A 53874-nucleotide genomic window follows, 5' to 3' on the forward strand; every position below is an offset into this window, starting at 1 on the left:
GCGGGTAAAGGTGGCGGGCCGGCAAGCGCTTCCCTACTTCAAACCAGTCTGAACAGGAGGAACACACATGACCATCGCGGATGTTGCCAAGGATTTCACTGAAATGCTCCAGCAGGGGGATCACCTGGGTGCTGGTGAAAAGTACAATGCCGATGATATCGTCAGCCTCGAAGCCATGGAGGGGCCGATGGCCATCGCCCGTGGCAAGGAGGCTCTCAGGCAAAAGGGCGAATGGTGGCAAGAGAACCACGAAGTCCATGGCGGCTCTGTCGAAGGCCCCTATGTCAACGGCGACCAGTTCGCGGTGCGCTTCAAGTTCGACATAACGCCCAAGGCCACCGGCGAACGGGTCACCATGGACGAGGTTGGCCTGTACACGGTCAAGAACGGCAAGATCACCGAAGAGCGCTTCTACTACTGAGCCCGGGTGCCGTAGGGTTCCGGCGCACTTCGCTGCACGACCCAAAAACCAGGCGGCCGGGACAAAGTCCTGGCCGCAGTGGGAAAAGCTCAAATGGTCTTCACATACTGCGCCAACTGATCGGCCACCGTGCCCCAGCCGTCGAAGAACCCCATCTCTTCATGATTGTTGCGGGTAGCCTCGTCGCGATGGATGGCCGTTGCCGTGTAGCGCGTGCCCTTGTCATCCGACTGAAGCGAAATGACTGCGGTGATGAAGGGCTCGCCGGAGGGCCGATAGCCCGGCAGCAGCGCATCGGTCCACACCAGCCGCTCGTTCGGCACGATCTCGAGATAGCAGCAATGGCGGTCGTTGACCTCCTTGCCGTCGGGCGATTGCATGCGCGTCCGGAACAGTCCGCCCGGACGAAGGTCGATCTCGCAATCGGTGATCAGCCAGGGCTTGGGCGTGAACCATTGCTTGACATGCTCCGGCACCGTCATCGCGCTCCACAAGAGTTCGCGCGGCGCGTCGAGCTTGCGCTCCAGAGTCAGGTCCAGTCTGGGGTCGGGCTTGAAGGGATAGCTCACTTTTCTTGCTCCTTGAGGCTCATCACATAGGCGTCGAATTGATCGAGTCGGCGCTCCCACAGCGTGCGCTGTTCGGCCAGCCAGTTTTCGGCGAGCTGCAGCGGTTCGGGCGCCAACTGATAGGTCCTGGTGCGGCCGATTTTTTCCGATCGCAGCAGTCCGCAGCCTTCCAGCACTTTCAGATGCTCGATGAAGGAAGGCAGCGCCATCTCGAAAGGCTGCGCCAACTCGCTGACTGAGGCGGGACTGCGGTTCAGCCGCTCGACCACGCGCCGCCGCGTCGGGTCAGCCAGCGCGCGGAAGATGCCGTCGATCGGCGGGAGACTTGTAGTTGGGGCGTGGAGGCTTGGCATGGGCGATCCTGAGGTCTGTCGACGCGGTGCAGACAGATACTTAGGAAATTTCCTTAGTATTGGCAACCTCTAAAAAAGCGCCGCTAGCGATTGGGACGCTGGCAAAGCGGGGAGGGTGGTTTTAGGCTGTCTGAGGATTCGACTGTCAGTCAAGGGAAGCGCGTTTTGACGATCACCATGTACGGCATCACCACCTGCGACACGATCCGCAAGGCGCGCACCTGGCTGGAGGGCCATGCTGTGCCCTACCGCTTTCACGACTACCGGGCCGAGGGGATAGAGGCGGGCAGACTGGACCGGTGGGTCGGCAAGGTTGGCTGGGAAAAGCTGCTCAACAAGGGCAGCACCACATTTCGCGAACTGCCGGACAAGGACAAGCAAGGGCTCGACGAGAAGAAGGCCAGGAAGCTGATGCTGGCCAACCCGACGATGATCAAGCGCCCGGTGCTCGAGGTCGGGGATGAGATTTTGGTTGGCTTCAAGCCGGAGGCGTATGAAGGGGTGGTGAAGTAGCGTCGCCTCGCTTCGTCATCCGATGGCGAAGCTAGGTTCGAAGCGGCGCAGCGCAGACCATGGGATCCTGTCGGTCTCCTTCCCACCCCAAACATAGCATGGGAACAACACACAGGATCCTCGGGTCAGCCCGAGGATGACGAACGCGTGGAGGGCGATCGCTAATTGTGAAGGCTTTCGCTTGCGGCGTATGCAGCGGTTCGCTGTCTCTCAACCCGTCCAGCGCAAATACCCCGCCAACGCCACCGCATTGTTATGCGCCTCGTCATGTGCGCCATAAAGCAGCGTCACCTTGGCCTTGCCGAGCAAGCCACGCAGTTTCGCCACCGCTTCTCTATTCCCATCCAGCTCGACCGAATACCGCACCTGAAACTCCGCCCATCGCGCCGGCTCATGTCCGAACCACCTCCGCAATTCATCGCTCGGCGCGATCTCCTTCAGCCACAGCGTCAGCGCGGCATCCTCCTTGCTGATGCCGCGCGGCCAGATGCGATCGACCAGCACCCGCTGCCCATCATCGGGCGCGGGTGCTTCGTAAATTCGCTTGACCGTCAGGTCGAAACCCATCCGCCCTCCGCGAGCTTACGCCCACTCACCCTTGCGCATCACCGGCACCTTGCGGCCATCCTTGTGCACGCCGTCTATGTCGATCTTGTCGGAGCCGATCATCCAGTCGATGTGGATAAAACTCTTGTTGCCGCCGCGCTGGGCGATTTCGTCCTGGGTGAGCGAGGCGCCGTCGACGAAGCATTTTGAATAGCACTGCCCGAGCGCGATGTGGCAGGCGGCGTTCTCGTCGAACAGCGTGTTGAAGAACAGCAGGCCGCTGGCCGAGATCGGCGAGGAATGCGGCACCAGCGCCACCTCGCCGAGCCGGCGCGAACCCTCGTCGGTGTCGAGCACTTTCTTCAGCACGTCCTCGCCCTTCGAAGCCTTGGCCTCGACGATCCTGCCCTCTTCGAAACGCACCGAGATATCGTCGATCAGCGTGCCCTGGTAGGACAGCGGCTTGGTCGAGGATACACGGCCGGAGACGCGCCGTGCATGCGGCGTGGTGAAGACCTCCTCGGACGGGATGTTCGGATTGCAGGTGACGCCGTTCTTGGCAGTCGAGGCGCCGCCCATCCATTCATGGCCATCGGCCAGCCCGACGGTGAGGTCGGTGCCCGGGCCGCTGAAATGCAGATCATGGAAATTGTGCTCGTTCAGCCACTTTGTGCGGCCGCGCAGCGCTGCATTGTGCGCCGTCCAGTTTGCGATCGGGTCTTCCACATCGACCCGTGATGCCGAAAAGATCGCATCGGCGAGCTTCACCACGGCGACATCGTCGGCATCGCCGGGGAAGACCTGTTTTGCCCAGGCGAGATCCGGGTAGGCGACGATGTTCCAGTTGATGTCGAAGCCGGTGATCTTTTCCAGCGCCGGCTGGTAGGCCATCGAGTTCGCCTTGTTGGCGCGCGCCACTTTCGCCGGGTCCTGCGCCGACAACAGCGACGGGTCCTCGCCGCGCACGGCAAGCCGCGCCGCATTGTTGGAAAAGGCCTTCGCCATGCCTTCATACATCCAGCCGGCGGCGCGGTCGAAGCCGGCATCCGCCCCGTAGCGGAAGCGCGCCAGCGTGATCTCGTCATCGTTGAAGATCGGCGTTACCAGCCCGGCGCCGGCCTTGTAGGCGTGCTCAACGATGCGCCTGGTCAGCGGCAGTGCGGCGATCGACGAGGTCAGCACCAGATCCTGCCCCGGCTGCAATTGCAGCCCGACCTTGATGGCGACTTCCGCCAGCCTGTCGAGCTTCACCGGGTCGATCGTTGCGGAAACGCTGCGCGAATGTGTGGTCATGATCCTGCCTGCCTTGGTCCGGGAGTGAGAGTTCCAACATAGGCCGGCGCGGCTGTCCTTTCCAGCACCGTCGCGACGGACAGCCCTAGGCAGCGCTTTCCAGCGCGCTAAACTGCGCCACGGTCGCCGCGATCTCTTCGCGGATCCAGATCTTGAAATCGCGCACCTTGCGGCTTTCGGTCTTGGTGGCCGAGGTCACCAGCCAGTAGCCAAGGCCGCTCTGCGCCCGCACGCCGAAAGGCGCGACGAGGCGGCCGTCGGCCAGCGCATCGGCGGCCAGCAATTGCCAGCCGAGCATGACGCCGTGGCCGGCGATTGCCGATTCCAGGCACAACATCGGGTCGGTGAAGCGCGCGCCCTTGCGAAAAGTGACCGGCTCGGCCCCGGCAGCCTTGAACCAGCTCTCCCAGTTGATCATCGCCCGCTCGTCGGTGATGGCGCAGGTCTGCGCCAGGTCTTCGATCGACTTCAGTTTCCTGGCGATCACCGGCGCGCAGACCGGAAAGACTTCCTGCGCCAACAAAAGTTCCGCCCGGCCGCCCGGCCATTTGCCGTCGCCAAGCCGGATGGCGATGTCGATGTCGGAACGTTCGAGATCGGCGAGGCGCACCGAGGCGTCGATGCGCAGCAGCACGTTGGGATGGCGGTCGAAATGCCGCGACAATCGCGGCAGCAGCCATTTCGAGGCGAAGGCCGGCGCCACCGAAACCACCAGCGTGCACTGGCTTGCCTCATCGGCCAGCGCCACCGCCTGCGCCAGCTCGCGAAAACCGGCGCCCAGCCGGGCGGAAAAAACCGTGCCGAACTCGGTCAGCACCAGCCCGCTCGCCGTACGCTCGAACAGCGCTTGTCCGAGCTGCTTTTCGGTGCGGTTGATCTGCTGGCTGACGGCGCTGACGGAGACGTTGAGCTCGCCGGCAGCCGCCGCCAGCGAGCCGAGGCGGGCGACGGTTTCGACGGCGCGCAGGCCGTTGAGATGGACGCGGTTCAGCATAGCCATTCCAGTTTTTCTAAACCGGCGCGGCCGAAATCTCAATTGAAAGACGGCGAGACAGGGCAGATTCTAGCGGGACAGTCAGACCGAGGAGGCGAGGATGGTGACGATCGTATCATTGCTCAAAGTCTTTGCCGCCGGCTACACGCGGCGGCGCCATGACGGGGATGTCCTCAATTGGGTGACCGATCCGCTGTCGCATCCCGTGCTCGACACCATGTCGGAGCGCGAACTCGGCGACATGCCGTTTCGCCTGACGGCGCGCCGCACTGCATACGAGACGGCGCAAGCAGGCTGCCGCTGAAATCGCGGACGCGGTAACTGGGAAGGCGATACTGTCGGCGCCAGCGCTGCCGCTCATTGCCCTGCCGGGCATTTCTCCCCGTAAGGGAGAAACGTTGCCGGCGCCGAAGGTTTCGCCAATCACCAGCCCTGCAGGCAAGGGCGCCGAGGCACACGGTTAACCCCCTTCTCCCCGTCACTATATGGGGAGAAGGTGCCGGCAGGCGGGGCGGCGCGACGCCAAGTGGCCCTCGCGCCTCGGCACAGTCACGCCAACGGCCACTGTCGCCGCCGCCAAGTCTGGCCCAACGCAAGTGGATTGGTCTGATCGGTCCTCACCCTTATTGTGCGCTGCAATGAACGCCGCGCCATCACCCTCGCGCCTTGCTCTCGCCGGCATGATCGCCATGGCCGTCGCCATGGGCATTGGCCGTTTCGTCTACACGCCGATCCTGCCCGGAATGATGGAAGAACTGCATCTGTCGCCGGCCGATGCCGGCTGGATCGCGTCGGCCAACTACCTCGGCTACCTCGTCGGCGCGCTTGCGGCTGCCGGCGGCTGGGCGCATGGGCGCGAGCGGCTGCTGATGTTTGGCGGCCTTGCCGCCAGTGCTGCGCTCGCCGCCCTGATGGGACTGACCGAAACGATGACGGCCTTCATCCTCATCCGTTTCCTTGCCGGTCTCGCCAGCGCCTTCGTCATGGTGTTCATGGCCTCGATCGTCTTCGGTCACCTGGCAGCCGCCAACAGAAGCGACCTGCAGGCGCTGCATTTCGGCGGCGTCGGCCTCGGCATCGCGGCATCCTCAGCGCTGATGGCGGTTCTGGTCACCGAACATGCCGGCTGGGCTTCGGGCTGGCTGTGGTCGGCAGCGATTTCCGCCGGCGGCCTTGCGCTCGTCGCCTTGCTCGCCGGCGGCACCGCACCTGGCAGCGGCGTGGCCGACCGCGAACCGGCACTGCCGAGGGACCGGTCGTTGGCAAAAGTCATCGTTGCCTACGGCCTGTTCGGCTTCGGCTATGTGGTGACGGCGACCTTCCTGGTCGCCATCGTGCGCCAGGGCGGCGGCGGCCGTGTCTTCGAGGCAAGCGTCTGGATGGTCACCGGCCTTGCCGGCTTCCCCTCGGTCTGGCTGTGGCAGAAGGTAGCGGCACGGATCGGGCTTTATACCGCCTATGCCGTGGGCTGCCTGGTCGAGGTGGTCGGCGTCACCGCCAGCGTCGCCATCGGCGGCACCGCCGGGCCGCTGCTGGCGGGCGTCCTGCTCGGCGGCACCTTCATCGCCATCACCGCGCTCGGCCTGCAGACGGCAAGGCAGCTCGTGCCGCAGGCGCCGCGCCGCATCTTCGCTCTGATGACCGCGTCCTTCGGCATCGGCCAGATCGTCGGCCCTGTCGTCGCCGGCCTGCTGGCGCAAGCCTCGGGCAACTTCTTCCTCGCCTCGATCGTCGCTGCTGGCGTATTGCTGGTATCTGCTGGGATCACCTGGTCGGCCGCGCCAAAATCGCCATGATTGTGGTCTTGCTCGATGCCGGGCATCGGGCACGGGCATTTGCTTTCCACCTAATGTGTGACTTTATGCCCGCTAACCAGCAACCCCGCTGATTTGCGCATCGACCGAGGAATTCGCCACAGTGTTCGTATCCTTCTTCCCGCAGCCGAAGCTGTTTTTCATCTCGGCCGTCGTCTGGACTGCGGTTCTCGTGGCAGCCTGGTTCCTCGGTGCTGACCAGCTTGGCGCGTTTCTCGGCTTGCCTCCGGCTCTTGCCGACGCGCCGCCCATCATAGGCGTCTCGGTGTTCTGGTCGCCTCCGTTCCTCTGGTTCTACATCTACTATGCGCTTGGCGTTTTGATATTCTATGGCTTCTGGCACTGGTATTCTCCGCACCCGTGGGACCAATGGTCTATCCTCGGCAGTTCGCTGCTCCTGTTCACGACCTACTTTCAGGTGCAGGTAAGCGTGGCGATCAACGCATGGTATGGACCATTCTGGGACCTCATTCAGGGCATCGTGAGCAAAACGGTCAAGGCAACCGAGGCTGATCTTTACGCTCAAATAATCACTTTCCTCGGTATCGCTCTTGTCGCGGTTACCGTGTTCGTTTTGACAAACTTCTTCGTCAGCCACTGGGTGTTTCGCTGGCGCACTGCGATGAACAATTACTACATGTCCTATTGGCCGAAGCTGCGCCATATTGAGGGCGCTGCACAGCGTGTGCAGGAAGACACGATGCGGTTTTCCAAGATAATGGAAGACCTTGGCACTAGCTTCGTCGATTCCATCATGACGCTTATCGCTTTCATGCCGATCCTGCTCAGTTATTCTAAGCATGTCACAGAGTTGCCATTGATCGGTCATGTTCCTCAGCCGCTGGTTTTGGCTGCGATCTTCTGGGCAGTCTTCGGTACAGTCATCATTGCGACCGCAGGCATCAAGCTTCCTGGCTTGCAGTTTCGTAACCAGCGCGTCGAGGCAGCATATCGCAAGGAACTCGTCTACGGTGAGGACGATCCGGCCCGGGCGCAGCCGCAGACCGTCGCGGAGCTGTTTGCGAGTGTGCGGCAAAACTACTTTCGCCTGTATTTCCACTATGTGTATTTCAACGTGGTCCGCTATCTTTATCTTCAGACCAACAACGTCTTCTCCTACTTCCTGATGGTGCCTTCCATGATCGCTGGAACGCTGACGCTGGGTCTCATCAACCAGGTCAGTTCAGCCTTCAGTCAGGTAACCAACTCATTCCAGTATCTCGTCAATTCTTGGTCGACGATTGTCGAGCTTCTGTCAGTTCACAAGCGCCTTCGCGCCTTCGAGGCGACGATTCGCGGCGAGCCGCTGCCCGACATTGACCGCCACTTCATGGAGCGTCAGGAACAGGCAAAGGAACCCGACCCGGCTTGATCCTATTTGCGCAGACGGTTGGCGGCTCAGCCGCCCACCGCCGCCTGCCTCTCGCTATCACGTTGCCGCTGCACATAATCGCGAAAACTGATGCATTCGACGTCGGCTTTCACGCACGTCTCGTCGGCAAAGCGCTCCAGCGCGTTCCAGTAGGCGCCGTTGTTCATCAAGGTGAAGTGGAAGCTCAGCACCAGTGGGATGCGCTTGCCCTGATATTGCTTGTCGAAGGCAGCACGGAAGGCCTGGTAGGTCCGATCGCTGAACTCGGCTGCCTGGCTCGGCCGCTCGAAACCGTCGGAATGCCGGACATAGAGATTGTAGTCCATGGCGATCACCGGCCTGCCGCTCCGGCCTTCCGGGATCTGCGGCAGCGAAAAGCGAGTGAGGCCGCCGCTGGTCGGCGGCTCGACCGGGCCGTTCGAAACGCCGCTGGCGTCATAGTCGTAGCCTGCTTCAGCCAGGGCCTCGTAGAGCCCTTTGCCGGTCGAGAGGTAGGGTGCGCGAAAGCCGACAACCGAATGGGCAGTAGCGCGCCAGCGTGCCGGCTCGCGCGCAATGCCGTTGATCGTATAGGCGTTCTCCAGAATGCGCCCGAACGAGGCGAATTCCTTCAGCCAGTCGGCCTTGCTCCAGTCCTTGCCGTCGAAATGGCCGCAGCCATGGCTGGCGATGTCATGGCCCTCCGCAGCGGCGAGGCCGATCTGGTCGAGCCGGTCCGCGACTTCCTGCTTCGAGACGGCAAAGCCGATGTTGGATTTGCCCGCGGACCTGGCCGGCGCGGTGTATTCGGCGCGCGTCTGCTGCGACAACAGGAACACGCAGGACAGAAAGTAGGTGAAATGCGCGCCGGTGCGCTTGGCCAGTGCCCGGCTGCGCTGCCATTGCGAGATCTCCCGGGCGCTGTCGAACGAGATGATGACGATTTGCTTCGGCTTTGCCGGGGCAGGCGGCGCCGGCGGGTCGGCGAAAGCAGTGCCCGCCATGGCAAGCACGGCTGAGGAAAACGCAACAACGCGGGACAAACGTGGATCGGCAATCTGGGCTTGATCTGGAGGCAGTCCAAGCCGGCTATCGGCAAAATGTGGCGTGGGTGCGATCAATGTCGGCAGCTATGCGCCCGGCGATTAGCCGATTTTCCTGCCGAGCCCCTTCCATGCCCGCGAAATTTCGCTAAAACGCGGGCTCAAGAAGCGCCCCTGTTGGGGCAGCAATGGTTTTGATTGATGTCCGACGACAGTTTTATCCGCGAAGTGAACGACGAGATCCGTCGCGAAAAGGCGCAGGTGCTTTGGGATCGTTTCGGCCCGGCGATCCTTGTCCTCGCCGTCCTGGTGGTGCTCGGCACCGCTGCCTTCGTCGGCTACCGCTATTGGGACGAGACCCGCGCCAACCGCTCGGGCGATGCGTTTTCGCAGGCGCTGAAGCTTGCCAATGACGGCAAGAGCGACGAGTCGCTGACCGCCCTCGAACAGCTGGAAAAGGACGGCTACGGCGCCTATCCGCTGCTCGCCCGCATGCGCGCGGCAACCGTCAAGGCCGACAAGGGCGACTTTGCCGCTGCCGTCGCGGATTTCGATGGCGTAGCCGCCGACACCGCCATTCCCCAGGGCATTCGCGACATGGCGCGCCTGCGGGCCGCCCTGCTGCTCGTCGATCACGGCTCCTTCGCCGACGTTTCCAGCCGCGTCGAGGCGCTGACCGCCGACAACAACACGCTACGCCACACGGCGCGCGAAGCGCTCGGCCTTGCCGCCTGGAAAGAAGGCAAGACCCAGGATGCGCTGAAACTGTTCGACCAGATCGCCGCCGATGACGGCGCCCCGCGCAATGCGCGCCAGCGGGCGACGCTGATGTCCGAACTGATCCGCGGCTCGGGCGCGTCATGATACGCATCGCCCAAAGCCTGCCCTCGGGCCTGACCCAAGGGCGCGCTGCGGTTTGGGCGATGATATGGATAGCCGAATGAGCTTCAAAGTCGCCATTATCGGCCGGCCCAATGTCGGCAAATCGACCCTTTTCAACCGGTTGGTGGGACGGAAGCTGGCGCTTGTCGACGACACGCCGGGCGTCACCCGCGACCGTCGCGTCCACGCGGCCAAACTCTACGATCTGCATTTCGATGTCATCGACACCGCCGGTTTCGAAGACGCCGCCGCTTCGACGCTGCCCGGCCGCATGCGCGCGCAGACCGAGATCGCCATCCGCGAAGCCGACCTGATCTTCTTCACCATCGACGCCAAGTCCGGCCTTTTGCCCGACGACCGCACCTTTGCCGAGATCGTGCGCAAGTCCGGCAAGCCGGTCGTGCTGGTCGCCAACAAGGCCGAGGCCAAGGGCGCCCAGGGCGGCATGCTGGAAGCCTGGGAACTCGGCCTCGGCGAGCCGATCCCGGTCTCGGCCGAGCACGGCCAGGGCATGCCCGATCTGCGCGACGCGGTGATCGAGGCGCTAGGCAAAGACCGCGCCTTCGGCGAGGAAGAAGACGAGGCCGAGGACGTCGCCGCCAGCGAGGTGCTGATCGGCGAGGACATCACCGATCCCGACGCCGAACCCGCCTATGACGACACCAAGCCGATGCGCATTGCCGTCGTCGGCCGGCCCAATGCCGGCAAGTCGACGCTGATCAACGCGCTGATCGGCGAGGAGCGGCTGTTGACCGGCCCGGAAGCCGGCATCACCCGCGATTCCATCTCCGTCGACTGGGACTGGCATGGCCGCCGGCTAAAACTGTTCGATACCGCTGGCATGCGCCGCAAGGCCAGGATCCACGAGAAGCTGGAAGTGATGTCGGTGCAGGACGGCTTGCGCGCCATCCGCTTTGCCGAGATCGTCATCATCGTGCTCGACGCCACCATCCCGTTCGAGAAGCAGGACCTGCAGATCGCCGACCTGATCATCCGCGAAGGCAGGGCGCCGGTCATCGCCTTCAACAAATGGGACCTGATCGACAATCCGCAGGAACTGCTGGCCGAACTGCGCGAAAAGACCACACGGCTTTTGCCGCAGGTGCGCGGCATCCAGGCGGTGACGGTTTCGGCCGAGACCGGGCGCAGCCTCGACAAGCTGATGGATGCCGTCATCAAGACGCACAAGGTGTGGAACAGCCGCGTTTCCACCGGCAAGCTCAACCGTTGGCTGGAAAGCATTCTGGCGCATCACCCGCCGCCCGCCGTCGCCGGCCGCCGGCTCAAGGTCAAATATGTCACCCAGGCCAAGACCCGGCCGCCGGGTTTCGTCGTCCAATGCTCGCGGCCCGACGCGATGCCGCAATCCTATGTCCGCTACCTCTCCAACAGCCTGCGCGAAGCCTTCGACATGCCCGGCGTGCCGATCAGGATAGCGCTGCGGACTTCGGACAACCCGTTCGCGGGGAGAGCGAACAAGCGCAAGTGAGCGATGACGGTTGCGGAATTCTCCGCAAGATTGGCGGGACAGCACCCCCCTCTGCCCTGCCGGGCATCTCCCCCGCAAGGGGGGAGATCAGTCGTTTCGTCTTTGGAGCCTCTCTTGCAACGTTGAAAATTGGCGAAAGCATTCGCGAGATCCAATCTCCCCCCTTGCGGGGGAGATGTCCGGCAGGACAGAGGGGGGTGTGACGGAACGCTACGCTGGACAGCCGCTTCCGTCTAAGCGACCTCTCTCAACCGCTCGTCCTGCGGCAGCGCCGCCACCGCCGCCTGCCACAAAATATCCGCCAGCCGCGTCGCCACCGGGTCCAGTTCGGCGTCTTTCTGGTGCATCACCAGCGCCATGGTTGGCAGCGCGGGTAAGCCCAACGTTTGCGGTGCCTTCGTCCTGACATTGGCCGGCAGGCCGATATCCGTGCGGATGGTCAGGCCGAGGCCGGCGGCGACCGCCGCCCAGATGCCGCCAAGGCTGGGGCTGGAGAAGGCCATCCGCCATGGCAGGCCGGCGCGGTCGAGCGTTTCCGTCGTCACTGTGCGCAGCAGGCATGGCGCTTCCAGCGCCACCAGCGGCAGTGCCTCGCCCTCGCGTAGCCTGGTCTCGATCAGCTTTGCCGGCCCGATCCAGCGCAATTGCGCGTCGCCGACATGCCGGCTGTAAGGCAGCGCCTGGCCGCTGTCCCAGGCCAGCGCAATGTCGAGATTGCCTGATGTGATCCGCTCGGCGAGTTCATAGCTGCGCCCGATCCGCGCCTCGATCTTGACCTTGGGGTGCGCGCGGGCGAAGCGTCCGAGCACCTCCGGCAGCACCGCCTCGCCGAAATCCTCCTGCAGGCCGAGCCTGACCCAGCCTTCCAGTTCCACGTCGTGGATGGCCGAGGCCGCCTCGTCGTTCAACTCGAGCAGCCGCCTGGCATAGCCGAGCATGGTTTCGCCGGCTTCGGTCAACGCCAGTCCGCGGCCCGACTTGCGGAAGATCGGCGTCGCCGCCTGGTCCTCCAGCTTCTTCAGTTGCGCGCTCACCGCCGAGGTCGAGCGTCCAAGCCGGTCGGCGGCCTTGGCGAAGCTGCCGAGTTCCATGCCGGTGACGAAGCTTCGGAGGACATCGAGGTCGAAGGTTACGCGGCGCATCTCAACGATCCTGTTTTTCGGGAACGATTGTCAAAAAATTCCCGATATTCGGGATGAAGTTATGGCGGTAAAGACGAGGCGTCAAGGTCCCGAGAGGGCATCAACAGGAGTCCCGCCATGTCGATTGCCGACGCAAATTGTGAGCCAGGCCGGGTTGGCCGAGCCGCCGCCGTCAGGTCGAAGGCTGAACGATTTCGCGCCAATCATCGCTGGAAGGTGCTTGGCATCGGCGTTGCCGCCAATGCCAGTTTCTCCGCCACCTTCGCCGGCATACCGGCGGAGGCGGTGTTTCTGCGGTCGGGCTATCACTTGAGCAATGGCAATCTCGGCCTGGTCCTCGGCCTTCTCGGACTGGGCGTTGCCTTGAGCGAACTGCCCTGGGGTCTGCTCACCGACCGCTGGGGCGATCGCGGCGTGCTATTGACCGGCCTTGGTGCGACCGCGGCGTGGCTCGCCCTGATGGCGTTGTTCATCGTGCCCTCAGTGACCTATGTGCCTGGCGTCGCAATGCTGGCCGCATGCCTTCTGGTCACCGGCCTGCTCGGCGGCAGCGTCAACGGTTCCAGCGGCCGCGCCATCATGGCCTGGTTCCACGAAGGCGAACGTGGCTTTGCCATGAGCATCAGGCAGACCGCGGTGCCGCTCGGCGGCGGGCTCGGCGCGCTGGTCCTGCCGTCGCTGGCATCGGTGCACGGTTTCGCGGCGGTCTTCGGGCTGCTGGCCGCCATGAACGCCGTCTCTGCGCTGTTTGCCTGGCGGTGGCTGCACCAGCCGCCGGAACTGGACAATGCCGGCAGCATGGCCATGGCAAAGTCGGGCGGTCCGGCGCCGCTGCGCAATGTCGAGGTCTGGCGCATCGCCACCGCCATCGGCCTGCTCTGCTTTCCGCAAGTGGCGGTGCTGACCTTTGCCTCCGTCTTCCTGCACGATTTCGCCGGCATGGCGACGCTCACGATCAGCGCCAGCCTTGCCGCGGTGCAGACCGGCGCGGTGGTGATGCGCGTCTGGAGCGGCCGCTTCACCGACCGCCATGGCAACCGCCGCTGGTTCCTGCGCCTCTGCAGCATGACAAGCGCGCTTGGCTTCGGGGCCCTCGGCCTGCTGGTCCTGGCGGCAGGAGCCACGCCAGACGTCCATGCCGCGTTGATCCCGGCGATCGCCGTGCTGCTGGTCGTTGCCGGCATTTCGGTCTCCGCCTGGCATGGCGTCGCCTACACCGAACTCGCCACGCTTGCCGGCGCCAGCCGCGCCGGAACCGCGCTCGGTCTTGCCAACAGCTTCGTCTTCATCGCCTTCTTCGTGGTGCCGACCGCCATTCCGGCTTTGCTGCTTGTCTGGTCGTGGCCTGGCGTCTGGCTGGTGGGCGCGCTCTGCGCCTTGATTGCATGGCCAATTTTCCTGCGGCCGAACTGACGCCGTTTGCCGGCCGGCAAACGGCGTCCCATTTCGGGCCGCTTCGGAAAAACACGATCGACCGCGTTAACCCCGCATCAAGGTTAATGCTTCACTTTGGCTCTCCAGTGGCTCAGTGGCGTTTCTGGAGAGTTCCCCGTGCATCGACGTGTCCTGAAGCGGCTGGCCGCCGCCGCCGGTGAGAAAAAACGTTCCTTCGTATCGCCATTGGTCGTCGGGCTCGGCATCTGGATCGGCTTTCCAACTGTCGTCGCCTACCAGGACATGGGCAGCTTGATTTCCGGCCTCGAAGCCTCGGGCACCCGCTGGAACTCTTATGTCGAGCGCTCCGTCGCCGGCTCGGTTCATGCCGCCGAAATGCCTTTCATCGATTCCGTCACCACCGGTTCGCTCTCGGGCTCGGGCGTGCGCCTGCCCGGCGTCGGCAAGGTCTCGTTTCGCGGCAAGGGCAATGTCGCCGGCATCACGCCCGACGAGGACCGCATCATGCGCGCCGACAAGAAGGGCCGCATCATCCAGGTCTCGCCGGTGGCGCCGCCGAAGAACTTCAATGCCGGCTCGATCTTTCAGCGCACCTCCTCGCTGCTGCGGCCTAGCATGGACAGCGGCCTGAAGCTCGCCTTCGCCAAGCCCGGCATCAAGGGCAAGGAAATCCAGATCGCCCAGGCCTTTCATACCAACCTGGACAAGAAGCCCGATCCCGGCGTGCCGGCCATGCTTGCCGCGTTGGTCAACAATGACAGACCGGACGTGCTGGCCACCGCCTATGCCCAGGCCGAACCCGATTACGCCAAGGCCTCACCCTTCGAGGCGCTGCTGCAGGACGAGGAGCCGAGCAGCGGGCGCTTCATTCCGCCGATGGCCAAGGGTGACCACTCGTGGATCCAGAACCCGCTGCCGGCCAGCGCCTTCTCCACGAAGGAGCAGGCCTGCCTTGCCAACGGCATCTATTTCGAGGCGCGCGGCGAATCCGTGCGCGGCCAGGCCGCCGTCGCCCAGGTCATTCTCAACCGCGTCCGCAATCCGGCCTATCCAAACTCGATTTGCGGCGTCGTCTACCAGAACGACAACTGGCTGAACCGCTGCCAGTTCTCCTTCGCCTGCGACGGCCGCAAGAAGCGCATCGAGAGCCCCGCCCACTACAAGACCGCGCAGGACGTCGCGATGGCGGTCACCGCCGGCAAGATCTTCATTCCCGAAGTCGGCTCATCGACCCACTACTACGCCAACTACGTCCATCCGGGCTGGGCGCGCACGATGCAGAAGATGACCAAGATCGGCCTGCATATCTTCTACCGCACCTATGGCGGCGGCTGGAGCTGAGCCCTTCGGCTTGCCTGTCGCAAACGAACCGCAAAGGCCCTGGAAGCCGAAATCGGACAGCGGTCGCCGGACGGATTCGGGGCATGTGCCGACCCGATAGTGCCGGGCACGATGTCGCACCTCGCCAAGTGGTTGATTCCAATAGAAAAAATACATGGCTTTGAAGTCCCGCCCGTGGCTTGACGGGCGCAAACCCTCTAACTATGTTGCCGGCGACTTTAGAAGCGGACGGACGGTGACGGTCTGACCGGGCAGGGGGGTTACGATGGCCGACAAGAACGGGCCAGACGGAACCGGAGAAACCGGCCGCGGCAGCAAGCACGAGGCCGACATCCGCGACGAAGATCTCGAACGCCGCCGGCGTGAGCTTGGAGCATCGCTTGCGACAAGACGGCCGGACCAGCTCGGGGGGAATGACGGCGCGAAAGCGACGGCCGGATATGGCCAGGCGCTCAAGCTGTCCAGCGAGTTCATCGCCGGGATAGTGGTGGGTGTTGGCCTTGGCTGGTTTCTGGATCGTGTGGCGGGAACCTCGCCATGGGGTCTGGTCGTCGGGTTGTTGCTGGGCTTTGGCGCCGGCGTGCTCAATGTCCTGCGTTCGTCAGGTGTTGTGGCGGAATTCGGAAAAAGCGAGAAGTCGCACGATCCGAAAGAATGAAATGGCGCCGCCAACGGCGCACAAGGACACTTAAGGCCGTTCGCGGCTTTGACGGGGATGTAAATGGCTGCTGACAAGGTCGATCCGATCCACCAGTTCCATATCGTCAAGCTGATTCCGATCAACATCGGCGGCTATGACCTGTCCTTCACCAATTCGTCCCTGTTCATGGTCGCGACCGTGCTCGTCGCATCGGCGTTTCTGTACCTCTCGACCTCGAGCCGCAGCCTTGTTCCCGGGCGCCTGCAGTCGGTTTCGGAAATGGGCTACGAGTTCGTCTCCAACATGCTGCGCGACGCCGCCGGAACGCAGGGCATGAAGTTCTTCCCCTTCGTGTTCTCGTTGTTCATGTTCGTACTGGTCGCCAACCTGCTTGGCCTTTTCCCGTACTTCTTCACCGTCACCAGCCACATCATCGTCACCTTCGGCCTCGCAGCCCTGGTGATCGGAACCGTCGTTGTCTACGGCTTCACGAAGCACGGTCTGGGTTTTCTCAAGCTCTTCGTGCCGCATGGCGTTCCGGTGTTCCTGCTGCCACTGGTGGTGCTGATCGAAGTGATCTCCTTCGTGTCGCGCCCGGTCAGCCTCTCGGTTCGTCTGTTCGCCAACATGCTGGCCGGCCACATCACACTGAAGGTGTTTTCGGGCTTCGTCGTCAGCCTGAGCGCGCTCGGCGCCGTCGGCGTTGCCGGTTCGGTGTTGCCGCTGGCCATGGCAGTCGCGCTGACCGCGCTGGAATTGCTGGTCGCTTTCCTGCAGGCCTACGTCTTTGCGGTGCTGACCTGCATGTATCTGAACGACGCCCTGCATCCCGGGCACTGACCTAGAATTTCCGGCATCTTTCGCCGGATGGAATTGCAACGAATTACAGATCCAAAGGAGTTTAAAATGGACGCAGAAGCAGCAAAGTACATCGGCGCCGGTATCGCTTGCCTGGGCATGGGCGGCGCGGGCATTGGCCTCGGCAACATCTTCGGCAGCTACCTGGCGGGCGCCCTGCGCAATCCGTCGGCCGCCGATGGCCAGTTCGGCCGCCTGATTTTCGGCTTCGCCGTGACCGAAGCTCTGGGCATTTTCTCGCTTCTCATCGCGCTTCTCGCCCTGTTCGGCTGAGCCCCTGTTCGGCCAATTATCGGTCGGACGAGCATTGGGAAGAATTGGCTGGCCGCATTCCTGCGGCCATGCCTGATATCAGGGGATAGTCCATGTTCGTGACATCTGCGTTTGCGCAAGAGTCCGCACCCGCCGCTGAAGGCGCCCACACCGGTACGGAAGGCGGCACGCATTCCGGCGCCGGCGTGCCTGCCGAGGCGCACGGCACGTTCCCGCCATTCGATCCGGCGACGTTTCCGTCCCAGCTTCTGTGGCTGGCGATCACGTTCGGGCTGTTCTATCTGTTCCTGAAGAAGGTGGTGATGCCGCGCCTTGGCGGCATCATCGACGTCCGCAGCGATCGCATCACGCAGGACCTCGACCAGGCCGCCAGGCTGAAGGGCGAGGCCGACGCCGCCGTTGCCGCTTACGAGCAGGAACTTGCGGAAGCCAAGGCCAAGGCCAACGCGATAGGCCAGCAGGCCAACGACGCTGCCAAGGCTGAAGCCGAGGCTGCCCGCAAGAAGGTCGAGGCCGCCCTCGACAAGAAGCTCGGCGAGGCCGAGGCCAGCATTGCTTCCATCAAGGCCAACGCCATGAAGGAAGTCGGCACGATTGCCGAGGACACCGCTTCAGCCATCGTCGATGCGCTTGTCGGCGGCAAGACGAGCAAGGCCGAGATCTCGGCTGCGGTCAAATCCGTGGCCCGGTGAGGAGCACATCATGGACGCCACATCTCTCGCAACGCTTTGGGCAACAGTTGCCCTCGTCATTTTCCTCGGCGTTGCCGTTTACATCAAGGTGCCAGGCCTGATCGCCAAGTCGCTCGACGCCCGTGCGACCAAGATCAGCGACGAGCTTGCGGAAGCCCGCCGGTTGCGCGAAGAGGCCCAGCAACTGCTCGGCCAATACCAGAAGAAGCGCAAGGAAGCCGAGCAGGAGGCCGCAGCCATCGTCGCTGCCGCCAAGCGCGAGGCCGACATGCTTGCCGCCGAGGCGCACAAGAAGACCGAAGACTATGTCACCCGTCGCACTGCGCTTGCCGAGCAGAAGATCGGCCAGGCAGAGCGCGAAGCCGTCGCCGAAGTGCGCGCCAGCGCCGTCGACATCGCCGTCGAGGCGGCCCGCACGCTGCTCGCCGGCAAGATCGACGCCAAGGCCGGCGCGGATCTTTTCAAGTCCGCGCTGCAGGACGTGAAGGCCAGGCTGAACTGAGCGGGGTTAACTCGCTGACATCAAGCCGCCCGGGCAACCTGGCGGCTTTTTTGTTGAGCGGCGACGGACATTGGCGAAGGCGGTGGTGCGCCTGATCTCCCCCCTCGAGGGGGAGATGTCGCCAAAGGCGACAGAGGGGGTCGGTTCGACCAGGCGCGACGCTCTTTCTGCGACCAAGAAGGGCTAGCGCTTCACGCGCGGTGACCCCCTCTGGCCTGCCGGCCATCTCCCCCTCAAGGGGGGAGATTTAGCTGTCCAACCCGACAAACCCTTCTTCCTCAACCACCTCAACCCCACCCAGCCTGAACGGCGCGAATGACGCCCGGTGCAGCCTTGCCACCGGCCCATGCGCTTCGATCGCGGTGCGGTGCCGCACGGTGGCGTAGCCCATATGGACCTCGAACCCGTAGCGCTCGTGATGGCTGCCGCAGCCGCACATCATGCGGTCGCGCATCACCTTGGCGACGATCGAGGCGGCGGCGATCGATTGCGAGCGCTGGTCGCCCTTGATCAGCGCGCGGCCTTCGCAGAGGAGACCCGGCGGCACATCGCGGCCATCGGCCAGCGCCAGCTTTGCCTGGATCGGCAGGCCGGCAAGGGCGCGGCGCATGGCTTCCAGGCTGGCCTTGAGGATATTGCTGCCGTCAATGCCTTCGGCGCTGACCGAGGCCATCGACACGCCGAGCGCTGACCCCAGGATTTTCAGGAACAGCGCCTCGCGCTGCAAATGGTTGAGCCGTTTGGAATCGTCTAGCCCGTCGGGAATGTTGGCGGGATCGAGGATCACCGCCGCCGCCACCACCGGCCCCGCCAGCGGACCGCGGCCGGCCTCGTCCATGCCTGCCACCGGCCAAAGGCCTTCAGCCATCGCCTTCGTCTCGAAGGAGAAGTCGGGCTTTTCGACGATTTCGAAAAGAAGCGGAGAATCGGAACGCGCGCGAGCCATGTTGCGGCGAGGTTCGCATCGGCTCCGATTCTCCGCAAGTCCCTCCAGGGTCGAGTGGGGCAAGACCGGGAGGGCACCGTCTGCAGGCCGGGGGACAGGCCGGACGGGATTCTTGGGTCGCCTGCCAACCACGAGGGCAGGGCAGGCGCTACTTTCAGAGCAGCATCAGCTGCTCGGTCGCCTTGGCGGCGGCTACAAACTGGTCGGTTCGGAGCGTGCGCCGCTCGGCGTTGAGGCCGAGCCGCTTGGCCGTGATCTCGAAGCGCCGGCCGATCTGCCAGGCATAGGGGCCGGCGCCTTTCATCCGCTTGCCCCATTCCGAATCATAGTCCTTGCCGTCGCGCATCGAACGGATCAGCGACATCACGTGCCGGTAGCGGTCGGGATAATGGCGCAGCAGCCAGTCCTTGAAGATCGGCGCCACCTCGAGCGGCAGGCGCAGGATCACATAGCCGGCCTCGCGGGCGCCTGCGGCGCGTGCCGAATCGAGGATACGCTCCATCTCCTGGTCGGTCAGGCCGGGGATGATCGGCGCCACCATGACAGAGGCCGGGATGCCGGCATCGGAAAGCTGCCGGATCGCCTCGAGGCGCTTGGTCGGCGTCGACGCGCGTGGCTCCATGGTGCGCGCCAGCATGCGGTCCATCGTCGTCACCGACAGCGCCACCTTGGCCAGCCCGCGTTCGGCCATGCGCGACAAGATGTCGATGTCGCGCGTCACCAGATGGGATTTGGTGACGATGCCGACCGGATGGCCGCGCGCCTCCAGCACTTCGAGGATCTCGCGCATAATCCGGTATTGTTTCTCGATCGGCTGGTAGGGATCGGTGTTGGTGCCGATGGCGATGGTGCGCGGCTGATAGCCATCCTTCGACAGTTCCTTGTCGAGCAGCCGCGCCGCATCCGGCTTGGCAAACAGCTTCGCTTCGAAATCCAGCCCCGGCGACAGGCCCATGAAGGAATGCGTCGGCCGGGCGAAACAATAGACGCAGCCATGCTCGCAGCCGCGATAGGGGTTGATCGAGCGGTCGAAGGAAATGTCGGGCGATTCGTTGCGGGTGATGATGGTGCGCGGCTTCTCGACCTGCACTTCGGTCTTGAACGGCGGCAATTCCTCCAGCGAATTCCAGCCGTCGTCGAACACATGCCGGCTGACCGGCTCGAACCGGCCGGACGGGTTGATGCCCGCGGAACGGCCGCGGTTGCGATCCGGACGGACGCGCATGCCGCTCTGTTCGATCATCGCATTGGCCATCTCGGCTCGCCCTGCTCCGAAAGCAGCAATGTCCGCACGCACGATATGTTCCATTTTGGCCCTTTCCCAAGGACTGTCGGCTGGCTGTCGAATCGCTCTGTTCATGAAAATAATCCTATTTCGCTGATGAGAACAAAGCAAGAACTTTTTCGTTGGGCCATGCAAAACTGGCGCTGCGCCGGGCTTTCCGCTATTCGGCTAAAAATGCTCAGCGTTCTCATCGAAACCCGGGATGACGAAGAAGGCCTTGCCCGCACGCTCGCCTCGTTGATCGGCGGCGCGGTCGAGGGCGTGGTGCGCGATGTCATCGTCTGCGACACCGGCTCGACCGACCAGACGCATCGGGTTGCCGATCATGCCGGCTGCCACTTCGTGGCCGGCGGCATTGCCGCGGGAATCAGGCAGGCGAAGGGTGACTGGCTGCTGTTTCTGGAACCCGGCGCAAGGCTGGCGGAGGGCTGGATCGACGACGTTGTCGCTCACACGGCGCGGCAAACCATGCCGGCGCGCTTTTGCCGTGCGCGCGGCAGCCGCACGCCGTTCCTGTCACGGGTGTTTTCGGGCAACCGGGCGCTGGCCGAAGGGCTGGTCATCAGCAAGCGCCAGGCCGCTGCCCTGTCGAAGAACGCGCACAGCGCCGAAGCCCTTGCGCGCGGTCTCGCCACCAGGCGGCTCGACGCCGAAATTTGGCTGGCGCCGAAGAAGTGATGTTTCTCCCTTTTCCCGTTCCCAGGGAGAAGGGTGCCCGAAGGGCGGATGAGGGGCAGCGTCGGCGTCTCATCCGCATTGGCACGGTCGCAGCACCATCCCTCTTTTTCGCCGCAAAAAGCTATTGTGCATTGCACAAAAGCTGACGCGGGATTAGCATTCCGTTGATGCGGGATATCGGGGTTTGGGTAGTGCCGGAGCGGTAAGCAAGCGCCGCGTCGTCGTTGCTGCCGTTCATATCTGAGGACCCCGATGAACCTTTCGTCCCCTGACAAATCCGGCGCCCCCAGCCTGGAAGCCATTGCCCGCAACGGCAGCCTGCTCCGCCGCGTTGCGGTGCGTATTCCGACCTATCTCTCCGACCTGCGCGAAAATCCCGCATGGCTGCCGATGTTCGTGCTTGCCCGCACCATGCCGGCGCGCAAGCTGCACTGGCTTGGCGCCAAAGCCGCGCGCCCCGCGCAGAGTGCCGGAGCTACGATGTTCAGGGGCGTCGACCTCAAGTCGATCCTCGCGGCGCTGCGCACCGATGGCCTGTTCTCCGGACTGGTCCTTCCGCAGGCAATCCACGAAGAGATCGCCAGCTTTGCTCAGAGCACGCCGTGCTTCGGCAATTTCGACCGCCGGCTCGAATTCATGCCCGGAGAACACGCAGAAGCCGAGAAGCGGTTCGGCCGCTCTTTGCTCAGCGGACACTATTTCGAGCGCATCCTCGGCTGCAAGGCGGCACTCGCCATCCAGAACGACCCGCTGCTGCTCGACATCGCCCAGCACTATCTGGGCGGGCAGGCAAAGCTGATCACCACGCGTATCTGGTGGAGCTTTCCGACCGGCGAGGCTTCCGACGCCGACAAGAACCTTGCCTCGCTCGGCAAATATCATTTCGATCTCGACGACTGGCGGATGCTGAAATTCTTCTTCTATCTCAAGCCCTGCGATGCCGGCACCGGCCCGCATGTCTATGTCAAAGGCAGCCACAACAGGCGCAGCCTCAAGCACCAGTTGACGCTGCTGGTCGGCCATCCGGCGCAAGACGTGCTCAAGGTCTATGGCGACGACAGCCCGGTCACGCTGACCGGCGAGGCCGGCCTCGGCTTCGTCGAGGACCCGTTCGGCTTCCACATGGGCACCGTGCCGTCCACCACGCCACGGCTGATGATGGAGGTCGGCTTCGGCGTCTCGCCGCCCTCGCGCCGCCGCTTCCACGGCGAACCGGTCATCCGCTGAGGCCGGAGCGGATCTCGACCGGCATCCAGCGCGCTTGCCGCCGGGCAATGCGACCCTCTTTTTTCTCGGCATCATAGTCCATTGGGACCGGCTCGCGGTTGAACCGCGGCCGGTCATCCAGCGCATTGACGATGACGATCGCTCTCGGGTCGCCGTCGGTGGTCACAGCAGCGACATAGACGCCGCAGTCGCGGCAGATGAGATAGTCGGCGGTGCGCAATCCGAACCGGTATCGGTGCAGCCGGGCCTCGTCCTCGACCGATACGATCAATCGGCCCTGCGGATCGGCGGCGGCGCGCGAACCATGCTTGACGCAGAACGCGCACTGGCAGGCGCGGATCTCCATCTCGGCCGGCTCAATTCCGGTTTCGAAGGTCAGGTGGATGTTGCCGCAATGGCAGCCGCCGCGATACGCAGTCATGGCATCTTTCCGCCTCAAGGACCTAGTGGCAGATTACCCGCCTGGCGGCCTTCAGGAAATGATCCTTTCGCAGGCGCAACGGCCATTCTGCCTGACGAGGCAGCGCTTGGCCGGAACTTTGCCTTGGTTTACGAGGCGGCCTTGCCGCGCCGCAAATGCTCGTCCAGGCGCGGCATGATCTCGACGAAGTTGCAGGGCATGTGGCGGTAGTCGAACTGCGGCTTCAGGATGCCGTCCCAGGCGTCCCTGCAGGCGCCGGGCGAGCCCGGCAGCACGAAGACGAAGGTGGCGTTGACGACGCCGCCCGTCGCCCGGCTCTGCACTGTCGAGGTGCCGATCTTGTCGTAGGAAATGCGGTGGAACACTTCGGAAAAGCCGTCCATGCGCTTCTCGAAGATCGGCTCCAGCGCCTCCGGCGTCACGTCGCGGCCGGTGAAGCCGGTGCCGCCGGTGGTGATGACGACGTCGATCTCCTTGTCGCGCGACCAGCCCAGCACTTTGTCGCGGATTTTCTCCCGGTCGTCAGTGACGATGTCGCGCGCGGCCAGGACATGGCCGGCCTCGACGATGCGATCGGCCAGCGTCCGCCCTGATTTGTCGTCGGCAAGGCTGCGCGTATCGGACACCGTCAGCACCGCGATGCGCACCGGGATGAACGGGCGGCTCTCGTCAATTTTGGCCATCGGCCCCCTCCGAAGCGATGCTTCGTGTCGCGGCGACAAACCACTCCGGTTCGCGGCTGCGAATCTCGGCGGCGGCGCGCTTGGCGACATTGCCGGTCTCGAACAGCCCGAAGCATGTGGCGCCGGAGCCCGACATGCGCGAAAATCCCGATCCGGCCCGGTTCAGCAGGGAAACCGCTCGGCCGATGGGCGGCTGGATCGCCTGCGCCGCCGATTCGAGATCGTTGCGGGTGATCTCCAGCCAGTTGCGGACGCTGTGGAAGTCAAATGCACGCGGCAGCGGCGGCAATCCCTCATTGTCGCGTTTCTCAAGTGCGTTGAACACATCAGGCGTCGAGACGGCGACGCCGGGATTGACCAGCACCAAAGCGAGCGCCGGAAAATCCGGCACCAGCGACAGCTCGTCGCCGACGCCACGCGCAACCAGCGGTTTTGCCGCAAGACACATCGGCACGTCGGCGCCGAGCGTGAGACCGATCCGGCTCAGTTCGGCCTCGCCGATGTCGAGCCCCCAGGTCCGGACAAGACCCTGCAATACCGCCGCCGCGTCGCTCGAGCCGCCGCCGACCCCGGATGCGACCGGCAGGTTCTTTTCCAGCCGGATGGCAACCGGCGGCGTGCTCTGCTGGCCGGCCTGCCTGCGCAGCGCCTCGCGCGCCTTCACCACCAGATTGCTGTCGTCGATCGGCACGGAAGTCGCGTAACGGCCCGATACGGAGAACCGGTCGGCGTCGGCAGGCTCGATCTCGACCCTGTCGCCGAAGCGGGTGAAAACGACCAGGCTCTCGAGCAGATGGTAGCCGTCGGCGCGCTTGCCGGTGATGTGCAGCGCCAGATTTATCTTGGCGGGCGCAAGCCACGTCCGGGCTGCGGCATCCAAACTGTCGGCTGCTGACGGGATGATGCTCAGTCCTTGGCCAGGCGGTATTCGCCGGTCTTGGGATCCTGGACCAGCGTGCCGTTGGTGCCGTTGGCTGCCTGCTTTTCGGTGCGCCGCACCTTGGCGGTCACACGTTCGGCCTCGCGGACGAAGGTGCGGTAGCCGAAATAACCGGCTGCGCCGACAACTGCGAAGAAAATGATCTGTGGCATTTCAAAGCTCCTCCCTCGCAAGACGGCAAGGCAGACTGTCAAGCGCTTATGCTAGACGCTTTCCCCGCTTTTTCAAAGCCCGAAGCGCGCCCACAATGCGCGCTCTTCCGCCGCATCGATCACGCCGCTGGCGGCGGCGGCGGCAATATCGGGCGCTGAAAAGTTCGAGCCGAACAGGCCGATGCGGCCAAACAGGCCACGCGGCGCGGTGACCAGCCTGAGCTGGGTTTTCGCGCCGAAGCGGGTTTTCAATACCGTGCGCATGTCGCTCAACGCATCGACGAGGCCAAGCTCCAGCCCTTTCTTGCCGGTCCAGAACAGGCCAGTGAACAGGTCCGGATCGTCCTTCAGCTTGGTGCCACGGCGTTCCCTGACCAGATCGATGAAGGTCTCGTGCACTTCCAGCTGCAGCGCCTTCAGGCGCTCGACGTCTTCCCTCTTCTCCGGCTTGAACGGGTCGAGCACCGCCTTGTTCTGGCCGGCGGTGTGGACACGGCGCTCGACACCGATCTTCTTCATCAGCTCGGGAAAGCCAAACGAGGCCGAGACGACACCAATCGAACCGACGATGGAGGACGGATCGGCAAAGATCTCGTCGCCGGCGACCGCGATCATGTAGCCGCCCGAGGCCGCCACATCCTCGACGAAGACCAGCACCTTCTTGTTCTTCTCGACCGCGAGGTCGCGGATGCGCTTGAAGATCAGCCGCGACTGCACCGGCGAGCCGCCAGGCGAATTGATCGAGATGGCGACGGCGGGCGCATCGAACAGGAACGCCTTTTCGATGAGGGCGGCGGTGGACGCCAAGGACAGGCTCGGCCGGAACGGGCCGCCGCCGGCCATGATGGTGCCATGCAGCCTGATGACGGGAATGGTGACGACGCTGGATCGCCAGGATTTCGGCAGCAGGCGGTTGAAAAGGCGTTTCACGAGGTGGCTGTCTCCAAATGGCTTCAACGCATGTAGGGATTTGCCGGTCAACGGCAATGCTGCAATCCATCTCAGCCAACTGTGTGCCGGTTTTGCGGCAACGACACTGACGGGCCCAAATCAATCGCCAAACAGCGACGCCAGTCCGTTGTTGATCATCTCGGTTCGTTCCGACGGGCCGTCGCCCGTTTGCCCATGCAGCATCAAAGGCGGGCGGATCGACAGCTTGCCGCGCGCGCCGAGCGCTGCCCTGACGACAATGCGGATTGCGGCTGCTTCCGGGCGCGGATGCACGGCCAGCATCTCGGCGTCGCCGAAGCGGCCCGACAGCGCATGGAGGAGGTCGCCAAGCTGTTCCGGCCGCGCAATGACGGCCAGGCCCCCGCGCGGCTTGGCGACGGCAGCCGCACTCCGGATCCAGCTTTCGAACAGCCCGTCGTCCATGACATGCGCCTGCCGCCGCAGCGGATCTGGCGTGGCGCGGTCTTGCGCCGCGTTGAAGGGCGGGTTCATGATGACGAAATCGAAGGAATTGTCGGCGAGGCCGGCTTGCGTCCGCGCCCGGCCTGACAGCGTGACGTCGGCGGTCAGCACCGAGGCGCGATTGCCGAGATGCGCATTGCCGGGATGGGCGAGCGTGGTTGTGGCGAAGCCTGCCATCTCGGCCGACCGTTCGACGAGCACGACCTGCGCCTCTGGGCAGCGCGACAGCACGGCGAGACCCGCCGCACCGGCGCCGGCGCCGAAATCGGCGAGGCGTCCAGAAAAGCCGGATGAAACTGCTGCCGCCAGCATCATGGCATCCATCCCGGCGCGATGCCCTGTCCTGGGCTGGACAAGCCAGAAGCGGCCGCGATGGAAGGCATCGACCGTGTGGGCCGGCGTATCGCTGGTAAGCGCGCTCGCTTCAGCCATTATGTCTGGCGGATTTCGTTCTCGATGCCGGCGTCTTTCAAGATGCGCCGCGCCTGATCGGCCTGGTCGGCATCGACCATCACGCGCTTCTGCAAAAGACCGATCGACCCTTCGAGAATGCTCATGTTCTGGTCGGCGACGAAGCAGGCAATCCCGGCATCGCGCATCAGCGATTCGACAAAGGAGATGATCACGGCATCGTTGGTGCGCACGAGTTCTATCATCGGACGAAGTTCGCAGGTTGCAGCGTTGATGTAAACGCTGGAGCATGGCGCCGAAAAGTGTGGAGCGGTTTTCGGGCAACGGCATGCGGTCGCTAAGGTTGACACGCCGTCACCGCAGCCGCGCCAATTCGCCTCTTGCCGTGCCCGTATGTGCCGCCCTAGAGTCCCAGGCGGGACCAGGGTGCCGTCGCACGCGTGATCAAAGACGGGAGTGTTTGTTGGTGGGTGTCGTTCTCAACATCGAAAACGGGAAGCGGGAACCCGCCTCCATCAAGGATCTCATCGACCTGACAGCAGCCGATATGGGGCGCGTCAACAAACTGATCCTGTCCAAGGCCGGCTCCGACGTCGAGATGATCCCGGAGGTCGCCAATCATCTGATCTCGTCGGGCGGCAAAAGGCTGCGTCCCATGCTGACGCTCGCGGCGGCCCAGATGTTCGGCTATTCCGGCGAGGGCCACGTCAAGCTCGCCACCGCGGTCGAGTTCATGCACACCGCCACGCTGCTCCATGACGACGTCGTCGACGAGAGCGGCATGCGGCGCGGCAAAAAGACTGCCCGCATGATCTGGGGCAACCAGGCGAGCGTGCTGGTCGGCGATTTCCTGCTCGGCCAGGCTTTTCGCATGATGGTCGATGTCGGTTCGCTGGAAGCGCTCGACATCCTGTCCAGCGCCGCCTCGATCATCGCCGAGGGCGAGGTGATGCAGCTGGCGGCAGCCAAGAACCTGGATACCACCGAGGACGAGCATTTCGCCGTCATCAAGGCCAAGACCGCGGCGCTGTTCTCGGCTGCCGCCGAGGTCGGTCCGGTCATCGCATCGGCGACGCGCAACGATCGCGCCGCATTGCGCTCCTACGGCATGAATCTCGGCCTTGCCTTCCAGCTCATCGACGATGTGCTGGATTACGGCGGCTCCAGCCAGGAGCTGGGCAAGAATGTCGGCGACGATTTCCGCGAAGGCAAGGTGACGCTGCCGGTCATCCTCGCCTACCGGCGCGGCACCAAGGCCGAGCGCACCTTCTGGAAGCGCGCCATCGAGGACAATGTCACCGACGATGCCGGCCTGGAAAAGGCGATCGGCCTGATGACCCGCCATGGCGCCATTGCCGACACCATCGGACGGGCCCGCCATTTCGGCGAGATCGCCCGCGACGCGCTGGCGCCGCTGGAAGCGACGCCGCAGAAATCGGCGCTGATCGACGTCATCGACTTCTGCATCAGCCGGGTGAACTGACCCGCGCCTGGCGCCAAAGCAAGATTGCATGCAAAATCGGGCAATCACCGCTCGACAATCGGTTGCGGCGCAAATTATCTATAAAACATGGCAAAGACCGCAGACGACACCATCGCCGTGCGCATCAGCAAGGTGCTGGCGGATCGCATCATATCGGGTGCGATCGAACCGGGAGCCCGGCTGCGGCAGGATCACATCGCCGAGGAATTCCAGACCAGCCATGTCCCGGTGCGCGAAGCCTTCCGGCGCCTGGAGGCGCAAGGGCTGGCGGTCAGTGAGCCCAGGCGGGGCGTACGCGTCGCCGCCTTCGACCTCGGCGAAGTCAGGGAAGTCGCCGAAATGCGGGCAGCGCTCGAAGTGCTGGCGCTGCGCCATGCCGCGCCGCATCTGACGGCTTCCATTCTCAACCTTGCCGAAGAAGCCACAAAGGCCGGCGACAAATCCCGCGATGTCCGCTCTTGGGAGGAGGCCAACCGCACCTTCCACCGGCTGATCCTGGCGCCCTGCGGCATGCCGCGGCTCATCGCCACCATCGACGATTTGCACGCCGCAAGCGCCCGCTTCCTGTTCGCCGCCTGGCGCTCGGAATGGGAAATCCGCACCGACCAGGACCATCGCGCGATCCTGAGCGCGCTGCGGCAGGGCAACACCGAATCGGCCGCCGCCACGCTTGGCCGGCACGTGCAGTGGATCGGCCAGAAACCAGTCAAGACCGCGTCGGGCAAGATGCGCGAAGCGTTTGCGATCGTCGGGTAGGGGACAAGAAGACACGGCCTGGTCGTGGCTCCTCTGAAGACCGCGAGCGCCGCGATCCTTCACACCCCCCTCTGTCCTGCCGGACATCTCCCCCTCAAGGAGGGAGATTGGCTGTCACGTCTTCCTTCGCCAATCACCAACGCTGAAAGGAAAGCGGCGATGCAGATGCTGCTAATCTCCCCCCTTGAGGGGGAGATGGCCGGCAGGCCAGAGGGGGGTGCTGTCCCGCCAGCTTTATTCGGTACGCAAGCCCAAGCCTTTTTAGGGGCGAGGGTTGCCATTCCCGCGCAAATATGGATTCGATAATAGATCGAACAACAAAATTATCTATAATTCAAACCAGCCAGGGAAGCCGCCATGACCGACATCGCCTTTTCGCCGTCCAAGCCGTCCTTCAGCCCGTTGCGCCTGCAAACCCGCTCGTATAGCTGGCAGGCCGCGGCCGTCGTCCTCGGCACGCTGTTTCTGGCGCTGTTGTCCCAGATCGAGGTGCCGATGGTGCCGGTGCCGGTCACCATGCAGACCTTCGCCGTGACGCTGATCGGCGCGCTCTATGGCTGGCGGCTTGGCGCCATCACCATCGCCGCCTGGCTCGTCGAGGGTGCCGTGGGCTTCCCGGTGCTATCGGGCGGCGCCGCCGGCATCCAGCACTTTGCCGGGCCAACGGGCGGCTATCTCTTCGCCTTCCCGCTTGTCGGCGCGCTTGTCGGCTGGCTGGCCGAACGCGGCTGGAACGGCAGCCGCGTGCTGCTCGCCTTCGCCGCCATGGTCCTCGGCAATCTCGCCTGCCTGGTTCTCGGCACGGCTTGGCTCGCCGCCACGATCGGCCTCGAACAGGCCATCACCTTCGGTTTCCTGCCCTTCCTCATCGGCGGCCTGCTGAAATCGGCGCTCGGCGCCGCGACGCTCAAGCTGTTTTCGGGCAAGGCGGACCCGGCCGCAACCGCGTCCTAAAACCAATGACGGTCAGGCTGCGCTCCCATCATCTTCTTTGCCTGCTGACCTATGTCGGAAAAGGGTACAGCGCAGCCTTCGTCGCCAATTATGACGCGATCGCGAAACGTCTTGGCCGGGGCGAGGAGATCCTGATCGTCTCCGGCCCCGACGACATCTGCCAGCCGCTGCTCGGCGAGGCCGAGCCCCACTGTTTGCGCGTAAGCGCCGCCGGCCGGGACGAACTGGCAGCACGCGATGTCGGCAAACTGCTGACCCGGCCGATCCGGGCCGGCGTCCGTCTCAGCCTCGACGCGGCAACGCTTGCCGGCTTGCGCGCGGCCTTTTCAGCCGGTGTGACGCGTGAGGCCTGCCAGGGGTGCGAATGGGCCGGCCTGTGCACCGCTGTGGCAGCAAGCGGATATCGCGATGTCAGGCTGTAGCTCCCAACCCCGATCTGCTATTATCCCGATCCACAGTGTTGTGCGTCGCCATGGTTTGTTAATCGGGTGACCCGATTGTGAATTCGGCCCGGATTGAAGCCTGACCCCAAAAAGGCCATGCTTTGTCAGGAAACATCGAGTCTATGGCTTCTCCGCGCCGACGCGGGATGGCGCTTGGCTGAAAGGGATACGATGCGGCAAGGACGTGCGCGCTGGCTCGCGGGGCTGGCAATTATGGCAGGGATGGCGATTTCTCCGCTGCCTGCCTACGCCAAGGAATCGACCGACCCGGTCAAGATCACCTCCTTCTCGGGCGCCTATCTCGCCGCCCGCATCGCCGAAGGCGACAACGACCTCGACAATGCCATCGCTTATTACAAGCAGGCGCTCGCCTTCAATCCCGGCGACACCTCGCTGCAGCAAAGCCTGATGCTGTCGCTGATCGCGCAAGGCCGCTTCGAGGAATCGCTGGTCTATGCCGACAAGCTCAAGGCAGTTCCCGACGTCGAGCGCTTCTCGCGTCTGGCTCTGGCGGTCGATTCCTTCCACAAGAAGGATTTCACCAAGGCGCAGTACTGGCTCAAGCTGTCGCTCGAATCCGATCTCGACCGGCTGATTTCCGGCGTCATGTCCGGCTGGGCACAAGAGGGCGCCGGCGACCCCACCGGGGCGATGGCCTCGATCGACAAACTGCAGGGGCCTGACTGGTTCGGCCTGTTCAAGTCCTTCCACCGCGCGCTGATCGCCGATGCCGCAGGCCTGTCCGATAAGGCCGACGCGCTTTATGACGCGACCCTGACCGACGTCACGGCCGGCGGTGCCGCGCCCGAGACATGGATGCGCAACGCCCAGGCCTACGCGTCTTTCCTGGCGCGCAAGGGCAACAAGAACAAGGCGCTCTACGTGCTCGACAAGGCCGAGGCGTTCGCGCCCGGCAAGCTCGACATCCAGGCGCTTCGCGACAGGATCAGCAAGGGCGACAAGATCGAGCCCTTCGTCGCCAGTCCCTCCGAAGGCGCCGCTGAAATCCTGCTCGACCTCGCCATCGCGCTCAATCGCGGCGGCGGCGAGCCGTTCGTGCGCCTCTATCTGCAATATGCGCTCGCGCTCAAGCCCGACAGCGACGCCGCTTTGGTGCAGCTTGCCGCCGTTGCGGAGCAGCTGAAGGACGGCGAAGGCGCCATTGCGCTCTATAGCCGCATTCCAGCCTCCTCGCCGCTGAAGGAGCTTTCCGACCTGCAGCTCGGCCTCAACCTTGCCGATCTCAACCGTCACGACGAGGCTATCGCCCATCTCAAAGCATTCGTCGAAGCTCACCCCGATGACATGCGCGCCTATCTGGCGCTGGGCGGGGTCTATGCCTCGAAGGAGGATTTCCGCTCCGCCGCCACTCTCTACGACAAGGCGGTCGCGGTGCTGAAGACGCCGACCAATGCCAACTGGAACATCTACTATCAGCGCGGCATCGCCTATGAGCGGCTGAAGGAATGGCCGAAGGCCGAACCGAACTTCCTCAAGGCGCTTGAGCTGTTCCCCGACCAACCGCAGGTGCTGAACTATCTCGGCTATTCCTGGGTCGACATGAACATGAACCTCAAGGAAGGCCTGGCGATGATCCAGAAGGCCGTCGACCTCAGGCCGAGCGACGGCTACATCGTCGATTCGCTGGGCTGGGCCTATTTCCGCATGGGCCGGTTCGACGACGCCGTGCGCGAAATGGAGCGCGCCGTGTCGCTCAAGCCGGAAGATCCGGTGCTCAATGACCATCTCGGCGATGCCTATTGGCGCGTCGGCCGCAAGCTCGAAGCCACTTTCCAGTGGAATCAGGCGCGCGACCTGAAGCCGGATCCCGATGTGCTTGCCATTTTGCAGCAGAAGCTGATGAAGGGCCTGCCGCCGATCGAATCCAACACGGCGCAGGAAACCCCGAAGGTCAAGCCGGCCACCCCGCCAGCGCCGAAGGGGTGATCGGGCCATACTTCTGATGAAACGGGGCTCGCTGAGCCCCGTTTTTTCGGCTTGGCGTCTTAGAGCAATTCCAGGAAAGTGTGCGCGGTTTTCCGTTCGGAATTGCGACAGAAACAAAGAGATAGAGACGCCCTATCGCGATCGTCATTCTATGGCGGAGCAAGGAGCGAAGCGACGCGGCGCAGACCCAGCGTTGGCGCTCATTCTAGAACAGCTTTCGGTAGACGACGAACCCCGAGAGATCGCCGATCTTGTCGTAGAGCTTCATCGCCGTGTGGTTGGTTTCGTGTGTCAGCCAGTAGACGCGGCTGGAGCCTGCGGTTTGCGCCCTGGTATAGACGTCTTCGATCAGTGCCCGGCCGACGCCCTTGCCGCGCGACGCCTCATTGGTGAAGAGATCCTGCAGATAGCAGTTCGGCGAAATCGCCGTCGTGGTGCGGTGGTAGAGATAGTGGACAAGGCCGAGAAGCTTGCCTTCGCTCTCGGCGACCAGCGCATGCATCGGCTCATAGGCATCGAAGAAGCGCGACCATGTCATTGCAGTGATGTCACCGGGCAGGGCGGTCTCGCCCGAGCGGCCGTAAAACGCATTGTAGCCGTCCCACAGCGGCAGCCATTGCTCGTAATCCTCTCGGGTGACGGGGCGTACGGTGAACTGGCCTTGCATGGCTGAACCTTTGTCGTTGAAGCTGGGCGAGCAAACGGCCACCGGCACCGTCCGGCAATGGGCCAGTCCGAAGCAAAGCGTTCAACCTCTCATCAAGGCGGCGATAGGCGCTGCCTTGACGCCTACCGGCCCGGCAACTAGGGAATGGCATCATTTCAGCGCTTTCCGAGGCCGCCGTGACGTCAGACAGTCCAGCCCATATGCATCCCAGCCGCTCGTTCCAGGGGCTGATCCTGACCCTGCACAATTACTGGGCCGCCTATGGCTGCGTCATCCTGCAGCCTTACGACATGGAAGTCGGCGCCGGCACCTTCCATCCGGCCACCACGCTGCGCGCGCTCGGGCCCAAGGGCTGGAACGCCGCCTACGTCCAGCCCTCGCGCCGGCCCAAGGACGGCCGCTACGGCGAAAACCCCAACCGGCTGCAGCATTATTACCAGTACCAGGTGATCCTGAAGCCCAACCCGCCGAACCTGCAGGAACTCTATCTCGGCTCGCTCAAGGCGATCGGCGTCGATCCGTTGCTGCACGACATTCGCTTCGTCGAGGACGACTGGGCAAGCCCGACGCTTGGCGCCTGGGGGCTCGGCTGGGAGTGCTGGTGCGACGGCATGGAAGTGTCGCAGTTCACTTATTTCCAGCAGGTCTGCGGCATCGAATGCGCGCCGGTGGCGGGGGAACTGACCTACGGCCTGGAGCGGCTGGCCATGTATGTGCAGGGCGTCGACAATGTCTACGACCTCAACTTCAATGGCCGAGAAGGCGCCGAAAAAGTCACCTATGGCGATGTCTTCCTGCAGGCCGAGCAGGAATATTCCAGGCACAATTTCGAATATGCCAACACCGCCATGCTGCTCAGGCATTTCGAGGACGCCGAAGCCGAATGCAAGGCGCTGCTCGCGGCCGGCGCCCCGGCTTCGAACGACAATCTGCCGATGCACCGCATGGTCTTCCCGGCCTATGACCAGTGCATCAAGGCCAGCCACGTCTTCAACCTGCTCGACGCGCGCGGCGTGATTTCGGTGACCGAGCGGCAGAGCTACATCCTGCGGGTGCGCAATCTGGCGAAAGCCTGCGGCGAGGCATTTTTGCAGACCCAGGCCGGCGGGCTCGCCGCCTGAGGCTCACTTCATCATTTCGGGAGAAATGTTGATTGGCGCCGAGAACTGGCCAGACGATCCCGCCATGGTCCGCATAGCCTGCCGCACACCCGGCATCGAGAAGGCGCCATGCACCTGCGCGGCGAAACAGGCGCTGAGCGCGATGATCTGGAGAAGTCTCGATGCCGTTTTCATGGTCGTTCAGCCAATAGGTCCCTGCCTGAGCGTTGGTCGCTTCAGCGCTGCGTTTGGTTCATGGAAATCTTTGATCCAAGGACGGGCGGGCTGGTTGCGGCCCGACAGGGGCGGTCAAAATTCCTGGAAACAGCGGTCAGCCGAGTTGCTATGCCCTCTTACCTCCCCCTAGATGGGGGAGGTCGCCGCGAAGCGGCGGGTGGGGGTGACAGCGCGACGTTCCATGCCAAAACTCGATCGATTCAAGCTGCAGTCTGCGCAAAGGCTTCGCGCGGCGATGACCGACGAGGAACGCATCCTGTGGCGGCATCTGTGGCGCATTCCAGTAGAAGGCACTCATTTTCGCAGGCAGGCGTCGGTAGGCGTTTACTTCCCTGATTTCATCTCCCACCGGCTGAAGCTGATCATTGAGGTGGACGGTGCCCATCACAGCTTCGATGACCAGCTGCGCCATGACGAGCGTCGAACGAAATGGTTCGAGAGCCAAGGCTACCGCGTCATTCGCTTCTGGAACCATGAAATCAAAAACGAACTGGATTCCGTGCTCGATACGATCTATGCGGCGGTGGAAGAACGAAAATCACACCTGCGTTTGCGCGATGGTGCCGAAGGTATCGGCGGCTGAGAGGTCGCCACCCCACCCCGGCGCTACGCGCCGACCCTCCCCATCAAGGGGAGGGTGGGAGCTTAACCATGCCAGACCTGCTCTTAGAACTTCGCTCCGAGGAAATCCCCGCCCGTATGCAGCGCAAGGCGGCGGGCGATCTCAGGAAGATGCTGACCGACGGTCTGGTCGAGGCGGGTCTGACCTATGACGCCGCGCGCGAATACTGGACGCCGCGGCGCCTGGCGCTCGATGTCAGGGGCCTGACCGCGCGCTCGAAGGACATCCACGAGGAGATCAAGGGGCCGTCGACGGCGGCGCCGGACCAGGCGGTGCAGGGTTTTCTGCGCAAGGCAGGCCTTGCCTCGGTTGCCGAGGCGCATGTCCATTCCGATCCGAAGAAGGGCGATTTCTACGTCGCCCATATTTCGAAGCCGGGCAGGGCGGCGGAAGAAATCGTCGCCGAACTGGTGCCGGCCATCATTCGCGGCTTCCCGTGGCCGACATCGATGCGCTGGGGGCCGGCTTCGGCCAAGCCCGGTTCGCTGCGCTGGGTGCGGCCGCTGCAGACGATTCTGTGCACCTTCGGCCCGGAGACCGAGGAGCCGGTGGTGGTCGATTTCGAGATCGATGGCATCCGCTCGGGCAATATCACCTACGGCCATCGTTTCATGGCGCCGGGAGAAATCACCGTGCGCCGCTTCGACGATTACGTGACCAAGCTGGAAGCGGCCAAGGTCGTGCTCGATGGCGACCGCCGCAAGGAGATCATCCTTGCCGACGCCCGCAACCTCGCCTTCGCCAACGGGCTCGATCTGGTCGAGGACGAAGGGCTGCTGGAAGAAGTGTCGGGCCTGGTCGAATGGCCGGTGGTGCTGATGGGCGAATTCGAGCAGGCCTTTCTTGCCATACCGCCAGAAGTGGTCCGGCTGACCATCCGCGCCAATCAGAAATGCTTTGTCACCCGGCCGCAGGGCGACGGCGAAAACCTCTCCAACCGCTTCATCCTCACCGCCAACATCGAGGCCAAGGACGGCGGCAAGGAGATCGCGCACGGCAACGGCAAGGTGGTGCGTGCCCGCCTGTCGGACGCGCTGTATTTCTGGAAGACCGACCAGGGCGATCTGCCGGATCTGGAGCAGCTCGAGGCGTCGGCGAAGAAATTCGGGCTCGATCTGAAAAAGCCGCTCGACCAGCGCATGGCCCGCCTCGACCATCTCAATGTCACCTTTCACGCCAAGCTCGGTACGCAAGGCGATCGGGTGGAGCGGATCAAGCGGCTGGCGCAGGAGCTGGCGCCAACAGTGGCGCAGTCGATCTCCCCCCTTGAGGGGGAGATGGCCGGCAGGCCAGAGGGGGTCGCTTCGGCTGCCGCGACGCCGTCCGGTCTCTCGAAGAAAGAGGGAGTTGGCACTCCACGCGAGACGACCCCCTCTGTCGCCTTCGGCGACATCTCCCCCTCAAGGGGGGAGATTACCGCGCTCGCCGCTCGCGCCGCCGTGCTGGCCAAGGCTGATCTCACGACAGAAGCAGTGGGCGAGTTTCCGGAACTGCAAGGCGCAATGGGCCGCAAATACGCGCTGCTGCAGGGTGAGCATCCGTCCGTGGCTGCGGCGATCGAGGAGCACTACAAACCGCAAGGTCCGTCGGATAGCGTGCCGACCAATCCGGTGTCGATTGCCGTCGCGCTGGCCGACAAAATCGATACGCTGGTCGGCTTCTGGGTCATTGATGAAAAGCCGACGGGGTCGAAGGACCCTTACGCGCTGAGAAGGGCCGCACTGGGCGTGGTGAGAATCCTGATCGAGAATGGGATCTCACTGCCGCTGACATCGCTCTTCGATAGTGCCTATCAAACGGCGAGTTATCTCGCGTCTAAGGCTGGACGGGCATTTGGGCCCGACCTCCTCGCCTTCTTCCACGACCGCCTGAAAGTCTATCTCCGCGACCAGGGCGCTCGGCATGATCTCATTGACGCCGTGCTGGCAGGTGGTGGAAGCGCGCCAATCTCCCCCCTTTTGGGGGCGGCGAAGCCGACAAAGGGGGGCGCTGTCCCGCCGACCTCTCATTCTGGCGCGCCCCCCTCTGCCCTGCCGGGCATCTCCCCCACAAGGGGGGAGATCGGCCAATCGCACTCGGACGACCTCCTGCAGATCGTGCGTCGCGTCGAAGCTCTGGGGTCCTTCCTCGACACCGAGGACGGCAAGAACCTGCTCGCCGCCGCCAAGCGGGCGGCCAACATTCTGGCTGCCGAGGAGAAGAAGAAAACGCTCGTCGCCGAGACTGTTGAGCCGGCGCTGTTTCGCGAGGAGGCCGAGAAATCGCTGTTTGCAGCGGTGAATCAGGCGGAGAGAGAAGCCGGCGAAGCGATTCAAAACGAAGACTTTTCCGCCGCCATGCTGGCGCTTAGCGTGCTGCGCGAACCGGTTGATTCATTCTTTGAACGTGTTCTCGTGAATGATGAGGACCAGGCCGTGCGCGCCAACCGTCTGGCGTTGCTCGCCCGCATCCGCACGGCCACCGACCAGGTGGCTGATTTCTCCAGAATAGCTGGCTAAGCGACGGACAAGCCCGAAGACGGGCGGCGTTCATACGCCGCCCGTCTTGTTTTCAGTCCTCCCGAGGCTGACTCCGTCAGTCCTCCAAAATGCTGACATGCACGCTGTCTGAATAGACGTCGACCTGGATCAGCGGCTCGCCATTGACGATGGCGTTCCGTGTCGAGGAGCTCATCGCGCCACCGCGCTTCAGCATGCGTTCCAGATACGCGCGATCATCGTTGCTGCGGAACCAGTCATCGCCCTGGTCGTCGGCATCGCGCCGGTGGAACTTGTGCCAGTTGGCACGGTCCTGCCGCACCATCTGTGCTGCGCTGCTCAGCTCATAGCCGTCGCTGGCATGGTGGTCGCGATCGGAAATGCGCGCGACGTAGGACCCTAGCTCGTCACCGGCCTGCGCGCCGCCGACAGCTATAGGTGACGCCAGCAACAGGCCGGCAATAGTCAAAGATTTCGTCATGTTCATGATAACCCCTCGCTCTCCTAGAACCCGGCGCGCTCATGCCAAACTCGATTGGCGAAATTGGGGCCGCCGCCGCCAAGCCGATCGTGCGCCGGGGCGTCGATCGGCGTCAAGCGGCATGGATCGGCCGACTGTCTTGGCCGACTGTCTTGGCTGAATGGCCTACTCGGCTTTGCCGACGCCCTCGATCGGCTGCTGCGGTGTTGCTGCCGGCTGCGGCGCTGCCGGTTGCGACTCGGGCTTGCCGTTCGATGCCGTTGCAGTTCCGGCTGGTGCGGTCTCTGCCGTCGGCTCAGTTGCCGGCGCCGCGGCGCTCGCCCTGGCCGGAGCCGGCGCGGCGAAGGCGCCGCCGACGATGCCGCCGCGAATGATCATCGGGTCCTGCCTAGGCTTTTCGGGGATCGCCGCGACCTTTTCATAAGTCACATCGGGCTGGGCATCGCCGAGTGCGACGATCGATGGCGACGAGGCGATCCTGACCGGTTCGGATCCGCCAACCTTGATGACCGATGGCGTCGAGGTCGAGACGCCGAGAAAGACGATCGACGAGGCGTGCGCCCCACCAGTCATCGCCGCCAGGGTGAAACCAAGCGCTCCAAGCACACGCATCGACATCGAAACCGTCCCCTTGCCCGACAAGCCGCCAGCCCTAACCGCAAATAGCCTTAACCCCAGTGGATTGATGCCGGCTTGCAGGGAAACGTAGCATTTTAGGCATTGATAATTCGCCAACGCCGGCTTGCCCGAAAACCACTGCCGTATTAGAGCAATTCCAGGAAAAGTGAGTAGCGGTTTTCCGTCCGGAATTGCGCAAAAACAAATACTTAGAGCGTTTCAGCGAACAGCTGAACCGCTCTAACGCATGTCGCTCAAAAGTGGCCCCGGTTTTGAGAGAACGACATGCATCAAAACAAAGACCTAAAGCAGTCGCATGAATCCGGTTCAGCGCGACGCGCTTTAGGTCCGGTGCCTGTGAGGTGAAGCGAGTGGCTGAGATACTATCCGTCGGCGAAGCGATGGAGCAGGCGTTGGCGCTGCTTGAGGGCGGCGACGTCGTCGCCATCCCGACGGAGACCGTCTATGGACTGGCCAGCGACGCGACCAATGGCGTCGGCGTCGCCCGCATCTTCGAAGCCAAGGGCCGGCCGCGCTTCAACCCGCTGATCGCCCATGTCGCCGATCTCGCGATGGCCGAGCGCATTGCGATCTTCGACCCGCTTTCGAAGCGGCTGGCCGAGGCGTTCTGGCCGGGGCCGCTGACGCTGGTGCTGCCGCTCCGACCCGGCAACGGCATCCATCCGCGGGTCACCGCCGGGCTCGATACGATCGCGCTGCGCATGCCGAGGGGCTTCGGCGGCGAGCTGATCGCCAGGCTCGGCCGGCCGCTGGCCGCGCCCAGCGCGAACTCTTCGGGCAAGATAAGCGCCACGACAGCGCAAGCCGTGGCGGCCGATCTCGGCGCCAAAATCCGGCTGGTGGTCGATGGCGGCGCCACCCCGGTCGGGCTGGAATCGACCATCGTCAAGGTCGAAGGCAACAGCGTGCGGCTGCTGAGGCCAGGCGGCATCGCTGCCGCCGATATCGAGGCCGTCACCGGCATCAAGCTGCAGCGCGGCGCGACAGCCGGCATCGAGGCGCCCGGCATGCTGGCGTCGCATTATGCGCCGCGCGCATCGGTGCGGCTCGATGCACAGAGTGTGGCTGAAGGCGAGGCCTTGCTGGCCTTTGGTGGCGACCGCGCCGAAGGCTGGCAAGCGGCGGCCGCCTTGCGCAACCTGTCCGCGTCAGGCGATTTGCGCGAAGCCGCAAGCAATCTGTTCGCGTATTTGCAGGAACTCGACCGCAGCGGTGCGGCGACGATCGCCGTCGAGCCGATCCCGTTCGATGGGCTCGGCGAGGCGATCAACGATCGGCTGTTTCGTGCCGCTGCCCCCCGTGACAAGCTCGATTGAGCGCCATAGTTTGCGCCCATGAACGACGCACCCTTCGACCTCGATCCCGCTCTCATCGCCCGCTTCGCGGCAATCGTCGGCGACAAATATGCGCTGCGCGACCAGGCCGATATTGCGCCGTATCTGACCGAGCGGCGCGGCCTATGGCACGGCAGGACCGCCTTGGTGCTGCGTCCCGGCAGCGTCGACGAGATCAGCCGGATCATGCGCCTGGCGAGCGAGACGGGAACGCCGGTCGTGCCGCAAAGCGGCAACACCGGGCTGGTCGGCGCCCAGGTGCCGGATGCCTCCGGCCGCGAGATCGTGCTTTCATTGTCGCGGCTGAACCGCATTCGCGAGATCGACGTCTTCTCGAACACGGTGACCGTCGAAGCGGGCGTCATCCTGCAGACGCTGCAGGAAGCCGCCGACGCCGCCGACCGGCTGTTTCCGCTGTCGCTTGCCGCGCAGGGCTCCTGCCAGATCGGCGGCAATCTCTCGTCCAATGCCGGCGGCACCGGCGTGCTCGCCTATGGCAATGCGCGCGAACTCTGCCTCGGCGTCGAAGTGGTGCTGCCGACCGGCGAAGTCTTCGACGATCTGCGCAAACTGAAGAAGGACAACACCGGTTACGATCTGAAGAACCTGTTCGTCGGCGCCGAAGGCACGCTCGGCATCATCACCGCCGCGGTGCTGAAACTGTTTCCCAAGCCCAAGGGGCGCGAAGTCGCCTTTGCCGGCCTGTCGTCGCCGGAAGCAGCGCTTTCGCTGTTCAGCCTGGCGATGGACCGGGCCGGGGCGGCACTCACCGCCTTCGAGCTGATCGGCCAGCGTCCTTATGATTTCACACTGCGCCACGCGCAGGGCGTCATCCGGCCGCTCGCCGAGGACTGGCCCTGGTATGTGCTGATGCAGATATCATCCGGCCGTTCGGCCGAGGACGCCAGGGGGCTGATCGAGGAGGTGCTGTCGGAAGGCCTCCAGCAAGGCATCGTCGGCGACGCGGTGATCGCGGCAAGCCTGGCGCAGGGCGACGCCTTCTGGAATTTCCGCGAGGTGCTGCCGGATTCGCAAAAGCCCGAAGGCGCGTCGATCAAGCATGATATTTCGGTGCCGGTGGCATCCATCCCGGCGTTTATCGAAAAGGCGGCCGGTGCAGTGGCTTCGGTCAGTGCTGGTGCGCGCGTGGTCTGCTTCGGCCATATGGGCGACGGCAATCTCCACTACAACATCTCCCGGCCGGAGGGCGGTGACGATGAAGCGTTTCTCGGCCTCTACCACGCCATGAACCATGCCGTGCACGATGTCGTGCGCTCCTTCCACGGCTCGATCTCGGCCGAGCACGGCATCGGCCAGTTGAAGCGCGACGAGCTGATCGCCACCGCGCCGCCAATGGCGATCGAGCTGATGCGCCGGGTGAAGGCCGTCTTCGATCCGGCCGGCATCATGAATCCCGGTAAGGTTATCTGATCCTTTCAACATTTTGTGGCTGGTCTCATTCCGATAACCATCGCCTGAGATCAGCAAAATTTAACTGACTTTCTTAAGCCGGGCGGCAGAAGCTCGCGCTAATGTTTCACACAACGAGGCCGGGAAAACCGGCCCGGAGAGACCCGCAAAACGGCTCTCAGGAGAAACACAGGAAGGCAGCAGATGAACAGTGTATTGAAGCCCGTCTGGGCCGGGCGCAACATGCGCCTCGACCCATTCCGCCTGCCGCAAGTGGTGAGCTATGCCACGCGCGACGACTATGGCGACGTTACCTTCACCATCGACCAGCGCGGCGCCGTCATCCGCCGCACGCTCGAGATGAGCGGCGTGCCGGCGATCATCGCGCTGCCCGCCAACGCGTTTCGCGGCGTCGCCGCCCGCGCGATGGAGGATGCGCAAGGCAATGTCACGGTAACCCTCGAACTCCTGCACAACGACCCGATGCTGTCGGTGCCGCTGCTGGTGGCCGACGATCTCGACGACGTCGCCGCCGACTGGCGCGCCTGGGCCGATGCTTACCGGCTGCAGATGCTGCTGATCGAATCCGACGGCATTGCCCGCACGCTTGAGGAATCGCTCGGCGCCGCCATCAAGGCGCTGCCGGCCAAGGATCGCCGCAAGGGCCGGGTCTCGACCACGCGCCGCCCGCGCTTCCTCGCCCGCCGCAGGGCCGGCAATCTCGGGCTGAGACTGGTGATCGACGGCCAGGAGATTATTTCGAGAGAGTAGCTTGACCGGCGATTGGCGAAACCGCCGACGACAGCCTTCTTCTCCCCGTCACTATACGGGGGTTGAGGAGCGGTCCGCGTAGCGGACGAAAAGCCAATTGCTTGGCTTTTCGAGTGACGAACGCCGGGCAGGGCGATGAGGGGCGGCGCTGACCGAGGCATTTCTCGCAATATCGCCGCTGTGCATCTCACCTCAACTGCAAAGATGGGCGCTGCCCTCATCCGGCTGCCGCCACCTTCTCCCCGTGTAGTGACGGGGAGAAGGTGATTAAACCAGCGGCTTTAGCGCTACCCACAGCGCACCGCCGATCAGGCCGATGAAGATCAACCAGCCGACCTGGTTGTTGGATTTGAACAGCCGCAGGCATTGATCGGGATCGTCGATATCCAGAACCGCTATCTGCCGCGCCATATGGGCGCCGGCGGCGATCAGCCCGGCCAGCGCCACCACCGGCACCTGCGCCGAGGCGAAGGCGATGGCGAAGCAGACCAGCGTGCCGCCATAAAGCCTGACCAGCCAGGTCTTGGTGTTGTCGCCGAACAGCCGCGCCGTCGAGCGCACGCCGACGATTGCGTCGTCTTCCTTGTCCTGATGTGCATAGATGGTGTCGTAGCCGATCACCCACAGGATCGAGCCGATATAGAGCATGATGGCCGGGCCATCGAGATCGCCGAACTCGACCGCCCAGCCCATCAGCGCACCCCAGGAGAAGGCGAGCCCGAGCACCAATTGCGGCCAGTTGGTGAAGCGCTTCATGAAGGGATAGACGGCAACGATGACCAGCGAGACGATGCCGAGCGGAATGGCGAAGTCGTTGAACTGCAGCAGCACGACGAGGCCCAGCAAGGCCTGGATGACCAGGAACGCCCAGGCTTGGCGGCGCGTCACCTTGCCGGCCGGCAATGGCCGCGAGCGCGTGCGCTCGACCTTGTTGTCGATGTCCTGGTCGACAATGTCGTTATAGGTGCAGCCGGCGCCACGCATGGCGACGGCGCCGACAAAGAACAGGAACAGGAACCACGGCGACGGCAGCAATGTGAGCAACGGGTCTGCCGGGCGGGGATAGGCGCTGGCCGCAAGCGCTGCCGACCACCAGCAGGGCCACAGCAGCAATTGCCAGCCGATCGGCCGGTCCCAGCGCGCAAGCTGCGCGTAAGGCCACAGCCAGCGCGGCAATATCTTGTAGACCCAATGGCCGCTCGGCGCGTCGGCGACGCGGCCCTGTGCGGCTTTCGACTGGATGGTTTCCATCGTGCTGGAGTGGCAGCAGCGGCGTGCGCCGTCAAGCGGCCGCATTGTCGCTCAGGCGGTGAAAATATCGTGGCTGGCAAACCATTCCTTCGCCACCTCCGTGAAGGCCAGCGCCGCCTTCGACAGCCTTTGCCTTGTGTCATGGGTGAGGATGATGCGCTGCATCGGCAGCGGATCGGACAGCGGCTTGCAGACCAGCGGCAGCCCGTCATAACTCCTGTCGCCATAGGGCCTGGTGTAGCTCACCGCGACGCCGAAGCCGTTGGCGACCATGCTGCGCTGCAGTTCGAACGAACTCGCCGTCGATTGCGAGACCGGCGACAGGCCGCGGCTGAGGAACAGGTCCAGCATATGCTGCCAGCTATGCGGCTGGTCGGTGGTGATCAAGGGATGGGTCGCCAGCTCCGCCAGGCTGACGCTCGCCTGGCTGGCCAGTGCGTGGCCTTGCGGCAGAAGCGCGTGTGGCCGCAGCTCATGCAGCAGGATGCGGGCGAAGTGCGAGGGCAGGCCGAGATCGTAGGTCAGGCCGAGATCGATTGCCGCATCGCCGAGCCGCCGGCCCAGCGTCTCGAAGGTCTCGTCGCGGACCACCACGGTGACCGCCGGGCAGCGTTGCGAAAAAGCGCGGATCAGCGCCGGCGCGAAATAAGGCGCCAGATCCTCGAAACAGCCGAGCACAAGTTCGCCGCCGACATCGGCGTCGCGCGTCCCGAGCCCAACCAGTTCGTCCGCTTCGGCCAGCACCTGCTTTGCCTTCGCCACCGCGCTGCGGCCGAACGAGGTCAGCGCGATGCCGCTGCCGCGCTGGCGCACGAACAGTTTCTGGCCGAGCGTCGCTTCGACATTGTCGATCGCCACCGAGATCGAGGGCTGCGAGACGTTCAGCATCCGGGCGGCCACGGTGACGCTGCCGTGACGGGCAACAGTGACGAGGTAGCGCAATTGGGTGAGGGTCAGGTTCATAGAGTAAAGCTATAAGGGAGATGAGAAGTTATTATTTTACGCGATGTGCGGCGGCCGCGATAGTCGGTCATCGAAACAGGAGAGACATGACATGGCCGCCAGACATATTGATGCCGCAGCGATTGCCGACTACCAGCGCGACGGCGCGGTCTGCATACGCGGCGCCTTCAAGGACTGGGTCGGCACCATCGCCGCCGGCATCGAGCGCAACATGCAAAACCGCAGCGCCACGGCTTCGGACATCGCCAACGGCAAGGGCAGCTTCTTCGACGATTACTGCAATTGGGAGCGCATTCCCGAATTCGTCGACGTGGTGCGCAATTCCCCGGCCGCGGAACTCGCGGCAGCGGCGATGCAGTCGCGCAGCGCCCAGTTCTTCCACGACCATGTGCTGGTCAAGGAACCGGGCACGCAAAAGCCGACGCCTTGGCACCAGGACATCCCGTATTACTTCGTCGATGGCACCCAGACCGTCAGCTTCTGGATTCCGATCGATCCGGTCAAGGAAGCGACGCTGCGGCTGATCGCCGGCTCGCACAAATGGGACAAGATGATCCTGCCGGTGCGCTGGCTAGATGACAGCAATTTCTATGCCGGCGAGGGCGACTACCTCCCCGTGCCGGATCCAGACAAGGACCCGTCGCTGAAGGTGCTCGAATGGGAGATGGAACCGGGGGACGCCATCCTGTTCGACTTCCGCACCGCGCATGGTGCGCGCGGCAATCCGACCGCGGCGCGGCGCCGGGCGCTGTCGCTGCGCTGGGTCGGCGACGATGCGCGCTATGTCGAGCGCCCCGGCCGTACCTCGCCGCCCTATGCCGGCCATGACATGAAGCTCGGCCAGAAACTGCGCGAGGACTGGTTTCCAGTGGTCTTCCAGAGCTGATACCGGCCGGGGACGCCGTGCTCTCGGCGCGACGTTCCCGTGCGCAACCGGTATGGCGCAAGGTAAAACTCTTGACCCGCGCCGCCCGGGGCAATAGCGCAGTCCCTGTCGTGAAATGACAAGGGACATCGGCATGCGCGTTTTGTTAATCGGCTCCGGCGGCCGCGAACATGCCCTGGCCTGGAAGATCGCGGCCTCGCCGCTTTTGACCAGGCTCTATGCCGCGCCCGGCAATCCGGGCATCGCCCACGAGGCCGAACTGGTCAAGCTCGACATCGCCGACCATGCCGCTGTTGCCAGCTTCTGCCAGGACAACGCGATCGATCTCGTCGTCGTCGGGCCGGAAGGGCCGCTGGTCGCCGGCATTGCCGACGATCTGCGTGAGCAGGGCATCCGCGTCTTCGGCCCGTCGAAGCGGGCAGCGCGGCTCGAAGGCTCGAAAGGTTTTACCAAGGACCTTTGCGCCAAATACGGCATCCCGACCGCCGCCTATGGCCGCTTCACCGATCTTGCCTCGGCGAAAGCCTATGTCGAAAAGGTCGGCGCGCCGATCGTCATCAAGGCCGACGGGCTTGCCGCCGGCAAGGGCGTCACCATCGCCATGACGCTGGATGAGGCGCAAGCCGCGCTCGATGCCTGTTTCGACGGCGCCTTTGGCGACGCCGGCGCTGAGGTCGTGGTCGAGGAATTCATGACCGGCGAGGAGGCGAGTTTCTTCTGCTTGTGCGACGGCACCACGGCACTGCCCTTCGGCACCGCGCAGGACCACAAGCGCGTCGGCGACGGCGACACCGGCCCCAACACCGGCGGCATGGGCGCCTATTCGCCGGCGCCGGTGATGAGCCCCGAAATGGTCGAGCGCACCATGCGCGAGATCGTCGAGCCGACCATCCGCGGCATGGCCGAGCTTGGCGCGCCGTTCGCCGGCATTCTCTTCGCCGGGCTGATGATCACCGACAAAGGGCCGAAGCTGATCGAATACAACACCCGCTTCGGCGATCCCGAATGCCAGGTGCTGATGATGCGGCTGAAGGACGATCTGCTGGTGCTGCTCAACGCCGCCGCCGACGGCCAGTTGGCGCACAGTTCGATCCGCTGGCGCGACGATGCCGCGCTGACCGTGGTGATGGCGGCACAGGGCTATCCCGGGACGCCGGAAAAAGGCTCGGTCATTCGGGGTCTCGACGAAGCCGCTGGCGAAGGCGTTGAGATTTTCCATGCCGGCACTGCCATCAATGGCGGCGCGCTGGTCGCCAATGGCGGCCGCGTGCTCAACGTCACGGCATCAGGCAAGACGGTGGGTGAAGCGCAAAGCCGCGCTTACGCCGCGCTCGACCGTATCGACTGGCCGCAAGGCTTCTGCCGCCGCGACATAGGCTGGCAGGCGGTGGCGCGGGAAAAGGCCAGCGCCGCCACATAAGCCTCAGCGCTCGCGAACCAGTTCCGTCGAAGCGGTGCTGACCGGGTCGGCGGCCTGCGAGAAGGCGGCCTCGAGCAGAGCCTCCGAACGATACGTGGTCCGCTTCCAGGCGACATACTCGGCAATGCCGAAGCGCGCGCGGCGCGGCACCGTCTTGACCACCGGCATGCGGAAGGCGGCGCGGAATGTCTGCCAGCGCGCGCCGAGCACCGCCACCATTTCCTCGACCGTCGGTGGCGTCGCCACATCGGCGTATGTGATGGTGACTTTGCCGGCGAGCCCGGCCGCGCGCGACACCGGCACCGGTATCGAGGCGAGGTAGTCGGGCGGCACGTCGATCAGGCCGCCGAAGGGCCATTGCTGGCGCAGTGCCGCCGCGTCCATCGGCCCGACGTTGACGTCGATGTCGTAGGGCGTGCCGGCGACGCGGTAGGGGCAGCGCAGGCGCCCGCAATTGGCCTGCGCCGAGAACTGCCACAGCGCATAGCCCTGCCAGTTGCCCATCGGAAAATGCACGTCGATGTCGGGCTTGTAGCGCGCATACCAGAGCGGCAGCCGCGACAGCAGACGGTATTGGTAGCGGTTGTCGGCGATGTACTGGGCGGTCTTGCCGTTGGTGTAGAGGATCGGGAAACGGCCGAGCCGCCGGTGCACCTGGCGCACGAATTCCTCGGCATCCTCGAGCGACATCCATTGCGAGGGGTCGTTGCCTTCGAGATCGAGGGCGAGCAGATCGTCAGGGGCTGGCTCGGCGAAATCGATGAAACTGTTGGCCTGCTCGAGCGGATTGCCGGGGCGGGCAAGATGATACGCGCCCCATTTCAGGCCGAGCGCCTTGGCCACCACCTTGCGCGTCTGAAACAGCTCGCGCGTCACCGCAAAGCGTTTCCACAATGTCTTGCAGAGTTTGACCGTAGGCTCGTCGCCGTAGCAGAAATAGGGCGGCGGCAGCCCGTCGGAGGCCTTGTTGATGAAGCCGACAATGCGCTTGTCGGTGGCAAGCTGCGCCCAGTCGATGGAATTGTATTCATAGGCGTCGACCACCAGCGCGCGGTCGCCATCCCGCCAAGGCTCGGAAAAGTCCGAGGCTGTAGCCGCTGACGTCAGCGCCATCATCGCCGCGAGAGCGATCGCTGAGCGGCGAAGAAGATGCGCCGGCGTTTTCAAACAGGGGATCCCCGCTGACCAAACACCGATGGTGGACCGGTATGGTTAAGGAAGTGCTTTCGGGCAGGAGTCCTGTCGCTCTCGCGATTTCGTCATTCTATGGCGAAGCAAGGAGCGAAGCGACGCGGCGCGGACCATAGTATGCATTCCGCGACTTCGAAGCGTTGCCACGGCGCGGAATTCTGCACCGTTGCGCCCCTAGCGCGAGGTCGCGACATGGTGCTCGGCGTCCGCTACGGTCCCGCTCCATCTGTGGACGACGAAGTTCGATGAAAATCCGCGTGACAAAGTTTGACGTTTACGTAAAAAGAACGCCGGAGGCCGCCCAGAGGCGGATGGTTTTGCATCGGCCCGGGTCCTAGGATCGAGCGGTCGGAGCAGCGGAGGAGAAAGCGGCATGTACAAGGCCCCGGTCGACGACATTTCGTTCACGCTCAAGCATGTCGCCGGACTCAAGCCGGCGCTCGACCGCGGCGCGTTCGGGGACCTCGGCGAAGACCTTGTCGACGCCATCCTGTCCGAGGCCGGCCGCTTCGCCAGCGAGGAGGTGGCGCCGCTCTACAAGATCGGCGACGAGCATGGCGCGGTGCTGAAGGATGCGACCGTGATCACGCCGCCCGGCTGGAAGGCGCTTTACCGCAGCTGGATCGACGGCGGCTGGAACGCGCTGTCGGGACCGGAAGAATTCGGTGGCCAGGGCCTGCCGACCATGCTCGGCGTTGCCGCGCTCGAAATGTGGAACTCCGCCGCCATGGCCTTCGGCATCGGCCCGACGCTGACCATGGGCGCGGTCGAGGCGCTCGACAAGCATGCTTCCGAAGCGCTGAAGGCAAAGTATCTGGCAAAGCTCGTCTCCGGCGAGTGGATGGGGACGATGAACCTGACCGAGTCGCAGGCCGGTTCCGATCTCGCCGCCTTGCGCAGCCGCGCCGAGCCTGCCGGCGACGGTACTTACCGCATCTTCGGCCAGAAGATCTTCATCACCTATGGCGAGCATGATTTCACCGACAACATCATCCATCTGGTGCTGGCGCGGCTGCCCGACGCACCGGCCGGCACGCGCGGCATCTCGCTGTTTTTGGTGCCGAAATTCCTGGTCAATGATGACGGCTCGCTCGGTGCCCGCAACGACGTCTTCTGTTCCGGCCTCGAGCACAAGCTCGGCATCCATGCCTCGCCGACTTGCACCATGATCTATGGCGACGGGTTCCAGGGTGCTGCGCCCGGCGCCATCGGTTGGCTGATCGGCGAGGAGAACAAGGGGCTCGCCTGCATGTTCACCATGATGAACAACGCGAGGCTTTGCGTCGGCATGCAGGGCGTGGCAGTGGCCGAAGCCGCGACGCAGAAGGCGATCGCCTATGCCAATGAGCGCCGCCAGGGCAAGGCATCGGACTTTTCAGGCGCCGGGATGGCGCCGATCGTCCATCACCCCGACGTGCAGCGCAATCTCTTGACCATGAAGGCTTTGACCCAGATCGCCCGCGCCATCTCGTATTCCTGCGCCTATGCCATCGACTTCGCGCGTGTGTCGACAGGCGAGGAGGCCGCGCATTGGCGCGATCGCGCCAATCTGCTGACGCCGCTGGCCAAGGCCTTTTCCACCGATATCGGCGTCGATGTCGCATCGCTCGGCGTCCAGGTCCACGGCGGTATGGGCTTCATCGAGGAGACGGGCGCGGCCGCGCTCTATCGCGACGCCCGCATTGCGCCGATCTATGAAGGCACCAACGGCATCCAGGCGATCGACCTTGTAGCCCGCAAATTGCCGCTTGGCGGCGGCGAGCATGTGCATGGCTATATCGCCGAATTGAAGGCCATGGCCGACGAGGTGCGGACCTCGAGCCTGCAGGGCTTCGGCCGCACCGCCGAAGCGCTTGACCAGGCGTTCGACGAGCTCACCGAGGCGACGCGCTTCCTGCAGAAGCTGCTGGCCGATGGCCGTCTGGACGTAGCGCAGGCCGGTGCGACCCCCTATCTCAGGCTGATCTCGCTTGCTGCCGGCGGCGCCTATCTGGCGCGCGGCGGACTTGCCCAGCAGAGCCGCATCGCCCTTTGCCGCTTCTTCGCCGAAAACCTGCTCGGCGAAGTCAGCGCCTTGAAGGAACGCGTCATCGGTGGCGCCGAGAGCCTCGCCGCCGCCGGCAAGGCGCTGATATCGGCCTGAATACCAGAGCGCTCACCAGGGAAAATGACCGTGACAGACCATATCCTCGTCGAGCGCCAGGGCGCCATCCAGATCATCCGCATGAACCGTCCCGACAAGAAGAACGCACTGACGCGCGCCATGTACGCGACAATGTCCAAGGCGCTGGCCGATGGCGATGCCGACCCGGCGGTTCGCGTCCATGTCTTCCTCGGTGTGCCTGGCGCCTTCTCTTCCGGCAACGATCTCGCCGATTTCCTGGTCATCGCCACCGGCGGTGAGGGCGGCAACGAGGTCTGGGACTTCCTGATGGCGCTGGCCAAAACGGAGAAGCCGATGGTCTCCGGCGTCGACGGCATTGCGGTCGGCATCGGCACCACGCTCAATTTGCATTGCGACCTGACTTTCGCCACGCCGCGCACGGTGTTCCGCACACCCTTCGTCGACCTCGGCCTGGTGCCGGAGGCGGGTTCCAGCCTGCTGGCGCCGCTCATCCTCGGCAGGCAGGGCGCCTTCGCGCTGCTTGGGCTCGGCGAAGGTTTTTCCGCCGAACGCGCCAAGGCCGCCGGCCTGATCTATGAGGTGGTCGAGGAGGACGGGCTAGAAGCCGCGGCACTTGCCGCGGCCCGCGCGATCGCCGCCAAGCCGCCGCAGGCGCTGAAGATTGCGCGTGACCTGATGCGCGCCCCGCGCGACGAGCTTGTCGCCCGCATCAAGGTGGAGAGCGAGCATTTCTCCGAGCGGCTGAAGTCCGACGAAGCGCGCGCCGCGTTGACCGCCTTCATGACGCGCAAGAAGGCCTGAACCTCTCCTCAGGGATAAAGCCGTGTCTTGTCCCAGCCGCCTTCGGCGTTGCGCGAAAAGACCAGCCGATCGTGCAGCCGAAATGGCCGGTCGTGCCAGAACTCGATCGCCTGCGGCACGATGCGGAAGCCCGACCAGTGCTTTGGCCGCGGGATTTCGCCGATAGGGTAGCGCGCCGTGTATTCGGCCACCGCCTTCTCCAGGGCAAAGCGGCTTTCCAGCGGCCGCGACTGTTTCGAAGCCCATGCGCCGATCCGGCTGCCGCGCGGCCGCGTCGCGTAATAGGCGTCGGCTTCAGCGTCGCTGACGATCTCCACCGGACCGCGTATGCGCACCTGGCGGCGCAGCGATTTCCAGTGGAAGCACATCGCCGCCTTCATGCTGCCAAGAATCTCGCGGCCCTTGGCGCTCTCGAAATTCGTGTAGAAGACAAAGCCGCTTTCATCGAAACCCTTGAGCAGCACCATCCGCACATCCGGCATGCCGTCGGCATCGACGGTTGCAAGTGCTACGCCGTTGGCGTCGTTGATTTCGCTTTTCTTGGCGTCCTCCAGCCACTCGGCAAAGAGCCGGAACGGCTCGGCGGCTTCGGTAAAGTCACTACTTGTTAACTCAGTGTCACTCATAGTTTTTCTCAAATTGTCTCGAGCTTCAGGAGGTTGCCGATTGTCGCGTATCGCGCAAGCTTTTGACAGCGGGCAATGGAGCGTTATCGCTTCGGCCAGTTCGAAAGCCGTGATCGTGATTATCGCCCTGCCGCTTGCCGCCTGCGGCGCCGGCGGCTTCAGCCTGGAAAAGGCCGAGGTCGACCGTTCCATCGTCACCTCGAGCGCGCCGGCTAGGGTGACATCGACGGACGCCGACAGCGCTTCCGACCAGACCACGATCGGCAATGCAGTGTCTTCGGCCGACATCGAGGAGCTTCGCGGCCAGGCCGTGCCGTGGGCGAATGCCGACACCGGCTCGCGCGGCTCCATCACCGAACTCGCCGAAGTGCAGGACAACGGCCAAGACTGCCGCAGCTTTACCGCCTCGCGCGAAAGCTTCGACGGCGTCACTTTGTTCAAGGGCCAATTGTGCATCGCCGCGGCCGGCGGCTGGCACATGCAGGACTTCAAACCGCTCTGATTTTCCAGGGTTTGCGGGCGCCGCAATTTCAGCCTCGATAAGCCTGCGCGCCACTGGAATTTCTTCCTATGGGAGCGCATATAAGGGCCAACGTGGATTTAACTCATTTTCCAGGGCAGGACGCATGCGCGACCCCTATGAGGTGCTGGGCGTTGCCAAGAACGCATCGGCCAAGGACATAAAATCGGCCTACCGCAAGCTCGCCAAGAAGTATCATCCGGACCAGAATCCGAATGATCCCAAGGCCAAGGACCGTTTTGCCGCCGCCAATCAGGCCTATGAGGTCGTCGGCGACGAGAAGAACCGTGCGGCCTTCGACCGCGGCGAGATCGACGCCGACGGCAAGCCGAAATTCCAGGGCTTCGAGGGCGCAGCCGGCGGCGGCGATCCGTTCGGTGGCTTCCGCCGCCAGCAGGGCGCCGGCGGCTCGCGCTTCGAATTCCGATCCGGGCGTCCGGGCGGCGATCCGTTCGACGGCAACAGCGATATCTTCAGCCAGATTTTCGGCGACGCCTTTTCCGGCGCGCGCGGCGCCGGAACAGGCGACCGCCGCCAGCAGGCGACCGCCGCCGATCTGAACGTCACGCTCGACGTCACCATCGAGGAGATAGCGACCGCCGAAAAGGTGACGGCGATGTTCCCCGACGGCCGCAAGATCGCGGTCAAGCTGCCGGTCTATGTCGAGGATGGCCAGACCATCCGGCTGAAGGGCCAGGGCGAGCAGGGGCCGGGACAGCCGGGCGATGCGCTGGTCAAGATCCGTATCCGCAGGCACCCGCGCTACCGCATCGAGGGCCGTGACTTGCATGCCGATCTGGAGGTAGCGTTGGCCGACGCGGTGCTGGGCGCCAAGGTGCCGGTCGACACGCCGACCGGCAGGCTGGCGGTCAACATTCCGGCCTGGTCGAGTTCCGATAAGGTGCTGCGCCTGAAGGGCAGGGGCTTGCCGGAAAAGGCCGGCGGCCATGGCGATCTCTACGCCCATGTCCGCATCATGCTGCCGGAAGGCGGCGACAGCGAACTCGAAGCGCTGATGCGCAGCCGCAAAGGCTGACGCGGCTCGACTTCGCTGGCTAACTGCCGGGCGCCACTTCCTCCATCCGCCGGATGGTTTCGCCGAAGCGGCGCAGCGCCTGCCGCACCGGGACATGCGGGCTCTCGATCTCCAGCAGGATCATCGTCTCGCTGCCGAGGAAGGCGGCGCTGACCAGGCTGGTCACTTCGGCGGCGGAGAATGGCCCGAGGCCGCCGAACCGCCGCTCCGCCTCTTGCGCCAGTCCGTCCAGCAGTTCGAACCAGCCGCGCAGGTCGCGGCGCACCGCCTTGGCGATTTCGGGGCTCGACAGGCTTGCCGCGATCATCTCGTGCAGGATCCGGACATAGCCGGACGCCAGATCATCGTCGAGGAAATCGCAAGCGCGCTCCCAGCGCTGCCACAGCGGCATCGGTGCCGCAAAAGTCTCCGCCTGGCGTTTCAGCAGGCCCTCGTTCAGATGGTCGAGCAGGGCCAGGAACAGCCGTTCCTTGGAGCCGAAATGGTAATGGATCTGGCTGAGCGGAACGCCGGCGATCTCGGCAACGCGGCGCGTCGACAGATCGGCGTAGCCGCCTCGATGGAGGCACAACTCGGCGGCCGAAATCAGTTCGGCGCGCGTGTCGCGCTTTTGCTTGTTCTGCGGCGGGGTAACGGCTTCGGCAGCGTCCGTCATGCGGCGTGGCTGCCGCTGGTAGCGGTGCAATCTGGGCGGATCATAGCTTCTCCTGTCCGGGGCTGGACGTCCCTCCACTCTATCTCGGTCGATCGACCGATCAAGTTGACTCGCTAGAAAATTTATGGTTTTTGACACTGAATTCGGTCGACCGACCGAATCCTGATGCTTGCATGGAGGGGCAGTCATGGCGGGCGTAATCACCCTTATCTACGGCGTTGCCGCATACCTGATTTTTCTCGGTTCGTTTCTCTATGCGGTCGGTTTCGTCGGCAACCTGGTCGTGCCGAAATCCATCGATTCCGGAGTCGCTGGAAGTCCGGTCGAAGCCGTCATCGTCAATGCGCTGCTGCTCGGCCTTTTCGCCGCCCAGCACAGCATCATGGCGCGGCCGGTTTTCAAGCGCTGGTGGACACGGATTGTCCCGCACGCGGCCGAACGCAGCACCTATGTGCTTTTGGCCAGCCTCATCCTGCTGCTGCTCTACTGGCAATGGCGGCCGATCCCCGGTCTCGTCTGGACGGTCGAGAACCCGGTCTGGGTCGCCGTCATCCATGGCGTGTTCTGGCTCGGCTGGGCGGTATTGTTGACCAGCACCTTTCTGATCAACCATTTCGAACTGTTCGGCTTGCGCCAGGTTCTCGCCGCTTTGCGCAAGAGCGAACCGGCGCCGCCCGTGTTCAGGACGCCGCTGTTCTACAAATGGGTCCGGCACCCGCTCTATGTCGGCTTTCTCCTGGCCTTCTGGGCGACGCCGTCGATGACATGGGGCCATCTTCTGTTCGCGGCGGGCAGCACCGGCTACATCCTGC

General features: G+C 64.0%; 59 protein-coding genes (1 of these 59 cut by a window edge). 34 read left to right on the forward strand and 25 right to left on the reverse strand.

All coding sequences use genetic code 11. The features are described from left to right. Positions 1-67: 67 nt before the first annotated feature. Positions 68-421 (forward strand): nuclear transport factor 2 family protein, encoded by a 354-nt coding sequence (locus NKJ76_RS16600; RefSeq protein ID WP_023684393.1) that lies wholly within the window; start codon positions 68-70, stop codon positions 419-421. An 89-nt stretch (positions 422-510) separates the two neighbouring features. On the opposite strand, the gene NKJ76_RS16605 is transcribed toward NKJ76_RS16600, so the two are convergent. Beyond that, positions 511-990 (reverse strand): SRPBCC family protein, encoded by a 480-nt coding sequence (locus tag NKJ76_RS16605; protein WP_352460059.1) that lies wholly within the window; start codon positions 988-990, stop codon positions 511-513. Further along, a complete protein-coding gene (locus tag NKJ76_RS16610) occupies positions 987-1343 on the reverse strand; it encodes an ArsR/SmtB family transcription factor (RefSeq protein WP_352537910.1) in 357 nt (118 codons plus the stop codon). The genes NKJ76_RS16605 and NKJ76_RS16610 overlap by 4 nt, the downstream gene beginning before the upstream one ends. 165 nt (positions 1344-1508) lie before the next feature. Here NKJ76_RS16610 and NKJ76_RS16615 point away from each other — a divergent pair, with 165 nt between their 5' ends. Beyond that, complete coding sequence (locus tag NKJ76_RS16615; RefSeq protein ID WP_352537911.1) at positions 1509-1856, forward strand: ArsC family reductase; 348 nt, start codon at positions 1509-1511, stop codon at positions 1854-1856. Between the two features lie 210 nt (positions 1857-2066). Here NKJ76_RS16615 and NKJ76_RS16620 read toward each other — a convergent pair whose 3' ends face one another. The 3 genes from NKJ76_RS16620 to NKJ76_RS16630 all read right to left on the reverse strand — a co-directional run bounded on the left by NKJ76_RS16620 (position 2067) and on the right by NKJ76_RS16630 (position 4695). Continuing rightward, on the reverse strand, positions 2067-2423 hold the full coding sequence (locus NKJ76_RS16620) for a DUF488 domain-containing protein (protein WP_023692122.1): 357 nt from the start codon (positions 2421-2423) through the stop codon (positions 2067-2069). A 15-nt stretch (positions 2424-2438) separates the two neighbouring features. Continuing rightward, a complete protein-coding gene (locus NKJ76_RS16625; protein ID WP_352537912.1) occupies positions 2439-3695 on the reverse strand; it encodes an aminopeptidase in 1257 nt (418 codons plus the stop codon). Between the two features lie 85 nt (positions 3696-3780). Next, a complete protein-coding gene (locus NKJ76_RS16630) occupies positions 3781-4695 on the reverse strand; it encodes a LysR substrate-binding domain-containing protein (protein WP_027050074.1) in 915 nt (304 codons plus the stop codon). Between the two features lie 94 nt (positions 4696-4789). On the opposite strand from NKJ76_RS16630, the gene NKJ76_RS16635 reads away from it, so the two are divergent. The 3 genes from NKJ76_RS16635 (at position 4790) to sbmA (ending at position 7875) form a co-directional block, all read left to right on the forward strand. Continuing rightward, positions 4790-4993, forward strand: a complete 204-nt coding sequence (locus NKJ76_RS16635; protein WP_023684387.1) for a hypothetical protein — start codon at positions 4790-4792, stop codon at positions 4991-4993. 334 nt (positions 4994-5327) lie between these two features. Continuing rightward, positions 5328-6485 carry a YbfB/YjiJ family MFS transporter gene (locus NKJ76_RS16640; RefSeq protein ID WP_352537913.1) on the forward strand — a complete coding sequence of 386 codons (1158 nt, stop codon included), beginning with the start codon at positions 5328-5330 and terminating at the stop codon, positions 6483-6485. Between the two features lie 121 nt (positions 6486-6606). Next, a complete protein-coding gene (gene sbmA / locus NKJ76_RS16645; RefSeq protein WP_023687099.1) occupies positions 6607-7875 on the forward strand; it encodes a peptide antibiotic transporter SbmA in 1269 nt (422 codons plus the stop codon). Positions 7876-7901: 26 nt separating this feature from the next. Here sbmA and NKJ76_RS16650 read toward each other — a convergent pair whose 3' ends face one another. After that, on the reverse strand, positions 7902-8858 hold the full coding sequence (locus NKJ76_RS16650) for a polysaccharide deacetylase family protein (RefSeq protein WP_352537914.1): 957 nt from the start codon (positions 8856-8858) through the stop codon (positions 7902-7904). Positions 8859-9098: 240 nt separating this feature from the next. Here NKJ76_RS16650 and NKJ76_RS16655 point away from each other — a divergent pair, with 240 nt between their 5' ends. Both NKJ76_RS16655 and der read left to right on the forward strand, forming a co-directional pair. After that, on the forward strand, positions 9099-9761 hold the full coding sequence (locus tag NKJ76_RS16655) for a tetratricopeptide repeat protein (RefSeq protein WP_023668491.1): 663 nt from the start codon (positions 9099-9101) through the stop codon (positions 9759-9761). Between the two features lie 76 nt (positions 9762-9837). After that, positions 9838-11268, forward strand: a complete 1431-nt coding sequence (gene der, locus NKJ76_RS16660; protein ID WP_023692116.1) for a ribosome biogenesis GTPase Der — start codon at positions 9838-9840, stop codon at positions 11266-11268. Between the two features lie 233 nt (positions 11269-11501). Here der and NKJ76_RS16665 read toward each other — a convergent pair whose 3' ends face one another. Continuing rightward, positions 11502-12410: a LysR substrate-binding domain-containing protein gene (locus NKJ76_RS16665; RefSeq protein ID WP_352537915.1), complete on the reverse strand. Its 909-nt coding sequence runs from the start codon at positions 12408-12410 to the stop codon at positions 11502-11504. A gap of 117 nt (positions 12411-12527) precedes the next feature. Between NKJ76_RS16665 and NKJ76_RS16670 the strand changes: the two genes are divergently transcribed. The 7 genes from NKJ76_RS16670 to NKJ76_RS16700 all read left to right on the forward strand — a co-directional run bounded on the left by NKJ76_RS16670 (position 12528) and on the right by NKJ76_RS16700 (position 18111). Beyond that, positions 12528-13823 carry an MFS transporter gene (locus NKJ76_RS16670; RefSeq protein ID WP_352537916.1) on the forward strand — a complete coding sequence of 432 codons (1296 nt, stop codon included), beginning with the start codon at positions 12528-12530 and terminating at the stop codon, positions 13821-13823. A 138-nt stretch (positions 13824-13961) separates the two neighbouring features. Next, positions 13962-15146: a cell wall hydrolase gene (locus NKJ76_RS16675; protein ID WP_352537917.1), complete on the forward strand. Its 1185-nt coding sequence runs from the start codon at positions 13962-13964 to the stop codon at positions 15144-15146. Between the two features lie 265 nt (positions 15147-15411). Next, the gene (locus NKJ76_RS16680) at positions 15412-15804 is read left to right on the forward strand and encodes an AtpZ/AtpI family protein (protein WP_352537918.1); all 393 of its coding nucleotides are present in this window, start codon (positions 15412-15414) and stop codon (positions 15802-15804) included. A 63-nt stretch (positions 15805-15867) separates the two neighbouring features. After that, on the forward strand, positions 15868-16626 hold the full coding sequence (locus NKJ76_RS16685; protein ID WP_023668485.1) for a F0F1 ATP synthase subunit A: 759 nt from the start codon (positions 15868-15870) through the stop codon (positions 16624-16626). A gap of 66 nt (positions 16627-16692) precedes the next feature. After that, positions 16693-16917, forward strand: a complete 225-nt coding sequence (locus NKJ76_RS16690; protein WP_006206606.1) for a F0F1 ATP synthase subunit C — start codon at positions 16693-16695, stop codon at positions 16915-16917. A gap of 92 nt (positions 16918-17009) precedes the next feature. After that, positions 17010-17609, forward strand: a complete 600-nt coding sequence (locus NKJ76_RS16695; RefSeq protein ID WP_023668484.1) for a F0F1 ATP synthase subunit B — start codon at positions 17010-17012, stop codon at positions 17607-17609. Between the two features lie 10 nt (positions 17610-17619). After that, on the forward strand, positions 17620-18111 hold the full coding sequence (locus NKJ76_RS16700) for a F0F1 ATP synthase subunit B (protein ID WP_023668483.1): 492 nt from the start codon (positions 17620-17622) through the stop codon (positions 18109-18111). A gap of 247 nt (positions 18112-18358) precedes the next feature. Here the strand turns inward: NKJ76_RS16700 and rnhB are convergent, their stop codons facing one another. Then, positions 18359-19057, reverse strand: a complete 699-nt coding sequence (gene rnhB / locus NKJ76_RS16705) for a ribonuclease HII (protein ID WP_023726390.1) — start codon at positions 19055-19057, stop codon at positions 18359-18361. A 154-nt stretch (positions 19058-19211) separates the two neighbouring features. Then, positions 19212-20366, reverse strand: coding sequence for a PA0069 family radical SAM protein (locus NKJ76_RS16710; RefSeq protein ID WP_023684378.1), 1155 nt, complete (start codon positions 20364-20366; stop codon positions 19212-19214). 150 nt (positions 20367-20516) lie between these two features. On the opposite strand from NKJ76_RS16710, the gene NKJ76_RS16715 reads away from it, so the two are divergent. Both NKJ76_RS16715 and NKJ76_RS16720 read left to right on the forward strand, forming a co-directional pair. Continuing rightward, positions 20517-21020: a glycosyltransferase gene (locus NKJ76_RS16715; protein ID WP_023687105.1), complete on the forward strand. Its 504-nt coding sequence runs from the start codon at positions 20517-20519 to the stop codon at positions 21018-21020. Positions 21021-21272: 252 nt separating this feature from the next. Beyond that, positions 21273-22247, forward strand: a complete 975-nt coding sequence (locus tag NKJ76_RS16720; RefSeq protein ID WP_023818989.1) for a hypothetical protein — start codon at positions 21273-21275, stop codon at positions 22245-22247. On the opposite strand, the gene NKJ76_RS16725 is transcribed toward NKJ76_RS16720, so the two are convergent. The 7 genes from NKJ76_RS16725 to NKJ76_RS16755 all read right to left on the reverse strand — a co-directional run bounded on the left by NKJ76_RS16725 (position 22237) and on the right by NKJ76_RS16755 (position 26512). After that, positions 22237-22668, reverse strand: coding sequence for a GFA family protein (locus tag NKJ76_RS16725; RefSeq protein ID WP_352537919.1), 432 nt, complete (start codon positions 22666-22668; stop codon positions 22237-22239). The two genes, NKJ76_RS16720 and NKJ76_RS16725, sit on opposite strands and share 11 nt — an antisense overlap. Before the next feature lie 128 nt (positions 22669-22796). Continuing rightward, positions 22797-23351, reverse strand: a complete 555-nt coding sequence (moaB, locus tag NKJ76_RS16730; protein ID WP_352537920.1) for a molybdenum cofactor biosynthesis protein B — start codon at positions 23349-23351, stop codon at positions 22797-22799. Continuing rightward, positions 23338-24231 (reverse strand): 4-(cytidine 5'-diphospho)-2-C-methyl-D-erythritol kinase, encoded by an 894-nt coding sequence (locus NKJ76_RS16735; protein ID WP_352537921.1) that lies wholly within the window; start codon positions 24229-24231, stop codon positions 23338-23340. The genes moaB and NKJ76_RS16735 overlap by 14 nt, the downstream gene beginning before the upstream one ends. 26 nt (positions 24232-24257) lie before the next feature. Next, the gene (locus NKJ76_RS16740; RefSeq protein ID WP_352537922.1) at positions 24258-24443 is read right to left on the reverse strand and encodes a hypothetical protein; all 186 of its coding nucleotides are present in this window, start codon (positions 24441-24443) and stop codon (positions 24258-24260) included. 72 nt (positions 24444-24515) lie between these two features. After that, positions 24516-25373, reverse strand: a complete 858-nt coding sequence (locus NKJ76_RS16745; protein ID WP_023668474.1) for a S49 family peptidase — start codon at positions 25371-25373, stop codon at positions 24516-24518. Between the two features lie 120 nt (positions 25374-25493). Then, on the reverse strand, positions 25494-26288 hold the full coding sequence (locus NKJ76_RS16750; RefSeq protein WP_023684372.1) for a tRNA1(Val) (adenine(37)-N6)-methyltransferase: 795 nt from the start codon (positions 26286-26288) through the stop codon (positions 25494-25496). Next, positions 26288-26512, reverse strand: coding sequence for a putative signal transducing protein (locus NKJ76_RS16755; protein ID WP_023692106.1), 225 nt, complete (start codon positions 26510-26512; stop codon positions 26288-26290). Before NKJ76_RS16755 ends, NKJ76_RS16750 begins: the two co-directional genes overlap by 1 nt. 221 nt (positions 26513-26733) lie before the next feature. Here NKJ76_RS16755 and NKJ76_RS16760 point away from each other — a divergent pair, with 221 nt between their 5' ends. The 5 genes from NKJ76_RS16760 (at position 26734) to NKJ76_RS16780 (ending at position 31850) form a co-directional block, all read left to right on the forward strand. Further along, on the forward strand, positions 26734-27750 hold the full coding sequence (locus NKJ76_RS16760; protein ID WP_352537976.1) for a polyprenyl synthetase family protein: 1017 nt from the start codon (positions 26734-26736) through the stop codon (positions 27748-27750). An 87-nt stretch (positions 27751-27837) separates the two neighbouring features. Then, on the forward strand, positions 27838-28506 hold the full coding sequence (locus tag NKJ76_RS16765) for a GntR family transcriptional regulator (protein ID WP_023687112.1): 669 nt from the start codon (positions 27838-27840) through the stop codon (positions 28504-28506). A gap of 357 nt (positions 28507-28863) precedes the next feature. Beyond that, complete coding sequence (locus NKJ76_RS16770) at positions 28864-29460, forward strand: biotin transporter BioY (RefSeq protein WP_352537923.1); 597 nt, start codon at positions 28864-28866, stop codon at positions 29458-29460. A gap of 5 nt (positions 29461-29465) precedes the next feature. Continuing rightward, positions 29466-29882 carry a DUF1284 domain-containing protein gene (locus NKJ76_RS16775; protein ID WP_352537924.1) on the forward strand — a complete coding sequence of 139 codons (417 nt, stop codon included), beginning with the start codon at positions 29466-29468 and terminating at the stop codon, positions 29880-29882. 192 nt (positions 29883-30074) lie between these two features. After that, the gene (locus NKJ76_RS16780; protein WP_023692102.1) at positions 30075-31850 is read left to right on the forward strand and encodes a tetratricopeptide repeat protein; all 1776 of its coding nucleotides are present in this window, start codon (positions 30075-30077) and stop codon (positions 31848-31850) included. A 205-nt stretch (positions 31851-32055) separates the two neighbouring features. Here NKJ76_RS16780 and NKJ76_RS16785 read toward each other — a convergent pair whose 3' ends face one another. Then, positions 32056-32517, reverse strand: a complete 462-nt coding sequence (locus tag NKJ76_RS16785; protein WP_023687114.1) for a GNAT family N-acetyltransferase — start codon at positions 32515-32517, stop codon at positions 32056-32058. A 176-nt stretch (positions 32518-32693) separates the two neighbouring features. On the opposite strand from NKJ76_RS16785, the gene NKJ76_RS16790 reads away from it, so the two are divergent. Further along, positions 32694-33638 carry a glycine--tRNA ligase subunit alpha gene (locus NKJ76_RS16790; protein ID WP_023687115.1) on the forward strand — a complete coding sequence of 315 codons (945 nt, stop codon included), beginning with the start codon at positions 32694-32696 and terminating at the stop codon, positions 33636-33638. A gap of 3 nt (positions 33639-33641) precedes the next feature. On the opposite strand, the gene NKJ76_RS16795 is transcribed toward NKJ76_RS16790, so the two are convergent. Further along, complete coding sequence (locus tag NKJ76_RS16795) at positions 33642-33812, reverse strand: hypothetical protein (RefSeq protein WP_023702047.1); 171 nt, start codon at positions 33810-33812, stop codon at positions 33642-33644. A 223-nt stretch (positions 33813-34035) separates the two neighbouring features. Here NKJ76_RS16795 and NKJ76_RS16800 point away from each other — a divergent pair, with 223 nt between their 5' ends. Together NKJ76_RS16800 and glyS are read left to right on the forward strand one after the other, a co-directional pair. Beyond that, the gene (locus tag NKJ76_RS16800) at positions 34036-34437 is read left to right on the forward strand and encodes an endonuclease domain-containing protein (RefSeq protein WP_023692101.1); all 402 of its coding nucleotides are present in this window, start codon (positions 34036-34038) and stop codon (positions 34435-34437) included. Between the two features lie 68 nt (positions 34438-34505). After that, entirely contained in the window at positions 34506-36974 is a 2469-nt protein-coding gene (gene glyS / locus NKJ76_RS16805) for a glycine--tRNA ligase subunit beta (protein ID WP_352537925.1), read from the forward strand. Between the two features lie 76 nt (positions 36975-37050). On the opposite strand, the gene NKJ76_RS16810 is transcribed toward glyS, so the two are convergent. Together NKJ76_RS16810 and NKJ76_RS16815 are read right to left on the reverse strand one after the other, a co-directional pair. Continuing rightward, positions 37051-37434, reverse strand: coding sequence for a hypothetical protein (locus tag NKJ76_RS16810; RefSeq protein WP_245274442.1), 384 nt, complete (start codon positions 37432-37434; stop codon positions 37051-37053). A 165-nt stretch (positions 37435-37599) separates the two neighbouring features. Next, positions 37600-38052: a hypothetical protein gene (locus NKJ76_RS16815; protein WP_023668460.1), complete on the reverse strand. Its 453-nt coding sequence runs from the start codon at positions 38050-38052 to the stop codon at positions 37600-37602. A gap of 371 nt (positions 38053-38423) precedes the next feature. On the opposite strand from NKJ76_RS16815, the gene NKJ76_RS16820 reads away from it, so the two are divergent. The 3 genes from NKJ76_RS16820 (at position 38424) to NKJ76_RS16830 (ending at position 41588) form a co-directional block, all read left to right on the forward strand. Beyond that, entirely contained in the window at positions 38424-39389 is a 966-nt protein-coding gene (locus NKJ76_RS16820; protein WP_352537926.1) for an L-threonylcarbamoyladenylate synthase, read from the forward strand. A gap of 18 nt (positions 39390-39407) precedes the next feature. Continuing rightward, the gene (locus NKJ76_RS16825) at positions 39408-40838 is read left to right on the forward strand and encodes an FAD-binding oxidoreductase (RefSeq protein ID WP_352537927.1); all 1431 of its coding nucleotides are present in this window, start codon (positions 39408-39410) and stop codon (positions 40836-40838) included. Between the two features lie 183 nt (positions 40839-41021). Then, positions 41022-41588 carry a DUF6101 family protein gene (locus tag NKJ76_RS16830; RefSeq protein ID WP_023668457.1) on the forward strand — a complete coding sequence of 189 codons (567 nt, stop codon included), beginning with the start codon at positions 41022-41024 and terminating at the stop codon, positions 41586-41588. A gap of 267 nt (positions 41589-41855) precedes the next feature. Here the strand turns inward: NKJ76_RS16830 and ubiA are convergent, their stop codons facing one another. Both ubiA and NKJ76_RS16840 read right to left on the reverse strand, forming a co-directional pair. Continuing rightward, positions 41856-42839 carry a 4-hydroxybenzoate octaprenyltransferase gene (gene ubiA / locus NKJ76_RS16835; RefSeq protein WP_352537977.1) on the reverse strand — a complete coding sequence of 328 codons (984 nt, stop codon included), beginning with the start codon at positions 42837-42839 and terminating at the stop codon, positions 41856-41858. A gap of 51 nt (positions 42840-42890) precedes the next feature. Beyond that, entirely contained in the window at positions 42891-43802 is a 912-nt protein-coding gene (locus NKJ76_RS16840) for a LysR family transcriptional regulator (RefSeq protein ID WP_023687123.1), read from the reverse strand. Positions 43803-43893: 91 nt separating this feature from the next. On the opposite strand from NKJ76_RS16840, the gene NKJ76_RS16845 reads away from it, so the two are divergent. After that, a complete protein-coding gene (locus NKJ76_RS16845) occupies positions 43894-44688 on the forward strand; it encodes a phytanoyl-CoA dioxygenase family protein (protein ID WP_352537928.1) in 795 nt (264 codons plus the stop codon). Positions 44689-44821: 133 nt separating this feature from the next. Beyond that, positions 44822-46108: a phosphoribosylamine--glycine ligase gene (gene purD / locus NKJ76_RS16850; protein WP_352537929.1), complete on the forward strand. Its 1287-nt coding sequence runs from the start codon at positions 44822-44824 to the stop codon at positions 46106-46108. Positions 46109-46111: 3 nt separating this feature from the next. Here purD and NKJ76_RS16855 read toward each other — a convergent pair whose 3' ends face one another. Beyond that, positions 46112-47224, reverse strand: coding sequence for a glycoside hydrolase family 25 protein (locus tag NKJ76_RS16855; protein ID WP_352537978.1), 1113 nt, complete (start codon positions 47222-47224; stop codon positions 46112-46114). Between the two features lie 448 nt (positions 47225-47672). Between NKJ76_RS16855 and NKJ76_RS16860 the strand changes: the two genes are divergently transcribed. Together NKJ76_RS16860 and NKJ76_RS16865 are read left to right on the forward strand one after the other, a co-directional pair. Then, positions 47673-49442: an acyl-CoA dehydrogenase family protein gene (locus NKJ76_RS16860; protein ID WP_352537930.1), complete on the forward strand. Its 1770-nt coding sequence runs from the start codon at positions 47673-47675 to the stop codon at positions 49440-49442. 30 nt (positions 49443-49472) lie between these two features. After that, positions 49473-50225 carry a crotonase/enoyl-CoA hydratase family protein gene (locus NKJ76_RS16865; RefSeq protein ID WP_352537931.1) on the forward strand — a complete coding sequence of 251 codons (753 nt, stop codon included), beginning with the start codon at positions 49473-49475 and terminating at the stop codon, positions 50223-50225. An 8-nt stretch (positions 50226-50233) separates the two neighbouring features. On the opposite strand, the gene pdxH is transcribed toward NKJ76_RS16865, so the two are convergent. Then, on the reverse strand, positions 50234-50863 hold the full coding sequence (pdxH, locus tag NKJ76_RS16870; protein WP_081725434.1) for a pyridoxamine 5'-phosphate oxidase: 630 nt from the start codon (positions 50861-50863) through the stop codon (positions 50234-50236). Between the two features lie 28 nt (positions 50864-50891). Between pdxH and NKJ76_RS16875 the strand changes: the two genes are divergently transcribed. Beyond that, on the forward strand, positions 50892-51353 hold the full coding sequence (locus tag NKJ76_RS16875; protein WP_023702032.1) for an RT0821/Lpp0805 family surface protein: 462 nt from the start codon (positions 50892-50894) through the stop codon (positions 51351-51353). Between the two features lie 124 nt (positions 51354-51477). Next, the gene (locus NKJ76_RS16880) at positions 51478-52407 is read left to right on the forward strand and encodes a DnaJ C-terminal domain-containing protein (protein WP_023692090.1); all 930 of its coding nucleotides are present in this window, start codon (positions 51478-51480) and stop codon (positions 52405-52407) included. Between the two features lie 19 nt (positions 52408-52426). Here NKJ76_RS16880 and NKJ76_RS16885 read toward each other — a convergent pair whose 3' ends face one another. Then, positions 52427-53062 (reverse strand): TetR/AcrR family transcriptional regulator, encoded by a 636-nt coding sequence (locus NKJ76_RS16885; RefSeq protein ID WP_023818972.1) that lies wholly within the window; start codon positions 53060-53062, stop codon positions 52427-52429. A 187-nt stretch (positions 53063-53249) separates the two neighbouring features. On the opposite strand from NKJ76_RS16885, the gene mddA reads away from it, so the two are divergent. Next, positions 53250-53874, forward strand: the 5' portion of a protein-coding gene (gene mddA / locus NKJ76_RS16890; protein WP_023692088.1) for a methanethiol S-methyltransferase. Its footprint extends 110 nt past the window's final position; 625 of the gene's 735 nt are visible here — the first part of the coding sequence; it begins with the start codon at positions 53250-53252; its stop codon lies beyond the right edge, outside the window.

It is taken from the genome of Mesorhizobium sp. M0029, assembly GCF_040323735.1.
Lineage (GTDB): Bacteria > Pseudomonadota > Alphaproteobacteria > Rhizobiales > Rhizobiaceae > Mesorhizobium.

Excerpts from the sequence above, each read along its gene's own strand:
- NKJ76_RS16710 (WP_023684378.1), bottom strand. The coding sequence starts at position 20,366 with ATGGAACATATCGTGCGTGCGGACATTGCTGCTTTCGGAGCAGGGCGA.
- NKJ76_RS16725 (WP_352537919.1), bottom strand. The coding sequence starts at position 22,668 with ATGACTGCGTATCGCGGCGGCTGCCATTGCGGCAACATCCACCTGACC.
- NKJ76_RS16720 (WP_023818989.1), top strand. The coding sequence starts at position 21,273 with ATGAACCTTTCGTCCCCTGACAAATCCGGCGCCCCCAGCCTGGAAGCC.
- NKJ76_RS16700 (WP_023668483.1), top strand. The coding sequence starts at position 17,620 with ATGGACGCCACATCTCTCGCAACGCTTTGGGCAACAGTTGCCCTCGTC.
- NKJ76_RS16815 (WP_023668460.1), bottom strand. The coding sequence starts at position 38,052 with ATGTCGATGCGTGTGCTTGGAGCGCTTGGTTTCACCCTGGCGGCGATG.
- NKJ76_RS16680 (WP_352537918.1), top strand. The coding sequence starts at position 15,412 with ATGGCCGACAAGAACGGGCCAGACGGAACCGGAGAAACCGGCCGCGGC.
- NKJ76_RS16885 (WP_023818972.1), bottom strand. The coding sequence starts at position 53,062 with ATGACGGACGCTGCCGAAGCCGTTACCCCGCCGCAGAACAAGCAAAAG.
- moaB (WP_352537920.1), bottom strand. The coding sequence starts at position 23,351 with ATGGCCAAAATTGACGAGAGCCGCCCGTTCATCCCGGTGCGCATCGCG.
- ubiA (WP_352537977.1), bottom strand. The coding sequence starts at position 42,839 with ATGGAAACCATCCAGTCGAAAGCCGCACAGGGCCGCGTCGCCGACGCG.
- NKJ76_RS16650 (WP_352537914.1), bottom strand. The coding sequence starts at position 8,858 with ATGGCGGGCACTGCTTTCGCCGACCCGCCGGCGCCGCCTGCCCCGGCA.
- NKJ76_RS16845 (WP_352537928.1), top strand. The coding sequence starts at position 43,894 with ATGGCCGCCAGACATATTGATGCCGCAGCGATTGCCGACTACCAGCGC.
- NKJ76_RS16630 (WP_027050074.1), bottom strand. The coding sequence starts at position 4,695 with ATGGCTATGCTGAACCGCGTCCATCTCAACGGCCTGCGCGCCGTCGAA.
- NKJ76_RS16780 (WP_023692102.1), top strand. The coding sequence starts at position 30,075 with ATGCGGCAAGGACGTGCGCGCTGGCTCGCGGGGCTGGCAATTATGGCA.
- NKJ76_RS16750 (WP_023684372.1), bottom strand. The coding sequence starts at position 26,288 with ATGGCTGAAGCGAGCGCGCTTACCAGCGATACGCCGGCCCACACGGTC.
- NKJ76_RS16610 (WP_352537910.1), bottom strand. The coding sequence starts at position 1,343 with ATGCCAAGCCTCCACGCCCCAACTACAAGTCTCCCGCCGATCGACGGC.
- NKJ76_RS16665 (WP_352537915.1), bottom strand. The coding sequence starts at position 12,410 with ATGCGCCGCGTAACCTTCGACCTCGATGTCCTCCGAAGCTTCGTCACC.
- glyS (WP_352537925.1), top strand. The coding sequence starts at position 34,506 with ATGCCAGACCTGCTCTTAGAACTTCGCTCCGAGGAAATCCCCGCCCGT.
- NKJ76_RS16740 (WP_352537922.1), bottom strand. The coding sequence starts at position 24,443 with ATGCCACAGATCATTTTCTTCGCAGTTGTCGGCGCAGCCGGTTATTTC.
- NKJ76_RS16785 (WP_023687114.1), bottom strand. The coding sequence starts at position 32,517 with ATGCAAGGCCAGTTCACCGTACGCCCCGTCACCCGAGAGGATTACGAG.
- NKJ76_RS16600 (WP_023684393.1), top strand. The coding sequence starts at position 68 with ATGACCATCGCGGATGTTGCCAAGGATTTCACTGAAATGCTCCAGCAG.
- NKJ76_RS16690 (WP_006206606.1), top strand. The coding sequence starts at position 16,693 with ATGGACGCAGAAGCAGCAAAGTACATCGGCGCCGGTATCGCTTGCCTG.
- NKJ76_RS16810 (WP_245274442.1), bottom strand. The coding sequence starts at position 37,434 with ATGACGAAATCTTTGACTATTGCCGGCCTGTTGCTGGCGTCACCTATA.
- NKJ76_RS16840 (WP_023687123.1), bottom strand. The coding sequence starts at position 43,802 with ATGAACCTGACCCTCACCCAATTGCGCTACCTCGTCACTGTTGCCCGT.
- NKJ76_RS16640 (WP_352537913.1), top strand. The coding sequence starts at position 5,328 with ATGAACGCCGCGCCATCACCCTCGCGCCTTGCTCTCGCCGGCATGATC.
- NKJ76_RS16620 (WP_023692122.1), bottom strand. The coding sequence starts at position 2,423 with ATGGGTTTCGACCTGACGGTCAAGCGAATTTACGAAGCACCCGCGCCC.
- purD (WP_352537929.1), top strand. The coding sequence starts at position 44,822 with ATGCGCGTTTTGTTAATCGGCTCCGGCGGCCGCGAACATGCCCTGGCC.
- NKJ76_RS16625 (WP_352537912.1), bottom strand. The coding sequence starts at position 3,695 with ATGACCACACATTCGCGCAGCGTTTCCGCAACGATCGACCCGGTGAAG.
- NKJ76_RS16635 (WP_023684387.1), top strand. The coding sequence starts at position 4,790 with ATGGTGACGATCGTATCATTGCTCAAAGTCTTTGCCGCCGGCTACACG.
- NKJ76_RS16670 (WP_352537916.1), top strand. The coding sequence starts at position 12,528 with ATGTCGATTGCCGACGCAAATTGTGAGCCAGGCCGGGTTGGCCGAGCC.
- NKJ76_RS16765 (WP_023687112.1), top strand. The coding sequence starts at position 27,838 with ATGGCAAAGACCGCAGACGACACCATCGCCGTGCGCATCAGCAAGGTG.
- NKJ76_RS16770 (WP_352537923.1), top strand. The coding sequence starts at position 28,864 with ATGACCGACATCGCCTTTTCGCCGTCCAAGCCGTCCTTCAGCCCGTTG.
- NKJ76_RS16855 (WP_352537978.1), bottom strand. The coding sequence starts at position 47,224 with ATGATGGCGCTGACGTCAGCGGCTACAGCCTCGGACTTTTCCGAGCCT.
- NKJ76_RS16655 (WP_023668491.1), top strand. The coding sequence starts at position 9,099 with ATGTCCGACGACAGTTTTATCCGCGAAGTGAACGACGAGATCCGTCGC.
- der (WP_023692116.1), top strand. The coding sequence starts at position 9,838 with ATGAGCTTCAAAGTCGCCATTATCGGCCGGCCCAATGTCGGCAAATCG.
- NKJ76_RS16685 (WP_023668485.1), top strand. The coding sequence starts at position 15,868 with ATGGCTGCTGACAAGGTCGATCCGATCCACCAGTTCCATATCGTCAAG.
- NKJ76_RS16695 (WP_023668484.1), top strand. The coding sequence starts at position 17,010 with ATGTTCGTGACATCTGCGTTTGCGCAAGAGTCCGCACCCGCCGCTGAA.
- NKJ76_RS16795 (WP_023702047.1), bottom strand. The coding sequence starts at position 33,812 with ATGAAAACGGCATCGAGACTTCTCCAGATCATCGCGCTCAGCGCCTGT.
- NKJ76_RS16775 (WP_352537924.1), top strand. The coding sequence starts at position 29,466 with ATGACGGTCAGGCTGCGCTCCCATCATCTTCTTTGCCTGCTGACCTAT.
- NKJ76_RS16830 (WP_023668457.1), top strand. The coding sequence starts at position 41,022 with ATGAACAGTGTATTGAAGCCCGTCTGGGCCGGGCGCAACATGCGCCTC.
- NKJ76_RS16860 (WP_352537930.1), top strand. The coding sequence starts at position 47,673 with ATGTACAAGGCCCCGGTCGACGACATTTCGTTCACGCTCAAGCATGTC.
- rnhB (WP_023726390.1), bottom strand. The coding sequence starts at position 19,057 with ATGGCTCGCGCGCGTTCCGATTCTCCGCTTCTTTTCGAAATCGTCGAA.
- NKJ76_RS16800 (WP_023692101.1), top strand. The coding sequence starts at position 34,036 with ATGCCAAAACTCGATCGATTCAAGCTGCAGTCTGCGCAAAGGCTTCGC.
- NKJ76_RS16825 (WP_352537927.1), top strand. The coding sequence starts at position 39,408 with ATGAACGACGCACCCTTCGACCTCGATCCCGCTCTCATCGCCCGCTTC.
- NKJ76_RS16715 (WP_023687105.1), top strand. The coding sequence starts at position 20,517 with ATGCTCAGCGTTCTCATCGAAACCCGGGATGACGAAGAAGGCCTTGCC.
- NKJ76_RS16755 (WP_023692106.1), bottom strand. The coding sequence starts at position 26,512 with ATGATAGAACTCGTGCGCACCAACGATGCCGTGATCATCTCCTTTGTC.
- NKJ76_RS16880 (WP_023692090.1), top strand. The coding sequence starts at position 51,478 with ATGCGCGACCCCTATGAGGTGCTGGGCGTTGCCAAGAACGCATCGGCC.